This is a genomic window from Dongia sp. agr-C8 (assembly GCF_054658695.1).
In genome coordinates, this window is sequence record NZ_BAAGHZ010000005.1 from 389,793 (window position 1) to 445,606 (window position 55,814).

The window sequence follows — 55,814 nt, forward strand, 5'->3', positions numbered from 1 at the left end:
CAGCGGATCACCGAGTTCAGCCGGGCACGGCGGCGCAAACTGCTGATCGTCGAGGACAACGCCGCCGAGCGTTTCGGCATCAGCGAGCTGCTGGGCTATGATGACATCGACATCATAGCGGTCGATAGCGGCGCCGCGGCCATGGAGGCCTTGAACAGCGACAAGTTCGACTGCGTGGTGCTCGACCTCCGGCTGCCGGACGTCTCCGGCTTCGACCTCCTCTCCAAGATCTCCCACGAGGACAGTCTCTCGGACGTCCCGGTGGTGATCTTTACCGGCCGTGAGCTGACGGCGGAGGAAGATGCTCAACTCCACACCATGGCGCGCAGCGTCGTGGTGAAGGGCGTGGAATCGCCCGAGCGCCTGCTGGACGAGACCGCCTTGTTCCTGCACCGCGTGGTGACCGACCTCCCGGCCGAGAAGCAGCGGATGTTGGAGCGGCTCTACTCCTCCGACGAGGACCTGATCGGCCGCACCGTGCTGCTGGTCGACGACGACGCCCGCAACATCTTCACCCTCTCGAGCGTGCTGGAGCGGCGCGGCATGAAGGTGCTGACCGCGACCACCGGCAAGGAGGCGATCCAGACCCTGGAGACTTCCGACGAGGTCGCCCTGGTGCTGATGGACATCATGATGCCGGAGATGGACGGCTACCAGACCATGCAGGCGATCCGGTCCAAGACGGAGTTCCGCCGCCTGCCGATCATCGCCTTGACCGCCAAGGCGATGAAGGGTGACCGGGAGAAATGCCTGGAAGCCGGTGCCTCGGATTATCTCGCCAAGCCGGTCAACACCGAGCAGCTCCTCTCGGCGCTGCGCATGTGGCTGCACCGGTAGGAGACGGGCGATGAAACCGGTCGAACCCGTCAACATCCTGCTGGTCGACGACCAGCCGGCCAAGCTGCTGAGCTACGAGGCGATCCTCTCGGATCTCGGCGAGAACCTGATCAAGGCGCAGTCCGGTCGCGAGGCGCTGGAGATCCTGCTGAAGCAGGATATCGCGCTGGTGCTGATCGACGTCTGCATGCCGGATCTCGACGGTTTCGAGCTGGCGCGCATGATCCGCGACCACCCCCGCTTCGCCCAGACCGCCCTGATGTTCGTCTCGGCGATCTCGGTGACCGAGCTCGACCTCCTCAAAGGCTACGAGCATGGTGCCGTCGACTACATGCCGGTGCCCATCGTGCCGGACCTGTTGCGGGCGCGGGTGCGGATCTTCCTCGACCTGCACCGCAAGACCCGCGCGCTCGAAGCACTGAACGCCGAGCTCGAGAGCCGGGTCGAGGAGCGCACCGCCGCCTTGGCCGAGATCAACCAGCAGCTCGAAAGGCGGGTCGAGGAGCGGACCCGCGAGCGCGAAGTCGCGATGGCCCAGGTCCATGAGATGCAGAAGATGGAGAGCCTCGGCCAGCTGACCGGCGGGCTCGCCCATGACTTCAACAACCTGCTGATGGGCATCCTCGGCTGCCTGCAATATATCGGCAAGCGCATCCCCGAGGACCCGAAGTCGAAGCGCATGCTGAAGGCCGCGCAGGAAAGCGCCGAGCGCGGCGCGGCACTCACCAAGCGCCTGCTCGCCTTCGCGCGGCGCCAGGAGCTGCACCCGGAGGCGATCCACCTGGGCTCGCTGATCGACGGCTTATCCGAGATGCTGCGCCGCTCGGTCGGTCCCACCATCGCCATCGACCTCCATCTGGCCGACGATCTCGACCTGATCGAGGCCGACCCCAACCAGCTCGAGCTGGCGCTCCTCAATCTGACGCTGAATGCGCGAGACGCCATGCCGGAGGGTGGGCGAATCACCATCACCGCGCGCAACGCGGATATGGGCAATGCCATGGTGGCGCTGCAGCAGGGCCGCTATGTCCAGGTCTCGGTGATCGACGACGGCGCCGGCATGGACGAGGCGACCTTGAAGCGCTGCACCGAGCCCTTCTACACCACCAAGGAGCGCGGCAAGGGGACCGGCCTCGGCCTCTCCACCGTGCAGGGCATGGCGGTGCAGTCGGGCGGCGCGATCCACATCACCAGCTCACCGGGCGAAGGCACGACGGTCAATCTCTGGTTCCCGGTCGCCGCCGCCGCGACCGCGCTGATGGCCGCCGCCAAGACCGCGGCCGATGCCGCGCCGGCCCGCGACCAGTTCATGGTGCTGGTGGTCGATGACGAGGCCTTGGTCGGCCATGTCACCGCGACCATGGTCGAGGATCTCGGCCATGCGGCGATGTGGGTGCCGTCCGGCGCGGAGGCGCTGGAGGTCGTGCGCTCCGGTCGCACGATCGACGTGGTCATCACCGACCACGCCATGCCCGGCATGACCGGCGGCCAGCTCGCGGAACAGATCCACAAGCTCATTCCCGGGATGCCGATCATCCTCGCCACCGGCTTCGCGGACCTGCCGGGCTCCTACGCCCAGGACCTGCCGCGGCTCTCCAAGCCCTACGGCCCGGACGAGCTGGCGCAGGCCCTGGCGATGGTCGAGCCGCAGCAGCGGGTGGCGTCGTAACCGCGGATCAGGCGCCGAAGCGCGGCTCCGGCACGCCCTTGATGCCGAGGTCGTAGATCGCAAACAGGCTGCCGCGGAGCACGCCGTCGCCGGGGAAGCGCGGCAGCGGCGGCTTCGCCATTGAGGTCACGAACAGGATGTCGAGGTTGGGGCCGCCGAACATCACGCTGGTCACCTTCTTCACCGGCATGTCGATCACGCGCTCGAGCTTGCCGTCCGGCGTGTAGCGCTTCAGCTTGCCGTCATAGACCTGCGCGTTCCAGAGGCAGCCTTCGGCGTCCACGGTCGAGCCGTCGGCGGCGCCGCCGGTCGAGGTGTCGATCTTGGTGAAGGTGCGGCGGTTGGAGACGCTGCCGGTCTTGATGTCGTAGTCATAGGCCCAGATCTCGCCCGACCAGGAATCGGCGAAGTAGAAGGTCTTGTCGTCCGGGCTGAAGCAGGGACCGTTGGAAACGATGATGCCGCTGTCGATCTTGGTGACCTTGAAATCCGGATCGACCCGGTAGAGCGAGCCATTCGGCCCCGCCTCCATCGTGTCCATCGAGCCCGAGATGAAGCGGCCGCGGCGGTCGACCTTGCCGTCGTTGATGCGGGTGGTCGCGAGATCGGGCTCGGGATCGTGGATCAGCGTCGTCTCGCCGGTCTTGAAGTCGAGCAGGTGGAAGCCATTGGCGAGCGAGCAGATGGCGCCGTTGCCGTCCTTGCGCAGCGCCATCGAGCCGATCTTCGCCGGCACGTCCCAGGCGCGGATCTCGCTGCCGTTGACCGTGCAGCGGAACACGTTGCAGCCGAAGCTGTCGATCCAATAGAGGCGCTGCTGCTCCACGTCCCAGAGCGGGCCCTCGCCCAGAATGGTCTTCACATCGACCAGCACTTCGATCCGCATCGTTCTCCTCCCTAGAAAGCGACCTTGTCGGCGCCCTTCAAGCCCAGGATCTCCCGCGCCTCGTCCGGCGTCGCGACTTCCATGCCGAGGCCTTCGATCATCTTGCGCGCGATCGTCACCTGCTCGGCATTGGACTGCGCCAGGCGACCGGGGCCGCCCCAGAGCGAGTCTTCGAGGCCGACGCGGACATTGCCGCCCATCGCCAGCGCCATGGAGATGATCGGCATCTGGTTGCGGCCGGCACCGAGAACCGACCATTGATACTTGTCGCCGAACAGCCGGTCGGCGGTGCGCTTCATGTGGATGACGTCCTCGGGATGCGGACCGATGCCGCCGAGGATCCCGAACACGGTCTGCACGAAGAGCGGCGGCTTCACCAGGCCGCGTTCCAGGAAGTGGTGCAGGTTGTAGAGGTGGCCGACGTCATAGCATTCGAACTCGAAGCGGATGCCGCTGTCGCTCAGGGTGCGGAGCGCGTATTCGATATCCTTGAAGGTGTTGCGGAAGATGAGATCGACCGAGTTCTCGAGATGCTCCTTTTCCCAGGCATGCTTGAATTCCTTGAAGCGGTTCAGCATCGGGAAGAGGCCGAAGTTCATCGAGCCCATGTTGAGCGAGGCGACCTCGGGCTTGAAGCGGATCGAGGGCTGGATGCGCTCCTCGATCTTCATCCAGGGGGCGCCCCCGGAGGTCAGGTTCACCACGGCGTTGGAGCGCTGCTTGATGATCTTCAGGAAGGGCTCGAAGGCTTCCGGCGTCTGGTCCGGCTTGCCGGTCTTCGGGTCGCGGGCATGGAGATGGACGATCGCCGCGCCCGCCTCCGCCGCGCCGATCGCCGCATCGGCGATCTCGCTCGGCGTCACCGGCAGATGCGGCGACATCGATGGCGTGTGGATCGCGCCAGTGACGGCGCAGGTGATAATGACTTTACGCTTCGTGGCCATTTTCTCTGTCCTTACGATCCGATTTCTTTGGCGGCTTTGCGCTTGTGCGCCAGCAGCGCCATCAGGCGGCGGTCGCGCCATTGGTGCCGCTTCAGCAGGTCCGCGGCCGGCAATTTCGCGCGGCGCTCCTTCTCGACGGTCTGCATCACTTCGCCGGCCCAATCGACCCGGCGCTGCATCGAGGGGAAGAGCCGGGAATAGATCTGCTGGTAGCGTTCGCAGTAATCCTTGACCCCGCCGGGCGCGTTCAGGTCGATGGTCTCGAACGGGCCCATGAAGGACCAGCGCAGCGCCAGGCCCTCGCGGATGCCGACATCGACATCCTCGACCGAGGCGTAGCCGTCGGCCACCAGGCGGAACGCCTCTTCCAGCAAGGCACCCTGCATCCGGTTCATGACGAAACCGTCGAGCTCGCGCTTCATCATGATCGGCGCCTGGCCGGAGGCAACAGCGAGAAGGCGGGTCCTCTCCATCGCCGCGGGATCGGTCCAGGGCGCGGGCACGATCTCCACCGCCGGGATGAGGTAGGGCGGGTTGATCGGGTGCATCACCAGGCAGCGCGCGCGGCCCTTCAGATGCTCGGTGAATTTCGAGGGCAGGATCGCCGAGGTCGAGCTGGCGAGTACGGTCTCCGGCGCCGCGATCGCGTCGAGCTCGGCGAACACCTTCTGTTTCACCCCGACGTCTTCCGGCGTGTTCTCCTGGACATGCACCACGCCGTCCAGCGCCTCTTTCAGGCTCGCCGCCGGCTTGATCCGCGCCACCAGCTGATCGGCGGTCTGGCCGTCGAGCAATCCCTCAGATTCCAGCGGTGCCGCCATCTCGCGGGCGAAGGCGATCGCCTTCTCCGCCGCGCCCGCGACCTGGTCGTAGAGTTTGATCTCGTGCTTGGCGCGGGCGAAGCTGATGGCCCAGGCCCGCCCGATCAAGCCGCTGCCGATGATGGCAATCTTCGCCATGATGATGTTCTTCCCTTAGAGCGTCTCGACGTTGCCGTCGACGCCGAGTGACTGACCGGAGATATTCTCGCCCATGGGCGAGAGCAGAAACAGCACCATCGCGGCGACGTCATGCGGCGAGACCATGCGGCGCAGCGAGGTCTTGGCGAGATATTCCTTCTCCATTTCCTTGTAGGAGATGCCGAGCTGCTCCGCCCGGGCGCCGATCACGCCTTCGATCCGCGGGCCTTCGACAATGCCGGGCAGAATGGCGTTGACCCGGATGTTCGAGGGGCCGAGCTCCTTGGCGAGGCTCTGGGTGAAGCCGATCACGCCGAACTTCGCCGCCGCATAGGGCGTGCGGAAGGCATAGCCGTGCTTGCCCGCCGCCGATGACATGTTGACGATGGCGCCGCCGCCCGCCGCCTTTATCTCCGGCACCGCAAGTCGGGCACAGAGGAACTGGCCGGTCAGGTCGATGTCGATGCAGCGCCGCCAGTCCTCCGGCGTGATCTCATCCACGCCGCCGGTCGGCCCGGCGATGCCGGCATTGTTGATGAGGGCGTCGATGCCGCCGAGGCTCGCCTTCGCCTCGGCGAAGAATTTGTCCACATCGGCTTCCTTGGAGACGTCGGCCTTGGTGACGCCATGGCCGGCATGGCTCTTCTTGAAGTCTGCCAGGAAATTGTCGGCGACGTCGCAGATGTGCAGCCTGGCGCCGTGCTGGATCAGCATATCGCTGATGGCGAGGCCGATCCCCGAGGCGCCGGCGGAGACCACCACGCGCAGGCCCGGCTTCAGCCCGTTGACCCAAGTCTTTCCGGCGAGTTGCGCCATACGTCAAACTCCCTAGTGATTCTTGTCCCGCAGCGCGATCACCGCCGCCAGGACGACGAGACCGAAGATGATGACCCGCGTGGCATAAGGCAGGGTGGTGCCGGCGAGCAAGGTCTGCAGCGCAGTCAGCAGCAGCACGCCGCCGACCATGCCGAGATAGGAGCCGCGGCCGCCGGTGATGAGGGTACCTCCGACCACCACGACCGCGATCGAGGGCAGCATGTATTCGTCGCCCATGCCCAGGCTGGCCTGGCCGGAGAAACCGGTCAACATGCAGCCGACCAGGGCGGCGCAGAAGCCGGAGAGCGCATAGACCGCCATGATCGTGCGGTCGACATTGATGCCGGAAAGCGCCGCCACCTTTTCGCCGTTGCCGAGCCCATAGATCCGGCGGCCGAAGGGAGTGCGCCGGTGCAGCAGCACCGCGGCGATCACGAAGAGGATGATGAAGACGACGACCGGCGTGACGATCCCCGCCTTGTCGGTCATGAACCAGCGCATCAGCGGCGCCGAGAATCCGGCCGGCGTGCCCTGGGAATAGAGCAAGGCCAGGCCCTGCAGGATGCCGTTCATCGCCAGGGTCATAACGATCGGCGAAATGCCGAAGATCGCGATGCCGATGCCGTTGGCGAGGCCCACCAGGCAGCCGATGATGAGCACCAGCGGCAGGGCATAGATGAGCGGCCCGTTCTGGCCGTTGACGATTCCGGCGAGCAGAATGCCGGAAAGCGCGATAGTCCAGGGCACCGAGAGATCGAGGCCACCGGTCAGGATCACCGTCCCCTGCCCCAATGCCAGGATCAGCAGGAAGGAGGAGAGCACCAGGATCGAGTTGTAATAGCCCCAGTTGCCGAGCGCGCGCCCGACGGTGAGCTCGGTCACCACCAGCACGATCAGGAAGCAGACATAGGCCGGCATCGCGTAGCGGATCGCCTCGGCATTGCGCAGCAGGAAGGATGGCGTCGGTGTCTGCCGCGGCTTGGCCTCGATGCCGGGCAGGACCAGGCGTTGCGCCGCGCGGCTCCTCTGTCGCGGCAGCATGCCCTTGCGCCAGGCCTGGAAGCGCACGTAGCCGGCGCGCAGATTCTTGGCGGCGCGGGAATCGCGGCTGATGGCGCCGGCAAGGACCGCGAGGATCAGAATGCAGCCTTCGACCACGGTGGAGTAATAGGCCGAGACGTTCAGCACCAGCAGGATGTTGACGATGATCATCAGGATATAGGCCCCGATGATCGAGCCCACGACGCCGCCGCGCCCGCCGCCCAGGCGCGTACCGCCCACCACCACCGCGCCGAAGATCTGCAGCAGCATGGAATTGCCGACCAGCGGATCGCCGGCGCCGGTCTGCGCGCTGACGAAGACTCCCGCGAAGCCATAGCAGCCGCCGGCCAGCACATAGACCAGGAACTGGGTGAGACGCACCGAGATGCCGCGCGCCCGCGCCGCCTCCATATCGCTGCCGATCGCATAGATCGCGGTGCCGAGCCGCGTGCTCTTCAGCCAGAGCCAGAGCAGCACGATGACGCCCAGCACCACCAGCGCCATCGGGATGAGCTCCGGCACGGCATCGAGCGCCAGCGCGTTGCTCAAGCCCATCGGTACCATACCGCCCGGCTTGTCGAGCACCAGCAGGGTCAGGCCCTGCACGATGAACATGGTCGAGAGCGTCACCACGATCGGCTGCAGGCGGAAGAAGGCGATGAAGAAACCGTTGAAGGCGCCGGTCGCCATGCCGACGCCGATGCCGATCAGCGACCACAGCAGGATGCCACCGGGGCTGTCCGGCATGTTGGTGGCGACGACGACATTGACCAGCGAGATCACCGCCCCCGCGGAGAGGTCGAAGCCGCCGGTCAGGATCACCAGGGTCTGCCCGGTGGCGGCGATCGCCAGCGGCGCGCCGCCGGTCGAAAGCGAACTCACCTCGAAATAGCTCATCGGCCCCACGCTCATCCAGTCGTTGATGAGCAGGAGGACGATGAAGACGCCGAGCGCCACCAGGACGCCCTGGTACCGGCCTAGGCGCAGAAGGCGGCTGGAACCGCGCGGCGTTGTCGTGGCGGAGAGACTGGTCATGCGGCGCGCCCCTCATGGCCGAGCGCCGCACGCATGATCGAATCCTCGTTGAGATCAGTGGCGGAGACCTCGCGGGCGATCCGGCCCTGGTAGAGCACCAGCACCCGGTCGGCGAGATGCACCAGTTCCGGGATCTCGGTCGAATAGAGCAGGATGCTGCCGCCCGCCTCCACGTATTGCCGCATCAGGCGATAGAGTTCGTGCTTGGTGCCGACGTCGATGCCGCGGGTCGGGTCGTAGAGCAGCAGCACGCGACTCTCCGCCAAAAGCCATTTCGCGATTGCGATCTTCTGCTGGTTGCCGCCGGAGAAGGCGCCGGCCCGGGTCCAGAGCGCGCGCTCCGCGACCTCGACCCGCTGGAACACGCCGGCGACCGCCGCGCGCTCGGCCTTCACGTCGATGAAGCCGAAATTGGAGAACCGCTCGATCACCGGGATCGAGGTGTTCTCGGTGCCGGAGAGCTTCAGGAAGAGGGCCTCGGTCTTCCGGTCCTCGGGTACCAGGCTGATGCCGATATTGGCGCGCACCGCGTCGGTCGGGCTGGCGATGGTGACCGGCTTGCCGTCCACCGAGATCTGGCCGGCGGTGAGTTCCGCGGCACCGAAGCAGGCGCGAAAGAGTTCGAGCTGGCCCATGCCCTGCAGCCCGGCGATGCCGAGGATCTCGCCCTTGTGGAGCGCGAAGGAAGCATCCGCGAGCTTGCCGGAGGTCGCGAGGTTTTCCACCCGCAGCACCTCGGCGCCGGATTGATGGGTCTTCGTCGGCTTTTCCGGGAAAGCCTGGCCGATCGAACGGCCGACGATCATGCGGATGACTTCCTCGTCGTCGAGGTCGGCGACCTTGGCCGTCGCGATGTGCTGGCCGTTGCGCAAGACGGTCAGCGAATCGCAGAAGTCGCGCACCTCCTTCAGGCGGTGCGAGATGAAGATCACGGTGACGCCGCGCGCCTTCTCCCGCGCGATCACCGCGCCCAGCCAATCGACGTCGCTGCCGGAAAGCGACGAGGTCGGCTCGTCCAGCAGCAGGATCTTCGGCTGGCGATAGAGGGCGCGGGCGATCTCGATCTTCTGCTTGATCGCGAGATCGAGCGGGCCGACCTCGTCGTTGAGATCGATGCTCTCGAGCCCGAGGCCGGCGAAATGCGCGGCCACCGCATCCTGCGCCGCGCGGCGCTTGACCATGCCCAGCGGATTCATCGGGGCGTAAGGCAGCAGCACGTTCTCCAGCACGGTCAGGTCGCGCACCAGGGTCATCTCCTGGAAGGCGGTCTGGATGCCGCAGCGATGCGCGGCGCGTGGGCTCTTCAGCGAGACGGATTGGCCGAGCACCTGGAAGCCGCCCTGGTCGGGGGTCATCAGGCCGCTCAGCAATTTGACGATGGTCGATTTGCCGGCGCCGTTCTCGCCGAGCAAAGCGTGGACGCTGGCTTCCTCCACCGCGAAGGAAACGTCATCGACTGCGACCGTGGCCCCGAAGGCCTTGCGGACATGGTCGGCGGAGATGGCGGTGCCTTGCGTCATGCTTGTGCGTTTGTGTTGGCGCAGACTCGATGCATCAAATCAAATCCGAAGAAGAAAGAAGCTGGACGACGCGGGTGCGCCGTCCAGCGTGAGGTCGAGGTAGACTCAGGGTTCGGGTTGGCCGATCAGGGCGGCCTGGAACCCGACTTCCGGCGTCTGGTCGGAGAAGATCGAGGCAAACCAGCCCGGATTCGGCACGAGCGACGGCGGGAAGGCGTTGCAACCGGCCTTCATTTCTTCCCAGGAGCCCGTCTCGCAGTACTTGATAGTCTCGTTGGTGACGATCGGCAGCGGCAAGGTGGTGAGCTTCGGAATGTCCTTGCCCTCCAGCTTCTGGACCGCGAGCTTCAGCGCCAGCGCGCCGGAATAGGGCGGCGAGGCGTAGGAGATGCGCGGCGCACCGAGCGGCGCGTAAGGCGGGGTATCGCCGCCTTCCACCTTGGCGCTGGTCGGCAGCATCTGGATGCGGCCGCCGTTCGAGCCTTCGCCGGCGCAGGGCAGCAGCTCCTCGATCTTCTTGCCGGCTTCGAGCTGCATCGCGTTGGCGGTGTAGCAGCCGACCTGCATCCAGAGCCCGTCGATCGCGTCCCAGTTCTGGGTGGCGAGGATCTTCGAGAGTTCGGTGCGAGCGACCGCCTGGCTCCACATGCCGACCGCTTCGGCGACGATCTTGATGTCCGGATGCTTGGCGAAGACTTCCTTGGCGGCCTTGGTTCGCAAGGTATCGACCGAGGTGCCCGGCACGCCGGTGATGGCGATGATGTTGCCCTTGCCGCCGAGCTTCTTCACCAGCCATTCGGCGGTGACGCGGCCCGCTTCTTCCTGGTCGATCGTCACGTTATAGGCGCAGGGCTCCTCGATCGCCGCGTCATAGGCGATGATGATGACGCCCTTGCTGCAGGCATTCTTCACCACCGCGTTCAAGGCCGTCGGCGAGATCGGATAGACCACGATCGCCTTGGCGCCCGCCTGCACCATGGCGTTGATCTGCTGGATCTGGCGCTGGGCATTGGGTCCGGCGACCTGGACCTGGAGATCGATCTTGTCGGCGAAATCCTTATGCGCGGCCATGGCCTTCACCATGTTGGCGGCTTCCGCCTGCCAGTCGTTGCCGATGTAGGACATCGACAAGAAGACTTTGAACTTCTCCGCATGCGCGGCGCCCGCCTGGGCGATCACGCCCATAGCCAGTGCGCCGGCGGCGAGGATTCGCCACCCCGTTTTCCACGATTTCATCAGTCACTCTCCCATCGTGCGGCCGATTGGCGTCGGGTGCGTCGCGCGCCCTGGACCCCGGCCGCGGCCACATCGGCGCGGAGCCCAAACTTCTTTTTGATCATTTGATCATAAATCAGATATCATCGGCCGAGCAAGGGCGTTTCCTCCAATGCCCTTGACGCAGCAACGGCTCAGCGATACCCGCAGCGACGCAATGTCCGTGGATACGACTCAGCGATCGAAACGACGCACCTCCGCCTTGCCCCAGATGCAGGTGGCGCGCGTCACCCTGCCTGAGGAAATCTATCGGCGTCTCAAGACCATGATTCTCGACGGCGGCCTGATGCCGGGCGAGCTCGTGACCATTCAGGGTCTCGCCAGCGCCTTCGGGGTCAGCGCCATGCCGGTGCGCGAGGCCCTGCAGCGCCTCACCGCGGAAGGCGCCTTGCGCGTGATCTCCGGCCGCTCGGTCGGAATCCCGGAGCTGGAATCCGATCGGCTCATCGACCTCACCAAGGTCCGGGTCGAGATTGAGAGCCTCGCCGCCTCCTGGGCGACGCCGCTGATCGGCAAGGACGAGATCGCGAAGCTGGATTCCCTGGTCGCGACCATGACCAAGGCGGTCGAGGACGGCGACACCCGCGCCTATGTGCGTGGTAACCATGACTTCCACTTCACGATCTATGCCGCATCGGGATCGGAGACCCTGCTCTCGGTGATCGAGGGACTCTGGCTCCAGGTCAGTCCCTACTTCCATCTGCTGCACGGCGTGCGCGGCGCCGGCAACTACGACAACGCCAACCACGAGCATCAGCTGATCCTGAAGGCGATCCGCGCAGGCGACGCCAAAGCCTGCGCGGCGCACCTCCGCGGCGACATCGAATCCGCCACCGCTGGATTGCTGAAGCTGCTCGGTTAGCAGCAGCCCCCTACTCTTCCGGCTGGCCCACCAGCGCGGCGTTCAGGCCGATTTCCGGCGTGGTCTCGGAATAGACCGAGGCGAACCAGCCCGGATTGGCGATGATCGCCGGCTGGAACACGTTGCAGCCCGCCTTCATCTCCGCCCAGGTGCCTTCCTTGCAGAGCTTGATGTTCTCATTGGTGACGATGGTCTGCGGCACGTCGGTCAGGGCCGGGATCTCCTGGCCCTCGAGCTTCTTCACCGCGAGCGACAGCGCCAGGGCGCCGGTGAAGTTCTGCGAGCCGGACGACCAACGCTGGGCGCCCATCGGGCGATAGGTGCCGCTCGCACCTTCGACCTCGGTACCCACCGGCAGCATCTGAATCCGGCCGCCATTGGACGCCTCGCCAGCGCAGGGCTTCAGCTTATCGTCGGGAATGCCGGCCTCGCTCTGCATCGAGTTGGCGGTGTAGCAGCCAGCCTGCATCCAGAGCCCGTCGATCTGGTCCCAGGGCCGCGTCGCCACCACCCTCGATAGCTCGGTGCGCGCGACCGCCTGGCTCCACATGCCGTTGGCTTCGGCGATCACCTTGATGCCGGGATGCTTGGCGAAGACTTCCTTGGCGCCCTCGTTGCGCAAGGTGTCGACCGTGGTGCCCGGCACGCCGGTCACCATCACGACATTGCCCTTGCCGCCGAGCTTATCGACCAGCCACTCGGCCGACTTCTGGCCCCAGGCCTTCTGGTCGATATGGACGTTGTAGGCGCAAGGCTCCTCGATGATCGAATCATAGGCGACCACCACCACGCCCTTGGCGCAGGCATTCTTCACCACCTGGTTGAGCGCGGTCGGCGAGATCGGATAGACGATGATCGCCTTGGCGCCGGCCTGCACCATCGCGTTGATCTGCTGGATCTGGCGCTGCGCGTTCGGCCCCGCGACCTGGACCTGCAGGTCCACCTTGTCGCGATAGGTTTTGCTCAAGGCCATCGCCTTGATCATGTTGGCGGCCTCGGCCTGCCAGTCGTTGCCGATATAGGACATCGACAGGAAGATCTTGAACTTCTCCTCGGCGGCGGCATTGCCGGCCCAGGCAGAAACACCCAGCGCGCCCGCAAGACAGGCAGCCGCGATCTTTGACTTCGATAGAAGCGTCATTTCACATCCTCCCGGTTTCATCGTTCCGGCGGCTCGTTCGCTGTCCGCCGATCACCCTGTGCGGTCTCGGAGGAGTCCGCATCGCACGAAGTATGCCGTTAACATCTTATATCGTCAATCTGTGATCACAGATAGGATTAAATGACTTACGGGCCGAGGCGCCCACCGTCCGCGGCGCGGGCGTCAGCTTGCTCTTGCTGCATGCGGAGGTTGAGCGAAGGAGTTAGGCCGGGCGTCCGATGCGAGCCCCGCGCGGCGGCACGGGCTCGGCCTGGATCGGTGCGCCGAAATGATGCCGTCGGAACCAGGAGGCAGCGGCGCGGATATCCAGCGCCAGCGCAAAGCGCGCTTCTTCCGGATCGCGGCGCTCCATGGCGGCAACCACGCGTTCATGCACCGGCACGCCCCGGCGGAACATCTCGATCGAGCCATCGATATGCTGCACGAAAGCCAGCACGGGCCCGAAACGCAGCCACAGCGAGCCAATGATCTTCAGCAGCGCTTCCGATTGCGCCGCTTCATAGACCGCGAAGTGAAAGTGCTGGTTGCCTTCCAGCATGCCGCCTGCATCCCGCGCCTCGATGGCTTCGCCGAAGGTGCGGTTGATCTTGCGGAGCCCGGCGCAGATCCCCGGTGTCGCGCGCAATGCGGCGCGTTGCGCGGCATAACCCTCGATCTCGCAGCGCAACCGGATCCATTCGTCATAATTCTCCAGCGTCAGAGCCGCGACCTGGAAGGTCCGGTTCGGCAGCTGGGTCAGCGCGTTCTCGGTCACCAGGCGCTGGATCGCTTCGCGGACCGGCATCGGGCTGGTGCCGAGTGCGGCGGCCAGCGCCCGGATGGTCAGCACCTCGCCCGGCATGAAGCGGCCCTGATAGAGCGCGTCGCGCAACTCCTGATAGACCCGCTCCTGCACGGTCGTGACGTCAATCGGTCTGACCTTGTCGTCCATCTCGCTCTTCTCAGCCTGAAGTCAAACCCGGGCGAATCGCCCCGCGCAGCGCCATCATAGAACCTCTCCGGCGAGCCTACAGCAGCCGCGCGCGGTTTGAAACACTGTCTATCTTCGATATGTGATCACAAAATTTGATTGCCAACGCGCCCCGGCCGGCTATCCTCAACGGCAACGAAAAAGACCAAAGCTGGGGAGAGAACGCCATGGTCGAGATCCGCTGCATCGTCGACGCCAAGAACCATCTGGGCGAGGGGCCGCTCTGGGACGTGAAGGAGCAGCGGCTCTACTGGATCGACAGCTCCGCCGCCGAGATCTACAGCGCCAAGGAAGACGGCAGCGACGTGAAGCGCTGGTTCGTGCCGACCCATATCGGCTCGATGGCCTTGCGCGAGAAGGGCGGCGCCGTGCTGGCGCTGGCCAACGGCTTCTCGCTCTACGACTTCGAGACCCAGAAGCTGACCCATATCGGCGACCCCGAGGCCGACGAGCCGGAGAACCGGCTGAACGACGGCAAGGTCGATCGCCGCGGCCGCTTCGTCGCCGGCTACATGGCCTACGACCACGACCGCGAGGATGCGAACCGAGGGCAACGGCCGGTGCGGAACTCGGCACTCTATCGGCTCGATCCCGACCTCTCGATCCACAAGCTTGATTCCGGGATCAAATGCTCGAACGGTCCTTGCTGGTCGCCGGACAACAAGACCTTCTACTTCTGCGACTCCTACGACAAGGTGATGTACGCCTACGACTACGACATCAACACCGGCAACGTTTCGAACCGCCGCAAATTTCTCACCGCCTGGGAGTATCCCGGCACATTCGACGGCTCGACGGTGGATTCCGAGGGCTTCATCTGGAACGCCCATGTGTTCGGCGGGCGGATCATCCGCTACGCGCCGGACGGCCGCATCGATCGGATGATCGAGTTCCCGGTCCGGAACCTCACCAGCGTGATGTTCGGCGGCGCCAATCTCGACGTCCTCTATTGCACCTCGATGGGCCGCCCGATGAAAGGCGTGCCGCAGAAGGAAGCGAATGCCGGTGGGCTCTTCGCGGTCACCGGCCTCGGCGTGAAGGGCATCGCCGAACCGCGGTTCGCAGGGTGAGCGCAGCCATGCTGAGACCGATCCGCCGCATCGTCACCGCCAATGACGCCGAGGGCAAATCCGGCGTCATGATCGACGGCATCGCCGACAACATCATCACCGTCCTGACCGAATGCTGGATCACCGGTAAGGGCAAGGTGAACCATACCGACGGCATCGACCATGGCGCGCTCTCGACCCAGCTGGAGCCGCCGGTCGGCGGCACCCTGTTCCGCTATTTCGAGATCCCGCCGGAGAGCGAATTCGCCCATCTCTCCGAAGAGGAGAAGCGCAAGGCCAACGCCGAATGGTTCGCGGCGATGAACGGCGCGCATCTGCAGCCCGACACTTCGGTTCATCCGGCGATGCACAAGTCGCCGACCACCGACTACATCATCCTGCTCTCCGGCGAGATCACACTGGTCCTCGAAAAGGAGGAGCGGACCCTGAAGCCCTTCGACTGCGTGATCCAGCGCGGCACCAACCATGCCTGGGTCAACCGCGGCAAGGAGAACGCCCTGCTGATGGCGGTGCTGGTCAGCGACGGCAGCGAAGGGCGCTGAAGGCACCAACCGTCATGCCCGGACCCCGCAGACGAATGTCCGCATTCGAGCACGGGGCCGGGCATCTCGTGCCAGTCGGCGCAAGATTGCCCGGTCAAGCCCGACAATGACGATTGAAGTAGCCGGCTAGTACGTCTTCTGCCCGTTGACCTTGAGGCGCACCGCGTAGAGCGAGGTAGTGCCGCAGATATAGAGGTAGTTCCGCTTCGGTCCGCCGAAGCAGACATTGGCGACGACCTCCGGCACCAGGACCTTGCCGATCAGCTTGCCGTCCTTCTCGTAGCAATGGACGCCGTCGGCGGCGCTGGTCCAGATCCTCCCGTCGGTGTCGAAGCGGAAGCCATCGAACAGGCCGGCGGTGCACTTCGCGAACACGCCCTTGTCCTTCAGCTTGTCGCCCTTCACCTCGAAGCGGCGGATGTGCTTCGGCCCGTTCTTCTTATGGGTGGCGCCGGTATCGACGATGTAGAGTTCCTTCTCGTCCGGCGAGAAGGCGATGCCGTTGGGCTGCACGAAATCGTCGGCGACGATCGTGACCGCGCCGCTCTTCGGGTCGATGCGATAGACATTGGAGCGGCCGATCTCGCTCTTCGACTTGTTCCCCTCGTAGTCGGAATCGATGCCGTAGCTGGGATCGGTGAACCAGATGCTGTTGTCGGACTTCACCACGACGTCGTTCGGGCTGTTGAGGCGCTTGCCCTTGTAAGAGTCGGCGAGGGTGATGACCGTGCCGTCGAACTCGGTGCGCGACACCCGGCGCCCGCCATGCTCGCAGGAAACCAGCCGGCCCTGGCGATCGACGGTGTGGCCATTGGTGTTGCCGGCGGGAGCGCGGAAAACCGAGGTCTGGCCGCTGCATTCGTCGTAGCGCAGCATCCGGTCGTTCGGGATGTCGGACCAGACCAGGTAACGCCCGGCCGCGAAATAGGCCGGGCCTTCCGCCCAGCGGCAGCCGGTGTAGAGCTTGTCCAGTTGTGCGGTGCCGACGAAGAGCTCGTTGAATCGCTCGTCCAGCGTCTCGAAGACCTTGGCCATGGAGTTCCCCTATTGGATCAAGAACTGTTTGGAGTCGAAAAAAGGTGGCCGAGCCTAGCCGGATCGCAGGGGAGCGTCACCCCCTTCCGCGCGCGCTTCAGGTAAGGGCGCGATAGTCCACCCGGAGCCGCGCGGCGATCTCGGCGGCGCCGAACTCCCGGTCATCGAGGCGGCCGACCGAACGGATTTCGAACAGGGAATTGGTCAGGAAAATCTCCGCCGCCCCGGCGAGATCGGCCGGCGACAGCGAGCCTTCTTCGGTCGGGATCTTCAGCGCCGCCGCCAGTTCCAGCACCACGCGGCGCGCGATTCCGGGCAGCACCCCGTCGCGCAAGGGCGGGGTCAGCAGCCGGCCATCCAGCACGGCGAACAGGTTGGCCCGCGCCGCGCCGGCCACGCGGCCGGCGTTGTTCAGCAGGATCGCCTCCTCGGCGCCGTGCGCCGCCGCCGCCTGCATGGCGAGGATGTTGTCGAGATAGGCCAGGGATTTCATCTGCGAGAGCGGCGAGCCCTCGTTGCGCCGGATATTGACGATCGCCGCCGCGCAACTGTCCGGCAGCGGCGCATAGGGGATGGTCGCGATCATCAGGGTCGGCTTCACCTCGGCCGGCGGCAGCAGGCCGCGCGGACCGGTGCCGCGGGTTGCGGTGATGCGGATCGCGGCGTCGGCTTCGGTCAGTGCATTGGCTTCGAGCAGCTCGACCACGGCTTCGGCGATCCGGACGGCATCGAACAGCAGCGGAATGCCGAGCGCCTGGGCCGAAGATTCCAACCGCACGAGATGGTCTTCCAGCCGGAACGGCTTGCCGCGATAGGCGCGCAAGGTCTCGAACAGGCCGTCGGCCAAGGTGAAGCCACGGTCGGCGGGATCGATCCGCGCGAAATCCGGAGGCACGATCGCGCCGTTGAGATAGATCATCAGGCGCTCTTCTTGGCGGCGCGCTTAGCCCGCCCGGCCAGGGTCTGGATCAGCGCCTTCGCCTTGGTCAGGCTCTCCTGCCATTCCGCCTGCGGGTCGCTGTCGGCGACGATGCCGCCGCCGACCTGGAAGGAGATCCGCCCGCCGTCGATCAGCAGGGTGCGGATCACGATGTTGGTGTCCATGGCGCCGCCGGCGGAGAGATAGCCGATCGCCCCGCAATAGGGCCCGCGCTCAGTCGGCTCCAGCTCGGCGATGATCTCCATGGCGCGGATCTTCGGTGCGCCGGTGACCGAGCCGCCGGGGAAAGCCGCCTGCAGCAGATCGACAGCGCTCTTGCCGTCGTCGAGCACGGCGGTCACCACCGAGACCAGGTGATGCACCGTCGCGTAGCTCTCCAGCCCGATCAGCACCGGGACCTGGACCGAGCCCAGCTTCGCCACCCGCCCGACGTCGTTGCGCAACAGATCGACGATCATCAGGTTCTCGGCGCGGTCCTTCTCGGAAGCCAGCAGCTCGCGGCCGAGCGCCGCGTCCTGCGCCGGGTTGCCGCCGCGCGGCCGCGTGCCCTTGATCGGGCGGGTCTCGATGACGCCGCCCTCGACCTTAAGGAAGCGCTCCGGCGAGGAAGAGAGCAAGGCGGTCGCGCCGAAATCGATGAAAGCCGCGAAGGTCGCGGGATTCTGCCGCCGCAATTCATCATAGAGCGCGATCCGCTCGAAGCCTTGCGGCAGCGTGGCCTGGAAGCGCTGGGTGATGTTGGCCTGGTAGATGTCGCCGGCCTCGATATAGTCGATGGCCCGGCGCACCGACCGGCGATACTGGTCGGCGCTGAGGTCCGGCCTGGGCTCGATCTCCCAGTCCGGCAGCCCGAACCGCGCCTGCCCGTTCAGCCGGGTCAAGGCCCATGCCGTTCGCGCCTCGGCATTGTCGCCGCTGGCAAAGATGAAGGCGCGGTTATCGCGGTGATCGACCGCGACAACCACATCGTACCAGCCGAGCTCGAGATCGGGGAAACCGTGGTCGCTGCGGGCATGGGCCGGCACTACCTCGACATGATGGCGCAAGCCATAGCCGAACTGACCGGCCAACCCGGTTTGGAAGGGCGGCAGGTCCGGCACCTGCGTCAGCGGGTGCCGCGCCAGCAGATCCGCGATCGCCGCGAAGGGCGAGCCGGCGAAAGCCAGGCCGTCGATGGTGGTCGCCGCGCCGCGGGTCACCAGCCGGTGCACCGGGTCGGCGGCGATGAAGGAATAGCGGCCGAGGCTGTCGTGGCGGAGCGCGCTGTCCAGGAAAACGAGGCCCGGGCAATCCACAAAGCCTGCCACCCAATCCATCAGATCGGTGGGAATACGCTCACGCGGGATTTCGGTGACCGAAGGTCTATCCATGGGAGGACGCCGTGCCATGGCCGGCAAGCTAGCACCGCCGGACGGGCGGCTAAACCACGATCAGCGACCGGGAATTATCCGGCACCGCCGTTCAAATATCAGGAAAACAGGTCGGAGGTAGCGATCAGCCAGACCAAGGCGAGGAGAACCAGGGCGTCGAAGACGGCGAAGGCGCGGATGCCGGCTTGAAGGGTCAAGCGGGGCATCGCCGGTTCCTCAGGAATGGCTGGCCAGCGCCAGCAGGAAGAGGACGAAGCCGCCGAGGAAGGCCCGCGCCAGGAACGTGCTCAGCCCGGCAGGGATCTGCGGCATGGTGTGGGCGGCGGCACGGAGTCGGGACACGGCGGTAATCCTTCAAGCGGTGGTCGGTACTCAATTCGTCGCCAGAAACTGCCACCGGGTTCGCTGACCGGCTATGACCAGGATCACAAGACCCGGCGACTTGGTGCGCGATGAGCATCACTCTACGCGGCAATGTTTAAGCGCCGGTTTATGGCAGCGGAGCGATCCAATTGAGGCAAATGCAAGGTATCGCGGAAATCCGCGGCTTTCGCGCGGCTCCGTGGAAATACCGACCGGTGGATCGAAGATTCTTCGCAGGAGCGGGCGTCAGCCGCTCGATACCTCACGCGCCGCGAGCTTCTGCGACAGATCCTTCACGAGCTCGGTCAGGAGCTGGATCTCCTTGCTGCGCAGCAGGTCGATCTTGTGGTGCAGCAGCTCGATCTCGAGCTCGGCCTTCAGGTTCACGTCGTAGTCGTTGGCCTGGTCCTGGCGATCGAGCATCGCCTGGCGATTCTGGCTCATCAGGATGATGGGCGCGGTATAGGCCGCCTGAAAGGACAGCATCAGGTTCAGCAGGATGAAGGGATAGGGATCCCAGGCCTGCACCCAGGCGAAGATGTTGACCAGGATCCACAAGGTCAGCAGCAGCGACTGCGCAATCACGAAGGGCCAGGAGCCAACCACCGCCGCGATCCAGTCGGCAACGCGGCCGCCGGTGGTGGGCGGCTGCAACGCCGGCGGCTGACGATCGGGGCGCTCGCGGCGCAGGCGCTGCAGAAGGGCCCGGTCCTCCTCGGACAGTGAGGTGATCTCGCCGATCAGGCTGTCGATCGACTGGGTCGGGTGTGGATGCGCCATCAGGGTCCCAGGACATGGTTGAGGATGAGGTCGATCTCGCCGACGATCTTCAAGGCCTGCTTCAGGCGTTCCCGAGAGAGGCCGAGCAGGCGCCGCACCTCGACCGAGGTGCCGGGCGCACGGCCCGCAATGAGGTCGGCGATCTGCTGCGAGAGGATCAGCTCCAGGAGCATTTCATGGGCGTCGTCAATCCGGGCGAAGTCTTCGCGGCGGACGAAGCCCGGCTCCACCGCGGCACGCCAGCGTTCCGTTGTCGCGGTCGCGGTGACGCCGAGCCGCAAGGCCAGCACGCGGCCGCCGGAGACGATCGGCAGCAACCCGCCACGCTTCAGATCGACCCGCCCATCCTGCTCGCGAAATCGGCCGAAAATATTGAGCGCCGTCCCATGCCGCGCCGAGGTCCCGGCCAAAGCCCGGATGAAGCCGGGATCCTGCCCCAGGGCGGTCGCGGTTTCGCGCAGGGCGGCGGCCAGGCCATGGTCGCCGGCCACCGGCTGGAAGTCATAGAAGATGTCGGCGTTGAGCAGGGCCGCGGGTTCCAGCCGCTCGATCCAGAGCGCCAGCTCCTCGCGCCAGCCCGCGCGGTTGTGGCGGAGGTGGCGGTTCATCGCCATGACCTCGCCGCGGCAGAAAGGAATGCCCGCCTGGTCCAGGATGGTCGAGGCGCGCTTGCCGAGCTCCGCGAACCAGGGGTGGTCGTCCTTCTCGAAGTCGTGGACCAGGGCATTGTCCTGGTCGGCGGCCAGCAGGCTCTCGCCGCGGCCGCCCGAGCCCAGCACCAGGTAGCACCAGCGCGCCGGCGCCGGCTTGCCTTCCGCTTCCAGAGATTCGCAGGCGAGTTCCGCGGCCCGGCCGGAAATGTCGCGCAGCACCGCGCTGATCACCGCTGCGATCTGCCGCGCGCCGACGCCTTCCTTCAGCAGCCCGCCGGCGATCGCCGGCAGCCGTGCCTGGATCCCGGCGAGCTCGGCCGCCGACTTGGCAGCACCGACATCGTCGGACAGGACCAGCGCCTGCTGCGCGCGCAGCTTCAGCACGCTGCCGGCCGTGACGATACCAATCGCCCTGCCGCTCACCGGATCGACCACCGGCATGTGGCGAAACCCGTTCTGCGCCATGCGCGCCAAGGCGGTGAAGACGAAAGCATCGGGCGGCAACGAAACCAGGCTGGCGCGCATCCGGCTTCCGACCGGCAGGTCGAGCGCCGCAGCGCCCAGCTCGGCGACCGCGTTCAGCAGATCGCGCTCGGTGATGATGCCGGCCGGTCGCCCGTCGCCATCCAGGATGAGCAGCGAGCTGATCTTCAGCCGCCGCATGGTCGCGGCCGCTTGGGTGCAGGTGGCGCCGGGATCGATGGTCTCGACCGGACTGCTCATCACCTCGGCGAGGCGATGCTGATAGGGAAAGGGATCGATCCGGCTGAGCGCCGCCTCGGCGGTCATGACATGGTAATCCGGTGCGCCCGCGCGGCCTTGCGGCTGGTCATCTGGAAAGCCATCGCCTGGCCGAGGGTGACGATGCCGTGCGCCTCCAGATCGGGCAGCAGCTTCAGATAGATCTCGGCCGTGGCCAGCGCATCGCCGAGGGCGGTGTGCCGTCCCCGGATCGCGACACCGACCTGCTGCGCCACCGCATCGAGCTCGAAATCGCGCGCCTCGGGATGGAGCGCGGAATAGAGCAAAGCCGTATCCAGCCAGGGCGGATCCTGCCAGTCGATCCCGACGGCGTTTGAGGCGCGGCGCAGCACCGCAAGATCGAACACCGTGTGATGGCCGATCAGCGCGACACCCTGGAGCGCCGCCATGATCTCCGGCGCGACTGCGGCATAGGCGGGCGCGTCCGCCACCATCCGGTCGGAAATGCCGTGCACCGCCGTCGAGGCCGCGGGAATTTTGCGGCCAGGGTTGATCAGGCGATCGATCACCTGGTCGCGCTGCAGTTCGGCGCCCTGGAGTCGCACCGCACCCAGTGAAACGATGCGATCGCGGACCGGGTCGAGTCCGGTGGTCTCGGTGTCCAGCGCCAGCGCCGGCAGCGCAGCAAGAAGCGTCGACGCGGTGATCCGGCCGTTCAGCGTCGGGGCCGCCGTCACGTTCGAGTCGCGCGGCCTCGCAGGCACCAGCCACGCCAGAATCCAGCACCATTTCGACCGCTCGAGCACTTCGCCTCACCTCCCCTTCGCGCCGGCCGCATTAGACATCCGGCGCGACGCGGAGTCACGGGCGTTGCCAGGGCGGGCGCCGCCGGACAAGATGCACCCACACAGATACCCGGGCCGTCGATCATGGGGCGGCCGCTGCGAGGATGGCCTGTCTTGACTGAGAGTCTGGTTGCCGGTTGCCGCGTTTTGGTCGCCGATGATTCCCCTTTCGCGCTGGAGCTGATCAAGGCGATTCTCGACAAGGCCGGCTGTACCCAGCTGCTCGGCGCCGGCGGCGGGCGCGAGGCTCTGTCACTGGCCGCCGAGAATCGATTCGACGTCGTGCTGCTCGACGTCACCATGCCGGACATGAACGGCTATGAGGTCGCGCGATCCTTGCGCGCCACCGAACCGGCACCCGGCCCGGTAATCGTGATGCTCTCCGGTCGCGACATCGTCGAGGTCGACCTCGCCGCGAGAGAAGCCGGCGCCGACGGCGTCATGGCCAAGCCGGTCGACCGCCGCAAGCTGTTGGAGCTGCTGGAGACGCTATTGCAGCAAAGAAAGGCGATGGCGTAAGGCTGGAAGAAGATGCCCGGGTCAAGTCCGGGCATGACGACCTAGTCAAACCGTCATCGCCGGGCTTGACCCGGCGATCTCGCGCCAAAGGCTCACGCCTTCATCCGCGCGCCGCTGGGATCAACCATTGGCCGCAGGCTGGCTTTCGCCTTGTGCCGCACGCCGGCGATGGCGATTTCGAACTGGCCGGACTTGATGAAATCGGCATCGACGCCGGCCTCGTTCGAGACATAGCCCATGCCGATCGCGGCCCCCAGGGTGTGGCCGTAGTTCGCCGAGGTGACCAGGCCGACCCGCTTGCCGTCGCGATAGATCGGCTCGTTGTGATAGAGAAGCAGCGCCGGGTCCTCCATGGCGAACTGCACCATGCGGCGCTTCAGCAGGTTCTCGCTGCGCTGCTGCTCGACCGCGGCCTTGCCGATGAAGTCCTTTCCGAAGTCGCAGGTGAAGCCGAGGCCGGCTTCCAGGATCGTGTCATGGGTGCCGATGTCGTGACCCCAATGCCGGAACGCTTTCTCGATCCGCATCGAGTCCATGGCATGCATGCCGGTCGGCTTCAGGCCGAACGCGGCACCGGCCTCCAGGATCAGCTGCAGCACGCCGCGGGCGAACTCCGCCGGGATGTAGAGCTCCCAGCCCAATTCACCGACATAGGAGATGCGCTGCGCCAGCACCCGCGCCGCACCGATTTCGATGCCCTGGGTCGAGCCGAAGGGGAAGCCTTCGTTGCTGAGATCGGCATCGGTGAGCTTGCTGAGCACGTCGCGGCTCTTCGGCCCCATCACGCCGAGGGCCGCGAAGGCTGTCGTCACGTCGACCAGCTCGACCTGCGCGCCAGGGCGGAAATTGGACTTGAGATAGTGCCAGTCGCGCGTGGCGGTCGCCGCCGCGGTCACCACCATGAAGCGGCCGTCGCGCAGGCGCGTGACGGTGAGATCGGCCTCGATCCCGCCCTTCTCGTTCAGCCACTGGGTGTAATGCGCCCGGCCGACCGGCGCCACGTTCGCGGTGCAGATCCGCTGCAGCTCGGCCTCGGCGTCGGCGCCGATCACCAGGAACTTGGCGAAGGTCGAGAGATCCAGCAGGCCGACATTGCTCCGGGTGTTGCGGCATTCCTCGCCGCAATAGTCGAACCAGTTCTGGCGCTGGTAGCTGTATTGGTATTCGGGCTTCACGCCCTTCGGCGCATACCAGTTCGGCCGCTCCCAGCCGGCGACCTCGCCGAAGCAGGCGTTCAAGCCCTTCCAGTCTTCGTAGAACGCGGTCTGCCGGACACCGCGCGAGGATTCGAACTGCCGATAGGGCCAATGCATCGCATAGAGCAGCCCCAGCGCCTCCGAGACCCGCGGCACCAGGAAGCTCTTGCGGCTCATATGCGGCATCAGCCGGCGGATATCTACGTCCCAGAGATCGAACGGCGGCTCGCCGTGGGCGATCCAATGCGCCAGCGCCATGCCGGCGCCGCCACCGGACTGGATGCCGATCGAGTTGAAGCCGGCGGCGACGAAGAAGTTCTGGAGCTCCGGGGCCGGACCCAGGATGTAGCGCTGGTCGGCGGTGAAGCTCTCCGGCCCGTTGAAGAACTTGCGGATGCCGACCTTCTCGAGGCTCGGCACGCGGTGGATGGCGCCTTCCAGGATCGGCTGGAAGTGGTCGAAGTCCTCGGGCAGCTCGTCGAAGGCGAAGTCCTCGCGGATGCCGTCCATGCCCCAGGGCTTGGCCTTGGGCTCGAAGGCGCCCAACAGCAGTTTGCCCGCGTCCTCCTTGTAATAGGCGCAGGCATCCATGTCGCGCATCACCGGGAGATTGGGCGTCATGCCCGCCATCGGCTCGGTCACGATGTAGAAATGCTCGCAGGCATGCAGCGGGATGTTGACGCCGAGCTTGGCACCGATCTCGCGCGACCACATGCCGGCGGCGCAGACGACGACATCGGCCTGGATCGTGCCTTGCGCGGTGCGCACGCCGGTGGCGCGGCCGTTCTCGGTCAGGATCTCCTCGACCTTCACATCCTCGAAGATCTTGACGCCCTTCATGCGCGCGCCGCGGGCCAGGGCCATGGTCGTGTCCGCCGGATTGCACTTGCCGTCCTTCGGATAGAACACGCCGCCCAGAACGTCGGAGACGTTCATCAGCGGCCACTTCTCCTGCACCTGGGCCGCGGTCACCTTCTCCGCCGGCACGTCGAAGGCGTGCAGCATGTCCATGCCGCGCAGCAGCTCCTCGAACCGGGCTTCGTTGGTCGCGATCGAGAGCGAGCCCGGCTGCACGAAGCCGGTCGCCTGTCCGGTCTCGGCCTCGAGCCCGGTATAGAGATCGACCGTGTATTTCGCGAGCTTGGTCAGGTTCTCGGTGTAGAGCGAGGCCCGCACCAGTCCGGCCGCGTGCCAGGTCGTGCCGGAGGTGAGCTTCTTGCGCTCCAAGAGCACGGTGTCCGACCAGCCGAGCTTGCCGAGATGATAGGCGATGGAGCAGCCGACGATACCGCCGCCGATGATGACGACGCGGGCCTGGGTGGGGAGGGTCATAACGGTCGGTCTCTTCTATTGACGCGTCATGCCCGGGCTTGACCCGGGCATCTGGCGCCAGGTTGGCACGAGATCGCCGGGTCAAGCCCGGCGATGACGGTTGAAGCGTTCTTCACGCCCGCAGCCGCTCGTTCTTCGGATCGTAGATCGGTTCCTGGGCGACGGTCGCCGGATAGCGCTGGCCCAGGATCTCGATCTCCAGCTTGGAGCCCGGGGCCGCCAGGTCCTTGCGCACATAGGCGAGCGCGATGCTCTTGCCGATGCGATGGCCGTAGCCGCCGGAGCCGACGATGCCGACCTGGGTCGCGCCGTCGAACACGATCGAGCAGGTCAGCGCATCGGCGGTCGGCGTGTCGACGATCAGCGGCACGAAGCGCTCGGCTTCGCCCTTGGCGTGGCGTTCGAGCAGGGCTTGCTTGCCGATGAAGTCGCCCTTCTCCAGCTTCACGAAGCGCTCGAGACCGGCATCGAACGGCGTGTATTCATGGGTGATGTCCTGCTTCCAGGAGCGGTAGCCCTTCTCGAGCCTGAGACTCTCCATCGCGTACATGCCGAAATCGGCGATGCCCAGAGGCTCGCCCGCCTTCCAGACCGCGTCGTAGACGTGCACCAGGTCGGCCATCGGCACATGCAGCTCCCAGCCGAGCTCGCCGACATAGTTCACGCGCAGTGCCAGCACCTTCTTCCCCGCGACGGTGATCTCCTGGGCGCTCGGCCACGGGAAGGCGGCGTTGGAGAGATCGGCATCGGTCAGGGTCGCCAAGAGCTCGCGGCTCTTCGGCCCGGCGATGACCAGCGAGGACCCGGCACCGCTCACCTCCTCCAGCTTCACCGAGCCATCCGCCGGCAGATGCGCCTGCAGCCAATCGGTATCGTGCCAGAGTGCCGAGCCGGCCGAGAGCAGGTAGAACTTGTCGGCGGCGACCCGGGTGATGGTGAACTCGGAGAGGATGGTGCCGCGTGTCGTCAGCGCATAGCCCAGCGACACGCGGCCGAGCTTCGGGAGGTTGCCGCAGATGATGCGATCGAGCCAGGCTTCAGCCCCCTGCCCGCTCACCCAGTATTTGGTGAAGCCGCCGAGATCCATGATCCCGACGCGCTCGTTGACCGCCTTGCATTCCTCGGCGACCGGCGCGAACCAGCGCATCTCTTCGCGGTGGAAGGAGAGCTTCTGCTCGGCTTCCTTGGCGTTGCGCGGGAAATAGGCCGCGCGCTCCCAGCCGCCGCGGGCCCCGAAGAAGGCGCCCTTGGCCTTCAGCTTGTCGTAGAGTGCCGTCACCTTGCGCGGGCGGCCGGCGGGACGTTCCTCGACCGGGAAGCCGATCTCGTATTCGTTCTGGTAGAGCTCGACCGCCTTGTGGTGGACGTAGTTCAAATCGGCGAAATCGGTGAAGCGCCGATGGTCGAAGCCCCAGAGATCCCATTCCGGCTGGCCGTAGACGATCCACTCGGCCATGGTCTTGCCGGCACCGCCCGCCTGACTGATGCCGAAGCTGAAGGTGTTGCAGTTGTAGAAGTTGCGGAGCCCGTGTTGCGGCCCGATATAGGGGTTGCCGTCCGGCGAATAGGGGATCGGGCCGTTGATCACCTTCTGGATGCCGACCTGGCCCAGGATCGGCACCCGGCCGATCGCCGCCTCGATGTATTTCTCCAACCGGTCGAGATCGTCGGGATAGAGCTGGAAGGAGAACTCCTCCGGGATGCCGTCGAGCCAGGTCGCCTTGCAGTCCCATTCATAGGGGCCGAGCAGCAGGCCGTCGCGCTCCTGGCGCAGGTAGTAGCTGACGTCGGGATCGCGCAGCAGCGGCAGCTTGTGCTTGAGCTGCGAGAGTTCCGGGATCTGTTCGGTCACCAGATACTGGTGCTGCATCGAAACCAGCGGCAGATACTGGCCGACCATCGCCGCCACCTCGCCGGCGCGATAACCCGCGGCATTGACCACGATCTCCGCGGTGATGAGGCCGTTCTTGGTGTCGAGCTCCCATTCCCCGTTCGGCTTCTGGCGGATGCCGCGCACCGGGTTGAAGCGCTGCACCTTGGCGCCCTTGTCCTTGGCACCCTTTACGAAGGCCTGGGTCAGCTGCGAGGGATCGATGTCGCCGTCATAAGGGTCCCAGAGCCCGCCGCGGATGTCGTCCAATTCAATGAACGGATACTTGTCCTTGATCTCGTTCGGGCCGATTACCTCGAAATCGATGCCCTGCGCCCGCGCCATCGACTTCACATGGCCGTATTCCTCCATCCGCTCCTTGCGGTGCGCGAGGCGGATCGAGCCGGTGACGTGGTAGTTGATCGGGTAGCCGACCGTCTCGCCGAGCTTCGCATAGAGCTTCGAGGTGTAGCGCTGGTACTTGATGACGTTCCAGGAGGTCGAATAGTTCGGCACGTTGCCGGCCGCATGCCAGGTCGAGCCGGAGGCCAGCTCGTCGCGGTCAATCAGCAGGCAATCGGTCCAGCCGAGCAGGCTGAGGTGATACAGCACGCTGGTGCCGACGGCCCCGCCGCCAATGATCACTACGCGGGCATGATCGGACATGTTTGGTCCCCTTAGTTCGTCACGGCATCGCCGCGTGTGTTTCGGACCCCCACCCTAACCCTCCCCCGATTCGGGGGAGGGGACACTCTTCTCCCGCCCCCGAATCGGGGGAGGGCCGGGGTGGGGGTGCGTCTCTCTAACTACGCCGGCCGCATCGCCTCTTTGGCGAGGCGCACCGGCAGCTTGGCGCGGATCGCGTCGTCGATCTCGTCGGAGACGTGGCGCGGATAGTGCTTCGCCAGGATCGACTTGGTGTTCTTGATCGCACGGTCGAGGATGGTCGGGCGGCCCTGCTCCACCCAGTCCTTCGGGTTCGAGCGGTCGCCGATCGACGGATAAACGTATTCGGACTGCATCCGTGCCAGCGTCTGGTCGGAGCCAAGGAAATGCCCCGGGCCTTCGAGGCAGGTCTGGCGGATCGTTTCCAGCGAGAGCGAATCCTCGGTGACCTCGATCCCTTTGATCGTGCGCTGCGCCGCACCGATGATGTCGTTGTCGATCAGCAGGCTCTCCAGGGAGAAGCCAAGCAGGCTCGCCTGCATGCCGGCCGATTCATAGATGAGATTCGCGCCGGCATTGCCGACCAGCGCGTGGTTGTAGGCCTTCTCATAGCCCGACTGCGCATCCGGCATCTTCGCATCGGTCATGCCGGACGCCGTTCCGCCAGTCAGATTGTAGAACTGCGCCAGCTGTGCCGAAGCCGCCGAGAGCAAGGCCTGCTCCGGCGAGCCGCCGGACATGGCGCCGGTGCGCAGATCGGAGACGAAGCACCAGGTGCCGAAGATCGCTGGATGGCCCGGCTTGATCGAATTGACATAGACCAGGCCGGCCAGGCACTCGGCCACTTCCTGCGCGATCGCACCGGCGAGCGCCGCCGGTGCGGTGGCGCCCGCCTGGCCCGCCGAGAGCAGCAGCACCGGCATGCCGCCATGCACCGCGAGCTCCAGGCAGCCGCAGGCATCCTGCGCGAATTTGAGCGGCGGCACGACGAAGCAGTTCGACTGGCTGACGAAGGGGCGCGCGCGCCACTTGTCCTCGCCACCGGCGATCATGTGCAGCATCTCGAGGGACTTCTTCAGATGGTCCTGATGCACCCAGCTCGAGCCGACATGCTTCGTCGTCCCCATGACGCTGGCGTAGCAGGTGTTGAAGTCCATCTCGAGCGGGTCGGGCAGCTCGCGGCAGACCACCGAGCGCTGGAAGAAATGGATGTGGTCCAGCGTGTCGACGATCCGAGCGATGTCGTAGAGATCCTTGGTCGTGGACTCGCGATACTCGCCGGTTACGGGGTCGACCATATGTACGGCGGCACCGGCAGTGCCGTAATAGACCCGCTTGCCCCAGGGCTCCATGTCATGGCGCGGATCCTGGCCGTGCAGCACGAAGTTGCGCCCGCACTTCGCCAAGGTGTCCTCGACCAGCGCGCGGGGGAAGATCAGCCTTCCCTTGTCGGTCAGCTTGGCACCCGCCTTGGTCATGTACTCGATGCCGGTCGGGATCGCGTCGGCGAGGCCGATCTGCTCCAGGATGTCGAGTGCGGTGTTGTGGATCTTCAGGATGTCGCCGTCGGAGAGCGGCTTGTAGCGCCCGCCCTCCATGCCGGCCCGCACCGGGCGCTCATTCTGCGGCAAGGGCGCCGCACGCAAGGCACGCCGCGCCTCGCGTCCGCCGCGCCTTGCGCCGGTCTCGGCGCGGGGAGCCTCGGCTTGAACGTCACTCATGGCAGGGATCCTCGCAGATGGCTGATTTTGGGCGATATTCCTGGGCAGACCGCGCGTTCACAAGCGAGGCTTTTTCATCACTCGATGAAGGAAATTCATGTTAGTAAGGGGCATGGCCAAGCGCTCTTTGCCCTCCCTGACCGCCCTCCGCAGCTTCGAGGCCGCCGCCCGGCACCACAGCTTCCGGCGCGCGGCGGAGGAGCTCGGCATCACTCAATCCGCGATCAGCCATCAGGTGGCCGCGCTAGAAGAGGCGTTGAAGGTGACGCTGTTCCGCCGCGTGTCACGCGGCATCGAGCTCACCGAAGCCGGGGCGCAGTTCTATCCCTATCTCCGCGACGGCTTCGATCGGATCGCCCAGGGCGCGTCGCTGGTGAGCCGGGCGGAGCTCGGCGGCGATCTCACGGTGCAGGTCTACATCACCGTGGCGGTGCGCTGGCTGATCCCGCGCATCCATCTCTTCCAGGCGCGGCATCCCGGCATCATGGTCCGCTTCCACACCCGCGACTTCCATTGGGAGTTCGATCCGGCCTTTGCGGATATCGGCATGATCTCCAGCGTGAAGCCCGACAATCCCGCCCTCGCCTATACCCACCTCTTCGACGCCAAGCTCATTCCGGTCTGCACGCCCGGCATCGCGCAGGCGGGCATGGGTCTGCGCCAGCCCGCCGACCTGGTCAATCACGCCATGCTGGAAGTCTATACCGCGGTCGAGGACTGGCATCACTGGCTCGACGCCGCCGGCGTGCCGCAGCTCAAGGGTCGCTCCGCCGCGAAATACGACACCTACCTGCTGGCGATCGAGGCGGCGATCGACGGCCAGGGCATCGCCCTGGTGCCGCATTTCCTCGCCGCCCCGGACATCAAGAGCGGCCGCCTGATCCAGCCCTTCGCGATCGATGTGCTGCAGCCGGCGCGCTGGTATCTCACCTGCCTCAAGGAGCGCGCCGAAGAGCCGCGAATCCGGCGGTTCCGCGAATGGCTGATCGATCTGGCGGTCGAGGATCCGGTGCTGGCGTCACCGACCCCGCCTGCAGCGGCCGGGGGAGCGCCAATTCACGTGAAGCCGCGCGCCGCGGATTGGCCGGCAAAGTCCGGTGTTGATCGTGCTTAGGCTCGCGACTCATATCGTCGTCGGCCTGATGCTGGTCACCTTGTTCGCCTTCGCGGCGGCAACCTATGATCCGATTCTGCTACACCGCTACCTGCCGCCGTCGCCGTATCGGATAAAGGCACCCGAGGTTGCCTGGCTCGTGGCGCTCCTGGCTCTGGCCTGGGCGATCGCCGAACCCGGCGCCCAGGCCAAGCTGTGCGCCCTGTTCCACCTGCCCAATCTTCGCCAGCTACAAGCCGCCTGGCGCCCGTTCCTGGCCGCCATCGTTTTGATGGACGGCGCCACGGCCGCGCTTGGGTATGTCGAGCACGGCTTTCTGCTCGACATTCTCGCAGAACTCAACTGGACGTCGCGCGCGCTTACGGCTGTCCTCATTCTGCGATGCTTCACGATGGCTGCCGCGGCCTGGCGCCTGCTCCAGGGCGGTGCGCCGGGGCTGACCTGGCGCTGCATAGGTCTCCTCAACGCCGGCCTGGCCTTGGTCCTGCTCGCAAACGTCTTCTGGAGCTTTGTGAAGTTCGAGGTCCTGGGTTCCGGCGGATCAAGCGGCTTGCTCTTTAACCCTGGACCGGTGACGATTGATGTCATTGCCCTCTGGGCCGGCATCGCTCTGCTACGCGGCCGCGCTTGCGGGCCCGCCGACCCGTTCCTTTCGGTGTCGCGCTGGGCGGCCCGCGTCGTCTACCTCTTCTTCAGCTACAGGCTGCTGGCTGCGGCCTATGGCAGCGTCAGTCTCAGGCTGTCCATGGATGTGCATCTTGGCCAACCTGTGTTCTGGCCGAACATCATCATATCCGTGGTCGCGTTCTTGATCGGCTCGGGCCACGCGCTTCGAGCGGTCCAGGGCCTCGGCTATGAAGATCGAGCGCGAATTGGATTGCACGACGAGGGAGTGGAAGGTTCTATTGACGCCGGGACCAGGAAATTCCGAGGACAGACACCATGACCATCGGCGTCGGCGGCAAGACGGCGGAGCAGGCGCTCGCCGAACTCAGCAACATGACGGCGGGCGTGCAGCCGATCGGCGAAACGGAATACCGCGCGCGGATCGAAAAGGCGCAGAAGCTGATGCGCGGGCGCGGGATCGCCGCCGTCTATCTCAATGCCGGGTCGAGCCTGCTCTATTTCACCGGCATGCGCTGGCATGCCTCCGAGCGGATGGTCGGCGCCGTGCTGCCGGCCGAAGGCGAGATCGAGTTCCTGGCGCCGAAATTCGAGGAAGGCACCGTCCATGAATACATGGTCATCCCCGGCAAGGTGAATTGCTGGGAGGAGCATGAGGCGCCGACCGCTCTGTTCATCTCGATGCTGGACCGGATGTGCCCGGGCGACAGCACGGCGCGGGTCGGCATCGACGAGAGCACGCCCTTCTTCCTGTTCGACAAGATCCGCGTGCTCGGCAACCGCTACGATTTCTTCGACGCGTCCGAGATCACCCGCACCTGCCGCATGCAGAAATCGCCGGCCGAGCTGGCGCTCATGCAGCGCGCCAAGGACATGACCTTGAAGGTCCAGCAGGCCGCCGCCGCCATCCTCCGCGCGGGCATCTCCACGACCGAGGTCGAGAGCTTCATCGAGCAGGCGCATCGCAAGGTCGGCGCGCCGGGCTCGACTTTCTGCATCGTGCTGTTCGGCCCGGCAACGGCTTTTCCGCACGGCGTGAAGGATCCGCAGATCCTCAAGGACGGCGACTTCGTGCTGATCGACACCGGTTGCCGGCTACACAACTATCTCTCCGACATCACCCGCACCTATGTCTTCGGCGATCCGACGGAGGAGCAGCGCCGCTATTGGCAGATCGAGAAGGACGCGCAGATCGCCGCCTTCGACGCCGCGAAGCTCGGCGTGCGCTGCGGCGATGTCGATCGCGCCGCGCGCAAGAGCCTGGTCGCCAACGGCATGAGCGACGGCTACAAGCTGCCCGGCCTGCCGCACCGCACGGGGCACGGCATCGGCCTCGACGGGCATGAGGGTCCGTATCTCGTCTTGAACGACGACACACCACTCGATGTCGGCATGTGTTTCTCCAACGAGCCGATGATCTGCATCCCCGGCAAGTTCGGCATCCGCCTCGAGGACCACTTCTACATGACGAAGGACGGCGCCAAGTGGTTCACCGAGCCCTCGCCCTCCTGCGACGATCCGTTCGGGCTGGGCTGAGATCGGAATGCTGATCTTCTTCGACGTCGACGGCGTGCTGATTGACGGCTGGCATGCGGATGTTGCGCGGCGCAAACCTTGGGACGCGATGCTCGAAGCCGACCTCGGCATCGAGAGGGAGGCTTTTCAAACGCGCTTCTTCGCGGCGCCGTGCCGTGGATCGGCGTCAATCATGTTTGAATGCGTTACCGGTCGGCGCGATCTGCGCGAGGCCCTATCACAGGTTCTGCCCGAGCTCGGCTTTCGCGGCAGCGCCGACGACTTCATGCGCTACTGGTTCGAAAAGGATTCGAACGTCAATAAGGATGTCCTTCGGCTCGTGGCCGATATTCGGCAGCGTGGCGGCGCTCGGACGTTCATTGCCACCGGTCAGGAACACCATCGGGCGCGCTATCTCTGGGAGACGCTGGGATTTTCGCAGTACTTCGATGCTATTTTCTATAGCGCAAAGATCGGTCATCCTAAGAAGGATGAGCGTTTCTTTGCCGCCATCAATCGCGAACTAGGGATCGAGGCGGAGCAGAGGCCGCTGTTCTTCGACGATCAACCCGAAGTCGTAGCCCTCGCGAACAGCATCGGCTGGGATGCCACGACCTTCACCTCCGGCCGGAATGTCATGGAGCATCCGCGGTTGCGCGATCTCTGGTCCTAGATTTGGCGGGATGCACTACCGGCGCGCCGTAGAGGAATCCGGGGCAGATGGGGCTAGAGGCCAATCTCTGGATCCAGCAGCCGGCTCAAGCGCCGGTTCGCCGAGATCGCGATCTCCAGGGTCAGCACGCGCCGACGATTGCCGTTGAGCTTGCCTTGCGGCGCCGGGCGGACGATTTCGCCGCCATGGGCGTCAGCGACGATCAGGCCGCAATCGACCGGCAGGATCTCGCGCGGGAAATCCGGCTCGACCGCAAAGAAGAAGCGGTCGCAGAACTCGAGATATTCCGGCCATTTCCGGTCCGACTGAAAATCGGCGCGGCCGGATTTCACCTCGACGATCACGATCTCGCCGGCGCCGTTCAGCGCGATCACGTCGGCGCGCCGCCGCGCTTTCAAGGGAAATTCATGCAGCGATGCGAAGCCGAGCCCATCCAGCAGGCGGGTGACTCCGCGGCAGATGCGCTGCGCTGCCAGCGGAAATTCGAACGGCGTTTCAGGCGCGGAAAGCTGATTGGAAATTTGCAGCATGGCAGAGCTTCGCCACCCCGCACCGGCTTGTCCAGGGGTCACGATGCCGGTATGAGCAAGTATGCCAGAGGGGACCAAGCCTGAGCAGGAGCCGGTGACGGTCGCGGCGCGCAAGCCCGGGCCGCTGCGGCGATTCCTCCACCTGGTCATGCGCGCGATCGGGCTCTTCGTTCTGATCTCGGTGTTCTGGACCGCGCTCTATGCCTGGATACCGGTGCCGCTGACGCCGCTGATGGTCATCCGCCTGGTCCAGGGCCACGGCTTCTCCAAGGACTGGGTCTCCTATGACCAGATCTCGCCCAATCTGCCGCGGGCGGCAATCGCAGCCGAGGATTCCGGTTACTGCGCGCATTATGGCTTCGAATGGGAGGCGATCCAGAAGGCCTGGAACCGCAACGCCAAATCCAAGCGCATCCGCGGTGGCAGCACGATCAGCAACCAGACCGCCAAGAATGCCTTTCTCTGGCCGGACCGCACCTACATCCGCAAGGCCTTGGAATACTACTTTACCGGCCTGATCGAGCTGATGTGGGGGAAGAGGCGGATCCTCGAGGTCTATCTGAACGTGGTCGAGTTCGGCCCCGGCGTCTACGGCGCGGAGGCCGCGGCGCAGACCTACTTCAAGAAGCCGGCGAGCCAGCTCACCCGGCGCGAAGCGGCGCTGCTGGTCGCGGTTCTGCCCTCGCCGCTCAAATGGTCGGTCGCCAAGCCCGGCCCTTATGTCCAGTCGCGCACCGCGACCATCATGGCGCGGATGATGGACATCCCGGATCCGACGGAAGATCCCTGCGGCCGAAAAGGCGGCTGAGGCCGAATTTGGGATTTGATTCCCGAGAGGCCTTGTCGGCGCCGGCGGCAAGCCCCTGAGAAGCCAAAATAGAGCGCTGTAATTTAAGTCGAATTTGCCGGATCTGCGCGCGCGGCCGCAGCATGAATAAACCAAATCTTCAAGGATTGGGCGGCAGTTTAGCGCCCTGGAACCGAACTGTATCTGAGGCCGGAGTGGCCGGAAACCAACCGCCCGCCGCATTGAAGATCCCCGGAACGACCGCCGCCCTCCTGGTGGCGATCGCGGCCGCCTGCGCGGGCTTGGCGGAGTGGTACGGCAGCCGCCCGGTCGGCCTCATCGCCATCCTGCTGTTCGGCGCCGGCGTCATCGGACTGCTGCTGCGGCTGAACGCTGCGCCGATGGCGAGGCAGGCCGCGTCTTCCGCCCCGACAGCGGCGGAGCGCGATGGCGCGCTGATGCAGCAGGCGGCGATGCTCCGCCAGGCCCATCGCATCGCGCGGCTGTGCTATTGGCAATGGCGCCCGGCCGACGGTGACGGCGTCTACACCTATACCGACGACACCAAGGAACTGCTCGGCATTGCGGCGGAAGAGCTGACCGCAGCCGGTGTCGATTTCTGGAACCTCGTCCATCCCGACGACCGGCCGCTGGCGCGTCGCCGCTACATCGACTTCGAGCAGGGCGACGGCACGGTCCATGTGCAGGAATACCGCATCCTGCATCCGCAGCTCGGCGAGCGCTACATCCGCGAATGCGCGGAGAAGGTGCTCGATACCGACGGCCGCCTGAGCTACATGGCGGGCACGCTGCAGGATGTCACCGACGCCCGCCGCGCCCAGCAATCGATCCGCGAGAGCGAGGCCAAGCTGCAACACGGCTTCCGCATGGCCAAGCTCGGTCATTGGAGCTTCGAGCCCAACCGGCCGCGCTCGGGCGGCGGCAAGGGGGTCTACTCCTATTCCAACCAGGTCTGGGAGATCTACGGCGTCTCCAGCGATGCGCTCGACATCGGCGACGCCTTCTACGATCTCTATATCCACCCGGAGGACCGCGCGGAGCTGCGCGCCCTCAACGTCGACTTCCTGACCGACGCGCGCACCAGCTACACCCACGAATACCGGTTCCTGCGGCCGGACGGCCGGACCTCCTACATCCGGGAATGCGCCGAGAAGATCCGCGACGACAGCGGCCGCGTCACCCAGATCGTCGGCACCATCCAGGACGTGACCGACCAGCGGCTCGCCGACATCGCGCTGCGCGAGAGCGAGGCCAAGCTGAAGCTCGGCTACAAGATCGCCAGGATGGGCCACTGGTCGTTCGACCCGAATACGCAATCCGGCGATCTTTCCAAGGCGCCCTATTCCTGGTCGGCGGAGGCGGCGGAGATCTTCGGCGTCACTCTGGCCGAGATGAATGAATCCGGCGGCGCCTTCTACGACCGCTATGTCCATCGCGACGATCGCGAGGACCTGAAGAAGCTGGACGAGACTTTCCTCGCCAGCGACGCGCCGAGCTACGTCCAGGAATACCGCGTCGTCCTGCCCGACGGCTCGATCCGCCATGTGCTCGAAAGCGCGGAGAAGCGCCTCGACGCGGCGGGGCGCCTGGTTCAGATCAACGGCATCGTCCAGGACGTGACCGGACTCCGGCGATCGGCGATCGCGATGCGGCGGGTCGAGCGCCAGATGCGCCGCGCCTACCGCCTGGCCAAGCTCGGCTACTGGTACTGGGAAAGCCCGGACGGCAGCAACGAGGACGTCAACCACAGCCAGCTGTCCGACGAGATCTGCGAGATCTTCGGCGCCGAGCGCGACCAGCTCCATTGGGACGACGGCAAGGCCTTCTGCGCACGGTTCGTCCATCCGGACGATCGCGAGATGGTGCTGCACGTGTTCAAGGACTTCGACCAGGGCCTGGTCGACAACTACACCATGAGCTACCGCGTCACCCATCCGTCGGGCGACATTCGCCACGTGCGCTCGGTCTCGGAGCGCATCCGCGACGAGCACGGGCGGCCGCTTTACGGCATCGGCATCATCCAGGACCTGACCGAGGTGAAGACCGCCGAGGCCAACCTGCGCCGCTCCGAATACCAGCTGCGCCGCGCCCAGCGCGTCGCCAAGCTCTATTGCTGGCACACCGAGGAGGATCCGCAGGGCGCGCGCCGCATCATGTTCGACCACGAGTTCTACACCGAAATTCTGCAGCGCGTGCCCGACCCGCCGATCGCGAGCCTCCCAGACTACATCGAGCGCTTTGTCCATCCGGACGACCGCCTGCGCCTGATGCCGATCGGCAACGCCTTCGCACGCGAGGAGATCGACTCCTATTCGCTGGAATACCGGATGCTGCGGCCCGACGGCACCACGCTTTACATCCGGTCGGCCGGCGAGCGCATGCGCGACCAGGACGGCAATACCGCGCAACTGTTCGGCGCGCTCCAGGACGTAACCGACCTGAAGCAGCACGAGCAGGAGCTGATCGAGGCCAAGAACGAGGCCGAGCTTGCCAACCGCTCGAAGAGCGAGTTCCTGACCAACATGAGCCACGAGCTCCGCACGCCCTTGAACGCCATCATCGGCTTCTCGCAGGTCATCCGCGACCAGCTGTTCGGCTCGGACCAGGCGCGCTACGTCGACTACGCCCGCGACATCAACGAAAGCGGCCTGCTGCTCTTGGAGCTGATCAACGATATTCTCGACGTCTCCAAGCTCGAGGCCGGCAAGCACGTCCTCTACGAGGAGGAGCTGAGCCTCGGCGACGTGGTCAACGTCTGTCTGAATATCATGAAGTCGCGCGCCGCCGAGGGCGCGGTGAAGCTCTCCTCCACCGGCTTCGAGACGCTGCCCCGGGTCTGGGCCGAGGAACGCGGCATGAAGCAGGTGCTCTTGAACCTGCTTTCCAACGCGGTGAAGTTCACGCCGCGCAACGGCGCGGTGAAAATCGGCGGCCGCGTCACCCAGGACGGCGAAATAGAAATCGCCGTGGTCGATACCGGCATCGGCATCCCGCCCGACGTGCTGCCGCAGCTGTTCCGGCCGTTCCGCCAGGGCGACAACTCGATCAGCCGGCAGTTCGGCGGCAGCGGCCTCGGCCTTGCCATCTCCCGTCGCCTGGTCGAGCTGCACCACGGCCGCATCGAGGTGCTGAGCGAGCCCGGCAAGGGCACGACCGTCACCATCACGCTCCCGGCTGACCGCGTGATCACCGACTTCAACGCCCTCCCCGCAACTGAAGCCAAAGCCAAGGTCGCGATCTGAGCCACAGCGGGGTCCGGCGCAGCCCCCAGGTCGGCCGGCGTCGGCGGCTGTGTTGCTATTTTGTTCTAAAACCGATACCCTTATCGGTTCCATGCTCAGGCTGAAGAAGATCGTGTCCGGCGGCCAGACCGGGGTCGACCAAGCGGCGCTCGACTTCGCGATCCGGCGCGGGATTCCGCATGGCGGCTATTGCCCGAAAGGCCGCCGTTCGGAGAGCGGCCGCATCGCCGCGAAATACCGCCTCACCGAATGCGCTTCGGCCGAATACGCCATGCGCACCGCGCTCAATGTCGCGCATTCCGACGGCACTTTGATCCTTACGCGCGGCCGGCCGGAAGGCGGCACGCAGCGCACGATCTTCCTGTGCCGCGAATACGGCAAGCCCACGCTCGTCATCGACCTCGACCGCAGACTGAAGGCCGCCGACTTCACCGCATGGCTGCGCGAACACGGCATCGAGACCTTGAACGTGGCCGGCCCGCGCGAGAGCAAGCAGTCGGGCATCGGCCGCCAGGCAAAGGCCGCGCTCGACCTTCTGTTCGCTTCTGATCTTACCCGGCCTTGATGCGCTGACGCGCGTGTGAACGGCAGCGATTATGTCCTGCCGCCACCCTTGTGTGTGGGGAATCCTTTTCACACGGGGTTGTTAACCTTGTCGGCTTGACAAGGTTAGGGGTGAAAGAGGCAATAGGGTCGAACCGGTCTCGTGTTGAGACTCACGCACTTCGAGAGGCTTTTGCACCATGTCCCCCGATCGCGATCCCGGCTTTGGCCGCCGGCTGTTCCTGCGTATGACGACCGCCCTCTGCGCCGCCATCGGCCTGCCCGGCCTCGGCGTCGGGGCAGCGCAAGCAGCAAGTTCGGTCGGCGTGGTCACCAAGCTTCGCGGTCAGGCCCGGGCGGCCCGAGCTGGCGGCAACGTTATGCTGGCCGAGCCGTCCAAGAAAGATGACGGCACCATGGTGCCCGGCACGCCGATCGAAGCCGGCGACGGCATCGTGACCGGCCCGGATGCGCGGCTGAAGATCCAGTTCCAGGACGGCTCGGTCATCACCCTCGGCGAGAACTCCAAGCTCAACATCGACACCGCGAAATTCGCAGGCTCCAAGCGCGAGATCGCGGCCACCCTCCTTGACGGCGTGGTGCGCGCCGCGGTCGCCAAGGCCGGCGAGGGCTCCAGCTTTGAAGTCAGCTCCTCGCTGGTTACCAGTGCTGCGCGCGGCACCGAATGGATCATGTCGATCAAGGACCACACCACCTCGCTGCTGGTGCTCGAAGGCACGGTCAACGCCAAGGGCATCGGCGAGACCCTGGACGACCTGCCGAACGCCCCGATTTCCAAGGGCGTCGATCTCGGCCAAAAGCAGGGCCTGGCGGTCGGCGAGCCGGCCCGCGCGCTCGGCATGGACCCCAAGGACATGGGCAAGGTGATCAACTGGAAGGCCGAGAAGATCGACAAGCTGGTCTCTTCGACCGAGTTCTAACCGCGCGGCGGTGAAGCGCCCCGCCTTCTTCGCCGCCGGCAGCCTGCTGGTCGTCGTCGGTTTTGTCGGCGCCTTCCTGCCGCTGCTGCCGACCACGCCCTTCCTCATCCTCGCCGCCGCCTGCTTCGCGCGCTCATCGCCGCGCGTGGAGGCTTGGCTGCTGAACCACCGTCGGTTCGGTCCGGTCCTGCGCGCTTGGCGTGAGCATGGCGCGATCCCGGTCAAGGCCAAGCTGTTCGCCTGTGCCGGCATGTCGCTCGGCTACACAGTGTTCTGGTGGAGCCACCAGCCCGGCCTGCCGCTGGCCGCGGCGGTCGCGGCGGCGATGATCGGCATCGCGGCCTATGTGCTGTCCCGCCCCTCGGCGGCCTGACCTTCTGAATCGGAGAACCCCGCGGCAGCCCTGCCGCGTTAAGGCTTTGCACACCCCGCGTGGGCGATAATGCCCTATGCCTAGTGGCTCGCCGCATTCGCAGACGCGGAATATTGATTGTTCAGCTTTTCTTAAGCCTAAATTCCCTTTCTGAATCAAAACTATAGCGCCGATTCTTCGCGTATTGGTTTGACATTAACGAGATTGGGACTGTACCGTATCCAAATGTGAGGCGATTCACGGGCGCCAAAATCGGGCCTGGAAGCGCCAATGTGGGGCGGGGATGGCGTTGGAACCCCTCAGTAGCGAGCAGCTGATGACTCTGGCCCGGCAGAAGTCGGACCAGGCGCGTGAGCAGCTGTTCGAAGCGATGGGGGACGTGTTCCTGGAACGGAACACCGTACTCACGCTGCAAGAACGCGCCCTCATCACCGACATCCTGGAAAAGCTGATCCGCGAGGTCAGCCGCGAGATTCGCCACAAGCTCACCGTGAAGCTGGCCGACGCCCCCGGTACGCCGCGCGAACTGGCTGTGCTGCTCGCCAACGACGAGATCGACATCGCCAGCCCGATGCTGCTCCGAAGCAAGGTGCTGCAGGACGCCGACCTGATCGAGATCGTGCGCAACCGCTCAACCCAGCATCTCCTTGCGATCGCGATGCGCCGCGATCTCTCGACCGCGGTCGCCGACGCGCTGGTCGAATCCGGCGAGAAGGACGTGATCCGCACTCTCTTGGAGAACCAGGACGCGCATATCTCGCGCGCCACCATGGCCTATCTCGTCGAGCAGTCGAAGGCGGTGGACGAGTTCCAGGAGCCGCTGGTGAGGCGCCGCGACCTGCCGCCGGAACTCGCGCGCCGGATGTGCCTCTGGGTCTCCGCCGCGATCCGCCGGTCGCTGGTCGAGCGTTTCGACATCGACATCGACAAGCTCGACGACAGCCTGGAGCCGATCGCCCGCGAGGAATCCGAGAAGCCGCAGGAGCCCGATCCCGACGCCGCCGGCGCACTCGCCCAGGCGCTGGGCGAAGGCCGCAAGCTGACGCCTCGGCTCCTCATGCAGACGCTCCGCCGCGGCGAGGTCCCGCTGTTCGAGGCGATGCTGGCGGAGATGGCCGGGCTGCGCCCCGCGCTGATCCGGCGCCTCTGCTACGAGCAAGGCGGGCAAGGCCTCGCTGTGGTGGCGCGCGGCATCGGCCTCTCCCGCGAAGAGTTCGCCAGCATCTACCTCCTGACCCGCAAGGCCCGGCCCGGCGGCGCATCGATGGACCCGGCCGATCTCGGCCGCGCCCTGGAATTTTTCGACCGCATCAATCACGGCAATGCCGCGACCGTCATCGGCCGCTGGCGCCGCGACCCCGACTACCTCTACGCCATCAGAAGCGTGGAAGAGCAACAAGGACGACAGCGCGCATGAAGCCCAATCCCTTCCTCGTCTCGCCGGCGCCGAAAGGCAAGGCGGCCGCGGCCGCCAGCAGGCCCGAGCTGCTGCAGCAGGCCTTCGCCAAGGAAATGCTGGAGTTCGGCCCCGCCTGCTTCCAGGCCGATACCCGCGGCGAGATCACCTGGAGCAACGCCGCTTTTCGCAAGATCACCGAGACCAAGGCCGGCGGCAAGCAGATCGGCCAGATCCTGCCCTTGAAGGACATCGCCGAAGAGATCGACTTGAAGCGGCAGCCGATGTTCCGCGAGGACAGCATTGCGAATGGCGCCGTTCTGCGCTCGCGCATGGTGCCGCTGTTCGATGAGCGCGGCCAGCTGGTCGGCTTCGGCGGGCTGCTTAACCTCTCGGCCGAAGTCGCCGAGCGGACCGACGAGAGCCCGATCGTGGTCGAGCGCCACATGGATTTCATCCGGCTCTCCTCCGACTGGATGTGGGAGACCGATGCCGGCTTCAACCTGCAGATGATCACCCACCGGGTGAACAACGTGCTCGGCTTCTCGCCGCACGAGCTGATCGGCCGGAACCTGATGTCGATGGTAAGCTCGGAGCCGCTGCGCCAGGCGCTGCGCCGGCGCCTGGAGCGGCTCTCGCCGTTCCGCGACCAGCCGTTCGACTCCGATGACAGCAACGGCCGTCGCAAGCTGTTCCTGATGAGCGCGGCGCCCATCTTCGACAAGAGCGACGGCAGCCTGAAAGGCTTCCGGGGCGCGGCTACCGACATCACCGAGCTCACCCGCCGCGAGGAGAGCCTCAGGAGTGCCAAGGAAGCGGCGGAGGTCGCGAGCCGGGCGAAGAGCCATTTCCTCGCCAACATGAGCCACGAGCTTCGGACGCCCTTGAACGCGATCATCGGCTTCACCGATGTGATGCGCATGGGCCTGCTGGGCCCGGTCGAGAATCCGGAATACCGCGCCTATGTCGGCGACATCCACGGCAGCGCCCAGCGCCTGCTGGAAGTCATCAACGACATCCTCGACATGTCGCGGATCGAGACCGGCGAGGTCGAGCTGCACGAGGCCGCCTGCAACGTCGAGGAGCTGTTCGAATCCGCGCGCCGCATCGTGGCGAGCCGGATGGAAGCCCGCGCCATCAAGTTCAGCGCCGACATCTCGCCGCGCCTGCCGCGCGTCAATGCCGACAAGCGCAAGATGAAGCAGATCCTGGTAAACCTGCTTGGCAACGCGGTGAAGTTCACCGCGCCCGGGGGCCGCGTGCGTCTCTCGGCCACGATCGGCGCCGACGGCGGGGTCGTGATCACGGTCGAGGACAACGGCATCGGCATCGCGCCGGAGCATCTCGACCGCGTGATGGAGCCCTTCGCCCAGGTCGAGGCCGATCTCGACCGCCGTTTCGAGGGCATCGGCATGGGCCTGCCGCTCTCCCGGGGCTTGGCAAGACTCCATGGTGGCGACTTGGCACTCGAGAGCAGCGTCGGCAAGGGCACCCGCGCCACCGTCACCCTGCCGCCCGAGCGCTCGATCGAGGGTGGGCACCTGCAGGCGGTGAAGTAGCTTTTCCCCGGGGGCACCCGTCGACCTCTCACCCCAGCCCTCTCCCGCAAAGGGAGAGGGGGATTGTTTTCGCTGCACGATGAGAGAGTTTGGTAAAGGTTGGCGCCACAGCGTCCCCTCTCCCCTTGCGGGAGAGGGACAGGGTGAGGGGTCGACGGGTCTATCCCTTTCGGTCACGATCGAAGCAGCATGAGCGAACCCTTCAGCATCGAAGCCTTGATGGAGTCGGCGCGCGATCGCACGCCGGAGGGACGCTCGCGGCTGTTCGGGTTGCTGGGGCAGCTGTTCCTGGCGCGCGGCCAGGGCCTGAGCGAGGGCGAGAAGCGCGGCTTCACCGAATTACTGGAAATCCTGCATCCCTTCGCGACCGTCGAGGCGCGGCTGGAGCTCGCCTATGCGACCGCCAACGCGCCTTTCGCGCCGGCCGAGCTCGCACGGCTGCTGGCCGCGGACGATATCGAAATCGCCTCGCTGGTGCTGTTCCAGGCGGAATCGCTGACCACCACGGACCTGATGACGCTCAGCGAGGATCCCGAGCGCGCGGCGATCATCGCCGCGCGCCGCGCGCTGCCGATGTCCGTGGCCGATGCGCTGATGCGCCGGAATGACCCCGACCTCGCCCGCGTGCTGTTGAAGAACGAGACCATCAGGCTCTCGATCCCGGCGATGGCCGATGCGATCGAGATGGCGCGCGACGACGTCGACCTGCAGCAACGCATCGCCAAGCGCCCGGAGCTGATGGAAGAGGCCGGCATCGAGATGGCGGAATGGGCCGACCCGGCGGTGCGCGAGGCGTTGATCGAGCGTTTCGAGCTGGCGCCGGAAGAAGGCGACACGGTCACGCGGCTGCGCAACCTGCTGAGCCTGGCCGTCGAGAGCGGCAGCCCTCGCGAGCCGGATTTCACCGGCGCCACCCCGGTCTCGACCGAACCCGCGCCTGCACCGAACGGCACGCCGCTGCCGGACCCGCGCTTCCGGCTGTCGCCGCGGCTGATGGTCGAGACCTTGCGGCGCGGCGAGCGGGCCATGGCCGAGGCGATGTTCGCCAAGATGGCCAACCTGCCGGTCGGCCTGGTGCAGCGCTTCGTGAAGGAAAACAACGGCGAGAGCATCGCCATCGCCGCGCGGGCGATCGGCATGGCGCGCGAGGAGTTCGCCACGATCTATCTCCTCTGGCGCAAGGCGCAGTCGCAGGACGGGCTGGTCGCGGCGGGCGCGCTTGGCGGCGCGCTCGATCTCTTCGACACCATCCCCCAGGACCGGGTCGAGGTCGAAATCAGCCATTGGCGCCGGCAGGCGCGGGCGGAAGCCGCCGAAGCCTAGCGGAACCCGCGATACCGCCGGATCGTTGGTCCGCGAAGAACGAGAGCGGAGCGCAGGATCATGGTCCAGGATTGGCTGAAGACGAGTTTCGGTCTCTGGATGCTGACCGGAGAAATGACGATGGTGATGACCTTGCGCGGCATGAAGATGGCGGCCGGCGGTCCGGCGGCAGCGGCAGAGTTTCATCGCATGGTCACGGAAAAGGTCGCCGCCGGCTTTGCCTTGCAGGCACGGGCCTGGAGCGGACAGCTGGGATCGACGTTGCCGGCTGTCGTCGACCGCTCGGCACGCTATTATCACCGACGGGTGCGGGCCAACCGGCGGCGGCTCACCCGGTTCTAGAAGGCGGAGGCGGACATGCTTTGGCGGGGCGGGCGGCGCAGCACGAATGTGGAAGACCGGCGCGGCTCCGGTGGCTTCGGCGGCGGCTTCGGCGGCGGGGGTGGTGGCATCAAGGTCGGCGGGCTCGGGCTGATCGTGATCCTGCTGATCGGCCTGTTCTTCGGGGTCGATCCCACCACGCTGCTGTCGCAGATCGAGGGCGGGGGCATGGGCGGCGTCGGCCATGAGCAGCCGGCCAACACCACGCCGATCCCGGAGGACGACGAGGGCGCGCAGTTCGTCCAGGTCGTGCTGGCCGATACCGAGGATACTTGGAGCGAGATATTCAAGGCCGCGGGCGAGACCTACCAGGCGCCGCGGCTGGTGCTGTTCACCGGCCGCACCGCCACCGCCTGCGGCACCGGCGCCGCGGCGATGGGACCGTTCTATTGCCCGAGCGATGCCAAGGTCTATATCGACCTCGCCTTCTATGACGAGTTAAAGCAGCGCTTCCGGGCACCGGGCGATTTCGCCCAGGCTTATGTGATCGCGCATGAGGTCGGGCATCACATCCAGCACCTGATCGGCTCGACCGAGGAGATCGGGCGCGCCTTCGGCGGCGGCAACCAGACCGGCGCCGATTCCGCCTCGGTGCGGATCGAGTTGCAGGCCGACTGTTTCGCGGGTGTCTGGGCCTATCACGCCAACCAGCGCAAGATCGTCGAGCCGGGCGATGTCGACGAGGCGCTGAACGCCGCCTCCGCGATCGGCGACGACAAGCTGCAGGAAGAAGGCCAGGGCTATGTGGTGCCCGACAGCTTCACCCACGGCACCTCGGCGCAGCGCCAGCGCTGGTTCAAGCGCGGCATGCAAGCCGGCGACGTCAACGCCTGCGACACGCTGACCGCGAAGACGCTGTAGGCGCTAGGCGTTCAACCGGTTGCGGTAGTCGCGCGGCGAGGCGCCGAAGGCGTCGCGGAAGGCGCGGCTGAAATGCGCGGCATCGCTGAAGCCCCAGCGGAAGGCGATCTGCGAGATCGGCGTCTTCTCCCGCAGATCCAGCTCCTGGCGGCAGCGCAGCAGCCGCTGATGCCAGATCCAACGCTCCACCGTCCAGCCGCTCATCCCGAACACGCGGTGCAGCTGGCGCAGCGAGAGGCCGAGCGCGACGGCGACGCGTTCTGGCGTGAGCCCCGGATCGGCAAGATTTTTCAGGATATGGCCGCTGATCCGGGCCATCAGGTGGCGTCGGTGATCGGCGCCCGCCGAGGCAACCAGCGTCTCGAAGGCCGTCGCCATCAGGGAAAGCGTTGCCTGCAGCACCGCGTCATGCTGCGCCGTCGGCAGCTCCGCGCCCTGGCGCGCCAGCGACCGCAGATGCGTGGCGAAGAGCGCGCCCGAGCCCTGGCGGGCGCTGACCGGGATGCCGGTCAGGTCGCGGGCATTGGGCAGCACCGCTTCCAGCATCCGCTGCGGCAGCATGAGGGTGATCTTCTGCAGCGTGTCGGGCACCCGGAAATCGATGCGCCGCGTGCTGTCCCAGAGCGTGAAGGTGCCGGCGCGCAGCGTGATCTCGGTATCGTCCTGATAGATCCGCTCCCGCCCGCCGACGATATAGAGCAGGCCGTAGGCGGCGGTGTCGGCGCGCGCGATCTCGGCGCGGCCGCGCCGGCCCTGGCAGGGATCGCAGCGGCATTGGATGATGTCGGCGGCGCCGAGCGACTGGCGGCGGATGCGGCCGCTGAACGCGCTCTCACTGCGGCGCGGCAGGTCCCAGGCGAGATGGGTGGCGGAAACCGCGTCGCGCCAAGCCTCGTATTGCCGCGGCGGCGGCAGGATCTCGGTGGACAGCAGTTCCGCGGGCGCGGCAGCCGCCATGCGTCTCCCTCCCCAACCTCTCCCGGGCGCGTCCGGCACGTTCGGTCAAGCTTCCGGTCACGCTGAGGCAAGACCGGGGCCGGCATTCGCCCCACGATCCTCCGATAAAGGGCGGTCCCCGTCAATCAATGGGTCAATCAGCCGCCCCAAACGGAGGAAACCGATGAGCGCTGCGCCTGCCGATTCCAACCCCGCCGACCTGCTTTGCCGCGACAGCGAACGCCGCTGGATCAATTTCGCGCCGGGCATCGACTATGCCGTCCTTAGGACCAGCGCCGAGACCGGGGTCTGGACCGTGATGTTCCGCTGCGCCAAGGGCTCGGCCTTCCCGCCGCATTTCCACCACGGCGCCGGCGAGTATCTGATGACCAAGGGCGTCATGGATTATCGTGCCGGCACGGCCAAGGCCGGCGATTACGGCTACGAGCCGCTCGGCGTCTATCACGCGCGCACCGAGTTCCTGGAGGATTCCGAGCTCCTCTTCACCAACCACGGGCCGGTCGCCTTCACCAATCCCGACGGCTCGATCCTGATGCTGCTCGACTGGAAATACTTCGCGGACAAGGCGGCGGAGCTCGACGCCAAGGCGGCGTGAGATGACTCCGACCAAGGAGCAGGCGCGCTGGATGTACCACAGCATGCTGGTCAGCCGGCGCTTCGAGGAGGCGGTCGCCGCCGCCTATTTCGAGGGCAAGCAGCCCGCGTTCAACATGGCGAACGGGCCGATCCCCGGCGAGATGCATCTCTCCAACGGCCAGGAGCCTTGCGCGGTCGGCGTCTGCGCGCATCTGGACCCCGGCGACTTCGTGACCGCGACGCATCGCCCGCACCACATTGCCATCGCCAAGGGCGTCGATCTCAAGGCGATGGCCGCCGAGATCTTCGGCAAGAAGACCGGGCTCTCGGGCGGGCGCGGCGGGCATATGCATCTGTTCGACGCGAAGGTGAACTTCTCCTGCGCCGGCATCATCGGCGAAGGCATGGGACCGGCGGTCGGCGCCGCCGCCGCGTTCAAGCAGCGCGGCGAGAAACGGGTCGCGGTCTCCTTCATCGGCGAGGGCGCGGCCAACCAGGGCGCGTTCCACGAGGCGCTCAACCTCGCCGCGGTCTGGCAGGCGCCGGTCGTCTTCGTGATCGAGGACAATGCCTGGGGGATCTCCGTCTCCAAGAGGGACTCGACGGCGGTTGCCGACAACGCGGTGCGCGCTGCCGCCTATGGCATGCCCGGCCACCGCATCACCGGCAACGATCCCATGAAGATCTTCGCGGTCGCCGGCGCGGCGATCGCCCGGGCGCGCGCCGGCCAGGGTCCCAGCCTGATCGAGATCGAGACCTATCGCCTGGAAGGCCATTTCATGGGCGATGCCGAGGGCTATCGCGCCGAAGGCGAGGTCGCCGGGTTGAAGGCCAAGGACCCGATCGCGGCCCTGCGCCGGCGGCTCCTCGCGGACGGCACGCTCGATGCCGCAGCCGATGCGAGGATCCGGGCGGAGGCCGAGAGCAGGGTCGCCGACGCCATCGCCGCCGCCCGCGCGGCACCTTTCCCGGAGGCGCGGCAGGCTTTCGAACAGGTGTTCGCGTGAACGCGCCGGTGAACAGGACAAAGCGCAACCTGACCATCGCCAAGGCCATGGCGGAAGCCATCGCCGAAGAAATGCGGCGCGATCCCGCCGTGCTGGTGCTGGGCGAGGATATCGGCCGGCTGGGCGGCGTCTTCGGCAATACCCGCGGCCTCTTCGAGGAGTTCGGCGGGACCCGGGTCCGCGACACGCCGATCTCGGAGACCGCCTTCATCGGCGCCGCGGTCGGCATGGCCTGCGTCGGCATGAAGCCGATCGTCGAACTGATGTTCGTCGACTTCTTCGGCGTCTGCATGGATGCGATCTACAACCTTGCCGCCAAGAACTGCTACTTCTCCGGCGGGCAGAGCCCGGTGCCGATGGTGCTGATGACCTCGGTCGGCGGCGGCTACGGCGATGCCGGGCAGCATTCGCAATGCCTCTACGGCACCTTCGCGCATCTGCCGGGCCTCAAGGTGGTGGTGCCGTCCAATGCCTATGACGCCAAGGGGCTGATGCTCGCCGCCATCCGCGATCCCAACCCGGTCGTCTACATGTTCCACAAGGCGCTGCAGGGCATGGGCTGGCTCGGCACGGTGAAGGGCGCGATCAACGACGTGCCGGAGGACGAATACCTGGTGCCGATCGGCAAGGCAGCGATTGCGAGGCCCGGCAAGGACGTGACCCTGGTGGGCCTCGGCTCGACCGTGCACCATGCGCTCGACGCCGCGGCGGAACTCGCCAAGGATGGCATCGCGGCGGAGGTCATCGACTTGCGCAGCCTGATGCCGCTCGACCGCGAGACGGTGCTCGCCTCGGTCAAGAAGACCGGCCGGCTGGTGGTGGCGGATGAGGACTACCAGAGCTACGGCGTCTCCGGCGAGATCATCGCGCTGGCGAGTGAATGCGCGTTCCAGCAGTTGAAGGCAGCGCCGAAGCGGGTTGCCTTCCCGGATATCCCGATCCCGTTCAGCCCGGCGCTGGAGCGCCCGCTGCTGCCGGACGGTGCGAAGATCGCGGCGGCGGCGCGCCTCACGCTCGGGAAGGCGTAATGTCCACACAAGTCGCGGTGCCGAAGGATCTCTGGGAGGAGGACCTGCCGGGGATCGTCTCGGCCTGGCTGTTCGAGGACGGCGACCCGGTGCAGGAAGGCGACCTGATCGCCGAGCTCATGGTGGAGAAAACCGCCTACGACCTGGTCGCGCCGGCGGCGGGGCACCTCAAGATCCTGGTCCAGCCGGAGCAGCCGTTCCAGCGCGGCGACGTGGTCGCCCGAATCGAATAGCGCGCCTCACCGGCAGAACCGGAAGCCGCCGAGGTCCAGGTGGAAGTGGTTGGCGTGGAGCCGGTTGTATTTCGGGCCGAGCACGATGTTGAAGAGACTGCAGGCCTCGTCATGCGCGGCGTCGAGGAAGCGGCCTTCCGGCGTCGGCTGGCCGTAATCCTTCTGCACTGAGATCACCCGGCCGTCGGCCAGATGGAAGGCGGCGATGTCGATCGCGTTGGCGGTCGCGTGCTGGCTGCGGCGGCCTTCCGCGGCGGAGTTGATGTTCCGGCAAGCGTAGGTGCCGAGCTGGTCGATACGGACCACGCGGCTGTTGAGTTCGGCCTGCGCGATCTCGTCCAGCCGCCGCTGCCACCAATAGAGGCCGGCGGTCATGGCGCAAGTCGCGACCGGCCGCGGGCTCATGGCGATGGGCGTCGAATCGGCGCGCACCACGTCGGTGAAGCCGCAGTCCGCGCCGATCTGCCGGTCGGCCATCACCGAGAACTTCATGGTCGAGCGGCCGAGCGCGGCGCGGCAGGCGCCGCCGTCGGTCGAGAGGCCGTTCAGCTGGATGTTGGCGAACCAGCCCGGCCTCTCATCCAGCATCACCTTCGCCCAAGGGACGGCATTCGGCGGGATGCGGATCCAGCCTTCATAGATGGCGGCAGCGCCCGCGGCGAGCGCCAGAGCGACGAGGATGAGGAGTCGGCGGAAGCGTTTCAATTGCGGCGGGATGTGGTAAGGCCTCTCTCATGAACCTCGAGATCAGGCGCGGGTTGCCGGGGGCGAGCGCCGAAAGCGATATCGCCGGAGAGATGACGCTGCTGGAGGATGTGCTCGCACGTCCGGAGACCGGTTTGCTGCGGCTCTGGCGCACCAGCCCCTGCCTCGTCGTGACGCCGCTGCTCGCACAGCGCGCCGAATTTGCCGCGGCCGCAGCAGCTTCCGGGCAGCGCGGCCGGCCGGTGGTGGTGCGCCGGACCGGCGGCGGGCCGGTGCCGCAGACCGCGGGCACGCTCAACGTCTCGCTGGCCATTGCGACGCCGCGCGATGAGGCGCCTTCGATCGACGCCGCCTTCAGGCAATTCGCCGATTCGATGCTGGCGGCTTTGCAGAGCTGCGGCGTCACCGCGACGGTCGGCGAGATCGCCGGCAGCTGCTGTCCCGGACGCTATGACATCGCCATCGGAAGACAGAAGATCATCGGCATCGCGCAACGGCGCCGGCAAGGCGAGAAGGATGGGCAGTTGCTCTCGGCGATGCTGGTGCATGCGATGGTCTGGGTCGAAGGCAGCCTGGATCGGGAGATCGATCACCTGGAGCGGTTCCTTGCTGAAGCCGGGGTGCCGACGCGGTTTCAGCGCGCGGTGATGGGCACGCTGCAGGGGATTTCGGGCGTTTCTACGGACGCATTCGAGGCAGCATTGCGGCAGACCGTCACTCCGGGGAGTTGACTGCCGGGTCGCCGCTGCGGCCTGCTGCTGGCTGCAGGTCCATCGCGGCTATGCCTGGAACTCCAGGCCGGCTGAAGCCATGCTCTGCGGAATGGATCCTCTTTCCGTACATGCTGGGTACATGCAGGGGCGCGGAGGACGCCCGTCGATCACCGCACAATGTATCCGTTTTGTTCCCAGGAGTCAAGGGGATCACAGCGGACGTTTCAATGCCCTGAGCGCGGCATCGAGGCCATCCAATGTCAGCGGATACATGCGGTCGCCCATCAGCTGGCGGATCAGCTTCACCGACTGGGTGGTGTCCCAGCGTGCGCGGTCGCGCGGGTTGATCCAGACCGCGCGCGGGTAGTGTTTCAGGAAACGGCCGAGCCAGACCGAGCCCGCCTCGTCGTTCATATGCTCGACCGAGCCGCCGACCTGCAGGATCTCGTAGGGGCTCATGGTGGCGTCGCCGACCACGATCAGCGACCAGTCGCCGCCATAGGTGTTCAAGACCTGGGTGGTCGGCGTCCATTCGTCATAGCGCCGGCGGTTCGAGCGCCACAGCCGCTCATAGGGCATGTTGTGGAAATACCAGGTCTCGAGATGCTTGAATTCCGAGCGCGCGGCGGAGAAGAGGCGCGCCGATTCCTCGACATGGTCGTCCATCGAGCCGCCGATATCGAGCAGCAGCAGCACCTTGATCTTGTTGCGGCGCGCCGGAACCATCTGGATGTCGAGCGAGCCGGCATTCTCCGCGGTCTTGCGGATGGTCGAGGAGAGATCGAGCTCGTTGGCCTCGCCTTCGCGGCCCCACCTTCTCAAGCCGCGGAGCGCCAGCTTCATGGCGCGGGTGCCGAGTTCGACCTCGCCGTCGAGGTCCTTGAACTCGCGCTTGTCCCAGACCTTGACCGCACGGCGGTTGCGCGATTCATGCTGCCCGATGCGGATGCCTTCCGGATTGGCGCCATAGGCGCCGAAGGGCGAGGTGCCCGCGGTGCCGATCCACTTCGAGCCGCCTTCGTGGCGCTCCTTCTGCTCGGCCAGGCGCTGGCGCAGGGTTTCGAGCAGCTGGTCGAGGCCACCCAGGGTCTGGATCTGCGCCAGCTCCTCGGGGGTGAGGTATTTCTCGGCCAGCGCCTTCAGCCAGTCGTCGGGGATCTCGGCCGTGATGTCGCCCCCGACCGCGGAAAGACCGTGGAAATAGAGCGCGAAGACCCGGTCGAAGCGGTCGATCAGCCGCTCGTCCTTGATCAGGGTCGCGCGGGCGAGGAAGTAGAAGTCCTCGACATCGAGCTGCGCCACACCTTGCTTCATCGCGCCGATCAGGGTCAGGTATTCGGTCAAGGAGACCGGGACGCCTTGGTTGCGCAGCGCGGTGATGAAGCCGGCGAACATTTCAGAATTCCCTGGAGAGACCCGTCGACCCCTCACCCCTGCCCTCTCCCGCAAGGGGAGAGGGGGTTATTTTTAGTGCGAGAAGGATTGCGATCAGCACCCCTTCTGGGTTTTTGAGGACGTCGTTGTTCCAGAAGCGGATGACTTTGAAGTTCTGTGACTCAAGCCATGCCGTGCGTTGATCGTCGGTGGAGTTCTCGTTGTGTTGGCCGCCATCGAGTTCGATGATGAGGCGCTTCTGCAAGCAAACGAGATCGACGAAGAAGGGACCGATCGGCTCTTGGCGCTTGAATTTCAGATGCTCTAGCCGCCGATCGCGGAGCAACATCCACATCCGGCGTTCCGCATCCGTCTGGTTTTTGCGCAACTCGCGCGCGCGGGTTCGCTTGACCGTCACGGAAAGATAAGCCCCCTCTCCCCTTGCGGGAGAGGGATGGGGTGAGGGGTCGACGGGTCTATCCGTCTCATTGTCCGCGCCGCGCCAGGAAGGCGACGCGCTCGAACAGATGCACGTCCTGCTCGTTCTTCAAGAGCGCGCCATGCAGGGGCGGGACCACGACCTTGGGGTCGTGGGAGCGCAGCGCCTCCACCGGCACCTCGTCGGCGACCAGGAGTTTGAGCCAGTCGAGCAGTTCCGAGGTGGCGGGTTTCTTCTTCAGGCCCGGGACCTCGCGGATCTCGTAGAACAGCGTCATCGCCTCGCGCAGCAGGTCGCGTTTGATGTTGGGGTAATGCGCGGCGACGATCCGCTCCATGACTTCCTTATCGGGAAAGCGGATGTAGTGGAAGAAGCAGCGGCGCAGAAAGGCGTCGGGCAGCTCCTTCTCGTTGTTCGAGGTGACGATGACGATCGGGCGATGACGGGCCTTCACCGTCTGCTTGGTCTCGTAGACGAAGAATTCCATGCGATCGAGCTCCTGCAGGAGGTCGTTCGGGAATTCGATGTCGGCCTTGTCGATCTCGTCGATCAGGAGCACGACCGGCGTTTCCTGCTCGAAGGCGTTCCAGAGCTTGCCCTTGACGATGTAGTTGCGGATGTCCTTCACCCGTTCGTCGCCGAGCTGGCCGTCGCGCAGCCGCGCGACCGCGTCATACTCGTAGAGCCCCTGCGCCGCCTTGGTGGTGGACTTGACGTGCCAGGTGATCAGCGGCAGCCCGAGCGCCGCCGCGACCTCTTCGGCCAGCACGGTCTTGCCGGTCCCGGGCTCGCCCTTCACCAGCAGCGGCCGGCCGAGGGTGACGCTGGCATTGACCGCGATCTCGAGGTCGCGGGTGGTGATGTAGCGGGAGGTGCCGGTAAATTTGGGCATGGCGGCTTTCTTCGCTCTCATAGCAGCGGAATCTCAAAAAGGTTAGCAGGCGAGCCAAGTCACCAAAACTCAAAAGAGCTTGTTTGACAGCATGCTCTAAGTGAGCGCGGCGGCCACAAACTAGGCTACGCCATGTCGCTATCCAAGGTAGAATTCCTCAGCCACGCAATGAATCATCTGACCGTCGATGACATGGCGGGGCCGAAAGTTCGCGACGAAATCCTCAAAGGGACGACGACGTTCCTGTTCGACAGATAAGGGGAATTTATCTGCAACAGGGTGAGAAGTCCTTGCATCGACTCACCACAGCCTGCCCACCTCCTGGTAGACCAGCACCATGTCGACATTCTCGCCGTCGGTGGATAGCGGCAGCAGCAGGGTCTCGGCTTCGCGGGAGAAGCCGTCGTCGGAGGGCGCGCGGTCCCAGTCATAGACCAGGGTCCCCTCCTCGATCACCATGCGGTAGTTTTCCAGCGCCGCTTCGACATTGGCGCGCCGGGATAGTCACTCTCGACACCCCGGTGGCGTCCCGGCCGGGCAAGCAGGGTCGGGCGCGTACCGATAGGGCCGGGAGCGAAGCCGTCCGCCTGCGCCTTCAAGCGGCCTTGTCCAGGACCTCATCCGTCCAGACGCGGAAGCTGACCAGCTTGTTGGGGCCGAAGGTGTGGGTGATGGGGACGTCGCCGGCGTCGCGGCCTTGGGCGATCAGGACGCGGCCGATGCGCGGCATGTTGTTGCGCGGGTCGAAGGTGTACCAGCGGCCGTCGAGATAGGCCTCGAACCAGCCGGCGAAGTCCATCGGGCCGTAGGGCGGCGGCATGCCGATGTCGCCGAGATAGCCGGTGCAGTAGCGCGCCGGGATGTTGAGCGCGCGGCAGAAGGCGATCGCGAGATGCGCGAAGTCGCGGCAGACACCCTGCTTCTTCTCGAAGACCTCATGGGCGCCCATGGTCGCCGAGGCATGCTCGTAGCCGAAGGCGATGTGGTGGTGCACGAAGTCGCAGACCGCCTGGACCCGGGCCCAGCCGGTCGGGCCGTTGCCGAACAGCTTCCACGCGGTGTCGGAAAGCTTGTCGGTCTCGCAGTAGCGGCTGCCGAGCAGGAACAGCAGCGTTTCCGCCGGCAGGTCCTCGACCGGCACCTGGCGGGCCGAAGGCACCACCGGGTCCGGCTTGCCGCTGTCGCGCATCACGCCGTCGGTGCCGAGGGTGAAGCGGCCGGCCGGCGCGGTCAGCCGGTTGCACCAGTTGCCGAAGCTGTCGCGATAGAAGGCGATCGGCACGGTCGGCGTGGTGACGAGGTAATCCGGCACGACGATGTCGGAGGCCCGGCTGAAATGCGAGCCGAGCACCAGGATCATCGGCGTCGGCTGCGGGAGGTCATAGATCAACTCGCAGCCGATACGGATCTTCATCAGGTTTCCTTGTAGTGTGGGATTGAAGGCTGCGGCCTGAGCGCGCGCGGCGGCTGGATCAGCAATACAGGGTCGCGCCGGTGGCGTCGATCCTTATCGAGACGAACCCGCCGGCGCAGATATCGTTGCCGTCAGCGTGCGGGGCCGGCTGCGATCGTCACCGCAACCTCCATGCCGATATGATCCGACGGAAACCCGAGGAAGGTGCCGTGGAGCGGCACCGCTTCTTCCGGCACGGCGGCCACGGCAACGGTGACCAGGCCCTGCCGACCGACGGAGCCGCTGGTGGGATCGAAGTCGATCCAGCCGAGACGCGGGACAAGCACCTGGGCCCAGGCATGGGTGTTGCCGCCGGTGTAATCCGGCGCCTCGGCTTCCCCAAGATCAAAAGCCGAGGCGAGATAGCCGGAGGCAAAGCGCGCGGCGAAGCCGAGCGCCCGCGCGGCGGCGATCATCAGCACCGCGAAGTCGCGGCAGGAGCCGTGGCCGAGCTGCAGCGTTTCCTGCGGCGCCTGGGTGCCCTCGGCCTCGCGCCGGCGATAGGCGAAGCCGCGATGGATGCCGTCGGAGAGCGCGCAGAGCAGCGGCCAGGCGCCGGCGCTCCCGACCTCGACCTGGAACCGCCGCGCGAAGGCGTTCACCGCGTCGCCGAGCGCAGCGGGCTCGCGGGCGAGATAAGGCGCGAGCGCGACCGGGTCTTCGGCGCGATAGGGGACGGCGGCCAAGGGATCGGCAGCGAAAGCCGCGGGTGCGTGCTCGACGCGGACGGTGCTCTCGAAGGAAAGCGAACGCGCGCGGCCGGCGAAGGTCGCGATGCCGATGTGATTGCCGTAACCGTCTTCGACGCCGTGGAGCAGCACGGGCTCCGGGTCGATCGCCAGCTGGATGTCGATCACCCGCTGCTCGGCGCATTCGCGCGGACGGAACATCATCCGATGCTCACCGAACGCAACGGGCTGGCGATAGCGATAGGTGGTGCGGTGGCGGATGGTCAGCAGCACAATCGTTCTCCG

Annotated in this window: 53 protein-coding genes (1 of these 53 only partly in view); 25 read left to right on the forward strand and 28 right to left on the reverse strand. The window is 66.0% G+C overall.

The window, feature by feature from the left end; translation table 11 throughout:
• Both ACYQ4T_RS26130 and ACYQ4T_RS26135 read left to right on the forward strand, forming a co-directional pair.
• Window positions 1–837: the 3' portion of a HAMP domain-containing protein gene (locus tag ACYQ4T_RS26130; RefSeq protein WP_459859570.1), read on the forward strand. 5,466 nt of this gene lie to the left of the window's left edge; the window shows 837 of its 6,303 coding nt (coding positions 5,467–6,303); the start codon falls outside the window, past its left edge; it ends in the stop codon at window positions 835–837.
• A gap of 10 nt (window positions 838–847) precedes the next feature.
• Entirely contained in the window at window positions 848–2,506 is a 1,659-nt protein-coding gene (locus ACYQ4T_RS26135; protein ID WP_459859571.1) for a response regulator, read from the forward strand.
• A 7-nt stretch (window positions 2,507–2,513) separates the two neighbouring features.
• Here the strand turns inward: ACYQ4T_RS26135 and ACYQ4T_RS26140 are convergent, their stop codons facing one another.
• From ACYQ4T_RS26140 to ACYQ4T_RS26170, 7 genes are all read right to left on the reverse strand, one after another.
• Window positions 2,514–3,392: an SMP-30/gluconolactonase/LRE family protein gene (locus ACYQ4T_RS26140; protein WP_459859572.1), complete on the reverse strand. Its 879-nt coding sequence runs from the start codon at window positions 3,390–3,392 to the stop codon at window positions 2,514–2,516.
• An 11-nt stretch (window positions 3,393–3,403) separates the two neighbouring features.
• Window positions 3,404–4,336 carry a beta-keto acid cleavage family enzyme gene (locus ACYQ4T_RS26145; protein ID WP_459859573.1) on the reverse strand — a complete coding sequence of 311 codons (933 nt, stop codon included), beginning with the start codon at window positions 4,334–4,336 and terminating at the stop codon, window positions 3,404–3,406.
• A gap of 11 nt (window positions 4,337–4,347) precedes the next feature.
• Window positions 4,348–5,295: a 3-hydroxyacyl-CoA dehydrogenase gene (locus ACYQ4T_RS26150; RefSeq protein WP_459859574.1), complete on the reverse strand. Its 948-nt coding sequence runs from the start codon at window positions 5,293–5,295 to the stop codon at window positions 4,348–4,350.
• Between the two features lie 15 nt (window positions 5,296–5,310).
• Window positions 5,311–6,111 carry an SDR family oxidoreductase gene (locus tag ACYQ4T_RS26155; RefSeq protein ID WP_459859575.1) on the reverse strand — a complete coding sequence of 267 codons (801 nt, stop codon included), beginning with the start codon at window positions 6,109–6,111 and terminating at the stop codon, window positions 5,311–5,313.
• 12 nt (window positions 6,112–6,123) lie between these two features.
• Window positions 6,124–8,187, reverse strand: a complete 2,064-nt coding sequence (locus tag ACYQ4T_RS26160) for an ABC transporter permease (protein ID WP_459859577.1) — start codon at window positions 8,185–8,187, stop codon at window positions 6,124–6,126.
• Window positions 8,184–9,707, reverse strand: coding sequence for a sugar ABC transporter ATP-binding protein (locus ACYQ4T_RS26165; protein WP_459859578.1), 1,524 nt, complete (start codon window positions 9,705–9,707; stop codon window positions 8,184–8,186). The genes ACYQ4T_RS26160 and ACYQ4T_RS26165 overlap by 4 nt, the downstream gene beginning before the upstream one ends.
• A 105-nt stretch (window positions 9,708–9,812) precedes the next feature.
• On the reverse strand, window positions 9,813–10,943 hold the full coding sequence (locus ACYQ4T_RS26170) for a sugar ABC transporter substrate-binding protein (protein ID WP_459859579.1): 1,131 nt from the start codon (window positions 10,941–10,943) through the stop codon (window positions 9,813–9,815).
• A gap of 250 nt (window positions 10,944–11,193) precedes the next feature.
• Between ACYQ4T_RS26170 and ACYQ4T_RS26175 the strand changes: the two genes are divergently transcribed.
• Window positions 11,194–11,844 (forward strand): GntR family transcriptional regulator, encoded by a 651-nt coding sequence (locus ACYQ4T_RS26175; RefSeq protein WP_459859699.1) that lies wholly within the window; start codon window positions 11,194–11,196, stop codon window positions 11,842–11,844.
• Window positions 11,845–11,854: 10 nt separating this feature from the next.
• On the opposite strand, the gene ACYQ4T_RS26180 is transcribed toward ACYQ4T_RS26175, so the two are convergent.
• Both ACYQ4T_RS26180 and ACYQ4T_RS26185 read right to left on the reverse strand, forming a co-directional pair.
• Window positions 11,855–12,985: a sugar ABC transporter substrate-binding protein gene (locus tag ACYQ4T_RS26180; RefSeq protein WP_459859580.1), complete on the reverse strand. Its 1,131-nt coding sequence runs from the start codon at window positions 12,983–12,985 to the stop codon at window positions 11,855–11,857.
• A 223-nt stretch (window positions 12,986–13,208) separates the two neighbouring features.
• Entirely contained in the window at window positions 13,209–13,937 is a 729-nt protein-coding gene (locus ACYQ4T_RS26185; protein ID WP_459859581.1) for a GntR family transcriptional regulator, read from the reverse strand.
• Window positions 13,938–14,143: 206 nt separating this feature from the next.
• Between ACYQ4T_RS26185 and ACYQ4T_RS26190 the strand changes: the two genes are divergently transcribed.
• Window positions 14,144–15,046 carry an SMP-30/gluconolactonase/LRE family protein gene (locus ACYQ4T_RS26190; RefSeq protein ID WP_459859582.1) on the forward strand — a complete coding sequence of 301 codons (903 nt, stop codon included), beginning with the start codon at window positions 14,144–14,146 and terminating at the stop codon, window positions 15,044–15,046.
• 8 nt (window positions 15,047–15,054) lie between these two features.
• On the forward strand, window positions 15,055–15,588 hold the full coding sequence (locus ACYQ4T_RS26195; RefSeq protein ID WP_459859583.1) for a cupin domain-containing protein: 534 nt from the start codon (window positions 15,055–15,057) through the stop codon (window positions 15,586–15,588).
• 126 nt (window positions 15,589–15,714) lie between these two features.
• Here ACYQ4T_RS26195 and ACYQ4T_RS26200 read toward each other — a convergent pair whose 3' ends face one another.
• From ACYQ4T_RS26200 to ACYQ4T_RS26230, 7 genes are all read right to left on the reverse strand, one after another.
• Window positions 15,715–16,623 carry an SMP-30/gluconolactonase/LRE family protein gene (locus tag ACYQ4T_RS26200; RefSeq protein ID WP_459859584.1) on the reverse strand — a complete coding sequence of 303 codons (909 nt, stop codon included), beginning with the start codon at window positions 16,621–16,623 and terminating at the stop codon, window positions 15,715–15,717.
• A 97-nt stretch (window positions 16,624–16,720) separates the two neighbouring features.
• On the reverse strand, window positions 16,721–17,542 hold the full coding sequence (locus ACYQ4T_RS26205; protein ID WP_459859585.1) for an aminotransferase class IV: 822 nt from the start codon (window positions 17,540–17,542) through the stop codon (window positions 16,721–16,723).
• Window positions 17,542–18,933 carry an aminodeoxychorismate synthase component I gene (gene pabB, locus ACYQ4T_RS26210; RefSeq protein WP_459859586.1) on the reverse strand — a complete coding sequence of 464 codons (1,392 nt, stop codon included), beginning with the start codon at window positions 18,931–18,933 and terminating at the stop codon, window positions 17,542–17,544. The genes ACYQ4T_RS26205 and pabB overlap by 1 nt, the downstream gene beginning before the upstream one ends.
• Before the next feature lie 216 nt (window positions 18,934–19,149).
• The gene (locus tag ACYQ4T_RS26215) at window positions 19,150–19,275 is read right to left on the reverse strand and encodes a hypothetical protein (protein WP_459859587.1); all 126 of its coding nucleotides are present in this window, start codon (window positions 19,273–19,275) and stop codon (window positions 19,150–19,152) included.
• A gap of 267 nt (window positions 19,276–19,542) precedes the next feature.
• Window positions 19,543–20,076, reverse strand: coding sequence for a DUF1003 domain-containing protein (locus tag ACYQ4T_RS26220; protein ID WP_459859588.1), 534 nt, complete (start codon window positions 20,074–20,076; stop codon window positions 19,543–19,545).
• Window positions 20,076–21,518: a DUF294 nucleotidyltransferase-like domain-containing protein gene (locus tag ACYQ4T_RS26225; protein WP_459859589.1), complete on the reverse strand. Its 1,443-nt coding sequence runs from the start codon at window positions 21,516–21,518 to the stop codon at window positions 20,076–20,078. Before ACYQ4T_RS26225 ends, ACYQ4T_RS26220 begins: the two co-directional genes overlap by 1 nt.
• On the reverse strand, window positions 21,515–22,237 hold the full coding sequence (locus tag ACYQ4T_RS26230; protein WP_459859590.1) for a 3'-5' exonuclease: 723 nt from the start codon (window positions 22,235–22,237) through the stop codon (window positions 21,515–21,517). The genes ACYQ4T_RS26225 and ACYQ4T_RS26230 overlap by 4 nt, the downstream gene beginning before the upstream one ends.
• Before the next feature lie 153 nt (window positions 22,238–22,390).
• Between ACYQ4T_RS26230 and ACYQ4T_RS26235 the strand changes: the two genes are divergently transcribed.
• Window positions 22,391–22,795, forward strand: coding sequence for a response regulator (locus ACYQ4T_RS26235; RefSeq protein ID WP_459859591.1), 405 nt, complete (start codon window positions 22,391–22,393; stop codon window positions 22,793–22,795).
• 92 nt (window positions 22,796–22,887) lie between these two features.
• On the opposite strand, the gene ACYQ4T_RS26240 is transcribed toward ACYQ4T_RS26235, so the two are convergent.
• The 3 genes from ACYQ4T_RS26240 to ACYQ4T_RS26250 form a co-directional block, all read right to left on the reverse strand.
• Window positions 22,888–25,323 carry a GcvT family protein gene (locus ACYQ4T_RS26240; protein ID WP_459859592.1) on the reverse strand — a complete coding sequence of 812 codons (2,436 nt, stop codon included), beginning with the start codon at window positions 25,321–25,323 and terminating at the stop codon, window positions 22,888–22,890.
• Between the two features lie 112 nt (window positions 25,324–25,435).
• Window positions 25,436–27,859, reverse strand: coding sequence for a GcvT family protein (locus ACYQ4T_RS26245; protein ID WP_459859593.1), 2,424 nt, complete (start codon window positions 27,857–27,859; stop codon window positions 25,436–25,438).
• A 140-nt stretch (window positions 27,860–27,999) separates the two neighbouring features.
• Entirely contained in the window at window positions 28,000–29,580 is a 1,581-nt protein-coding gene (locus ACYQ4T_RS26250; RefSeq protein WP_459859594.1) for a trimethylamine methyltransferase family protein, read from the reverse strand.
• Window positions 29,581–29,692: 112 nt separating this feature from the next.
• Here ACYQ4T_RS26250 and ACYQ4T_RS26255 point away from each other — a divergent pair, with 112 nt between their 5' ends.
• The 4 genes from ACYQ4T_RS26255 to ACYQ4T_RS26270 are packed head-to-tail and all read left to right on the forward strand — an operon-like array spanning window position 29,693 to window position 33,506.
• Window positions 29,693–30,694, forward strand: coding sequence for a LysR substrate-binding domain-containing protein (locus ACYQ4T_RS26255; protein ID WP_459859595.1), 1,002 nt, complete (start codon window positions 29,693–29,695; stop codon window positions 30,692–30,694).
• Window positions 30,678–31,640, forward strand: a complete 963-nt coding sequence (locus tag ACYQ4T_RS26260) for a hypothetical protein (protein ID WP_459859596.1) — start codon at window positions 30,678–30,680, stop codon at window positions 31,638–31,640. The genes ACYQ4T_RS26255 and ACYQ4T_RS26260 overlap by 17 nt, the downstream gene beginning before the upstream one ends.
• A complete protein-coding gene (locus tag ACYQ4T_RS26265) occupies window positions 31,637–32,854 on the forward strand; it encodes a M24 family metallopeptidase (RefSeq protein ID WP_459859597.1) in 1,218 nt (405 codons plus the stop codon). Before ACYQ4T_RS26260 ends, ACYQ4T_RS26265 begins: the two co-directional genes overlap by 4 nt.
• Before the next feature lie 7 nt (window positions 32,855–32,861).
• Window positions 32,862–33,506 carry an HAD family hydrolase gene (locus tag ACYQ4T_RS26270; RefSeq protein ID WP_459859598.1) on the forward strand — a complete coding sequence of 215 codons (645 nt, stop codon included), beginning with the start codon at window positions 32,862–32,864 and terminating at the stop codon, window positions 33,504–33,506.
• A gap of 53 nt (window positions 33,507–33,559) precedes the next feature.
• On the opposite strand, the gene ACYQ4T_RS26275 is transcribed toward ACYQ4T_RS26270, so the two are convergent.
• Window positions 33,560–34,036 (reverse strand): MmcB family DNA repair protein, encoded by a 477-nt coding sequence (locus ACYQ4T_RS26275; protein WP_459859599.1) that lies wholly within the window; start codon window positions 34,034–34,036, stop codon window positions 33,560–33,562.
• A 61-nt stretch (window positions 34,037–34,097) separates the two neighbouring features.
• On the opposite strand from ACYQ4T_RS26275, the gene mtgA reads away from it, so the two are divergent.
• The 10 genes from mtgA to ypfJ all read left to right on the forward strand — a co-directional run bounded on the left by mtgA (window position 34,098) and on the right by ypfJ (window position 45,463).
• Window positions 34,098–34,844, forward strand: coding sequence for a monofunctional biosynthetic peptidoglycan transglycosylase (gene mtgA / locus ACYQ4T_RS26280; protein ID WP_459859600.1), 747 nt, complete (start codon window positions 34,098–34,100; stop codon window positions 34,842–34,844).
• A gap of 194 nt (window positions 34,845–35,038) precedes the next feature.
• Entirely contained in the window at window positions 35,039–38,086 is a 3,048-nt protein-coding gene (locus ACYQ4T_RS26285; protein WP_459859601.1) for a PAS domain-containing protein, read from the forward strand.
• A 91-nt stretch (window positions 38,087–38,177) separates the two neighbouring features.
• Entirely contained in the window at window positions 38,178–38,651 is a 474-nt protein-coding gene (locus tag ACYQ4T_RS26290; RefSeq protein ID WP_459859602.1) for a putative molybdenum carrier protein, read from the forward strand.
• A 178-nt stretch (window positions 38,652–38,829) separates the two neighbouring features.
• The gene (locus ACYQ4T_RS26295) at window positions 38,830–39,570 is read left to right on the forward strand and encodes a FecR family protein (RefSeq protein WP_459859603.1); all 741 of its coding nucleotides are present in this window, start codon (window positions 38,830–38,832) and stop codon (window positions 39,568–39,570) included.
• Between the two features lie 10 nt (window positions 39,571–39,580).
• Window positions 39,581–39,943 (forward strand): YbaN family protein, encoded by a 363-nt coding sequence (locus ACYQ4T_RS26300; RefSeq protein ID WP_459859604.1) that lies wholly within the window; start codon window positions 39,581–39,583, stop codon window positions 39,941–39,943.
• Between the two features lie 283 nt (window positions 39,944–40,226).
• Window positions 40,227–41,360: a DUF2336 domain-containing protein gene (locus ACYQ4T_RS26305; protein WP_459859606.1), complete on the forward strand. Its 1,134-nt coding sequence runs from the start codon at window positions 40,227–40,229 to the stop codon at window positions 41,358–41,360.
• Window positions 41,357–42,898: a PAS domain-containing sensor histidine kinase gene (locus tag ACYQ4T_RS26310; protein WP_459859607.1), complete on the forward strand. Its 1,542-nt coding sequence runs from the start codon at window positions 41,357–41,359 to the stop codon at window positions 42,896–42,898. Before ACYQ4T_RS26305 ends, ACYQ4T_RS26310 begins: the two co-directional genes overlap by 4 nt.
• Window positions 42,899–43,087: 189 nt before the next feature.
• The gene (locus ACYQ4T_RS26315; RefSeq protein WP_459859608.1) at window positions 43,088–44,221 is read left to right on the forward strand and encodes a DUF2336 domain-containing protein; all 1,134 of its coding nucleotides are present in this window, start codon (window positions 43,088–43,090) and stop codon (window positions 44,219–44,221) included.
• A 60-nt stretch (window positions 44,222–44,281) separates the two neighbouring features.
• Window positions 44,282–44,563 carry a hypothetical protein gene (locus ACYQ4T_RS26320; protein WP_459859609.1) on the forward strand — a complete coding sequence of 94 codons (282 nt, stop codon included), beginning with the start codon at window positions 44,282–44,284 and terminating at the stop codon, window positions 44,561–44,563.
• Window positions 44,564–44,578: 15 nt separating this feature from the next.
• Window positions 44,579–45,463 carry a KPN_02809 family neutral zinc metallopeptidase gene (gene ypfJ, locus ACYQ4T_RS26325; RefSeq protein ID WP_459859610.1) on the forward strand — a complete coding sequence of 295 codons (885 nt, stop codon included), beginning with the start codon at window positions 44,579–44,581 and terminating at the stop codon, window positions 45,461–45,463.
• Window positions 45,464–45,466: 3 nt separating this feature from the next.
• Here the strand turns inward: ypfJ and ACYQ4T_RS26330 are convergent, their stop codons facing one another.
• Window positions 45,467–46,420: an AraC-like ligand-binding domain-containing protein gene (locus ACYQ4T_RS26330; RefSeq protein WP_459859611.1), complete on the reverse strand. Its 954-nt coding sequence runs from the start codon at window positions 46,418–46,420 to the stop codon at window positions 45,467–45,469.
• Between the two features lie 163 nt (window positions 46,421–46,583).
• On the opposite strand from ACYQ4T_RS26330, the gene ACYQ4T_RS26335 reads away from it, so the two are divergent.
• From ACYQ4T_RS26335 to ACYQ4T_RS26350, 4 genes are read left to right on the forward strand one after another with little or no spacing between them, the layout of a single operon-like run.
• Window positions 46,584–47,015, forward strand: coding sequence for a 2,4'-dihydroxyacetophenone dioxygenase family protein (locus tag ACYQ4T_RS26335; RefSeq protein ID WP_459859612.1), 432 nt, complete (start codon window positions 46,584–46,586; stop codon window positions 47,013–47,015).
• A 1-nt stretch (window position 47,016) separates the two neighbouring features.
• The gene (locus tag ACYQ4T_RS26340) at window positions 47,017–48,003 is read left to right on the forward strand and encodes a thiamine pyrophosphate-dependent dehydrogenase E1 component subunit alpha (RefSeq protein ID WP_459859613.1); all 987 of its coding nucleotides are present in this window, start codon (window positions 47,017–47,019) and stop codon (window positions 48,001–48,003) included.
• Window positions 48,004–48,011: 8 nt separating this feature from the next.
• Window positions 48,012–49,031: an alpha-ketoacid dehydrogenase subunit beta gene (locus tag ACYQ4T_RS26345; RefSeq protein ID WP_459859614.1), complete on the forward strand. Its 1,020-nt coding sequence runs from the start codon at window positions 48,012–48,014 to the stop codon at window positions 49,029–49,031.
• Window positions 49,031–49,264: a lipoyl domain-containing protein gene (locus ACYQ4T_RS26350; protein WP_459859615.1), complete on the forward strand. Its 234-nt coding sequence runs from the start codon at window positions 49,031–49,033 to the stop codon at window positions 49,262–49,264. The genes ACYQ4T_RS26345 and ACYQ4T_RS26350 overlap by 1 nt, the downstream gene beginning before the upstream one ends.
• Before the next feature lie 6 nt (window positions 49,265–49,270).
• Here the strand turns inward: ACYQ4T_RS26350 and ACYQ4T_RS26355 are convergent, their stop codons facing one another.
• Window positions 49,271–49,969, reverse strand: a complete 699-nt coding sequence (locus tag ACYQ4T_RS26355) for an extensin-like domain-containing protein (RefSeq protein ID WP_459859616.1) — start codon at window positions 49,967–49,969, stop codon at window positions 49,271–49,273.
• Between the two features lie 29 nt (window positions 49,970–49,998).
• Between ACYQ4T_RS26355 and ACYQ4T_RS26360 the strand changes: the two genes are divergently transcribed.
• The gene (locus ACYQ4T_RS26360) at window positions 49,999–50,700 is read left to right on the forward strand and encodes a lipoate--protein ligase family protein (protein ID WP_459859617.1); all 702 of its coding nucleotides are present in this window, start codon (window positions 49,999–50,001) and stop codon (window positions 50,698–50,700) included.
• Window positions 50,701–50,892: 192 nt separating this feature from the next.
• Here the strand turns inward: ACYQ4T_RS26360 and ACYQ4T_RS26365 are convergent, their stop codons facing one another.
• From ACYQ4T_RS26365 to ACYQ4T_RS26390, 6 genes are all read right to left on the reverse strand, one after another.
• Window positions 50,893–52,077, reverse strand: coding sequence for a vWA domain-containing protein (locus tag ACYQ4T_RS26365; protein WP_459859618.1), 1,185 nt, complete (start codon window positions 52,075–52,077; stop codon window positions 50,893–50,895).
• 1 nt (window position 52,078) lies between these two features.
• Window positions 52,079–52,474: an endonuclease domain-containing protein gene (locus ACYQ4T_RS26370; protein WP_459859619.1), complete on the reverse strand. Its 396-nt coding sequence runs from the start codon at window positions 52,472–52,474 to the stop codon at window positions 52,079–52,081.
• A 67-nt stretch (window positions 52,475–52,541) separates the two neighbouring features.
• Window positions 52,542–53,387, reverse strand: a complete 846-nt coding sequence (locus ACYQ4T_RS26375) for an AAA family ATPase (RefSeq protein WP_459859620.1) — start codon at window positions 53,385–53,387, stop codon at window positions 52,542–52,544.
• 300 nt (window positions 53,388–53,687) lie between these two features.
• Window positions 53,688–53,846 (reverse strand): hypothetical protein, encoded by a 159-nt coding sequence (locus ACYQ4T_RS26380; protein WP_459859621.1) that lies wholly within the window; start codon window positions 53,844–53,846, stop codon window positions 53,688–53,690.
• 136 nt (window positions 53,847–53,982) lie between these two features.
• Entirely contained in the window at window positions 53,983–54,801 is an 819-nt protein-coding gene (locus ACYQ4T_RS26385) for a transglutaminase-like domain-containing protein (protein ID WP_459859622.1), read from the reverse strand.
• 131 nt (window positions 54,802–54,932) lie between these two features.
• Window positions 54,933–55,802 (reverse strand): transglutaminase family protein, encoded by an 870-nt coding sequence (locus ACYQ4T_RS26390; RefSeq protein ID WP_459859623.1) that lies wholly within the window; start codon window positions 55,800–55,802, stop codon window positions 54,933–54,935.
• Window positions 55,803–55,814: the final 12 nt, after the last annotated feature.

Excerpts from the sequence above, each read along its gene's own strand:
- ACYQ4T_RS26135 (WP_459859571.1), top strand. The coding sequence starts at position 848 with ATGAAACCGGTCGAACCCGTCAACATCCTGCTGGTCGACGACCAGCCG.
- ACYQ4T_RS26140 (WP_459859572.1), bottom strand. The coding sequence starts at position 3,392 with ATGCGGATCGAAGTGCTGGTCGATGTGAAGACCATTCTGGGCGAGGGC.
- ACYQ4T_RS26145 (WP_459859573.1), bottom strand. The coding sequence starts at position 4,336 with ATGGCCACGAAGCGTAAAGTCATTATCACCTGCGCCGTCACTGGCGCG.
- ACYQ4T_RS26150 (WP_459859574.1), bottom strand. The coding sequence starts at position 5,295 with ATGGCGAAGATTGCCATCATCGGCAGCGGCTTGATCGGGCGGGCCTGG.
- ACYQ4T_RS26155 (WP_459859575.1), bottom strand. The coding sequence starts at position 6,111 with ATGGCGCAACTCGCCGGAAAGACTTGGGTCAACGGGCTGAAGCCGGGC.
- ACYQ4T_RS26160 (WP_459859577.1), bottom strand. The coding sequence starts at position 8,187 with ATGACCAGTCTCTCCGCCACGACAACGCCGCGCGGTTCCAGCCGCCTT.
- ACYQ4T_RS26165 (WP_459859578.1), bottom strand. The coding sequence starts at position 9,707 with ATGACGCAAGGCACCGCCATCTCCGCCGACCATGTCCGCAAGGCCTTC.
- ACYQ4T_RS26170 (WP_459859579.1), bottom strand. The coding sequence starts at position 10,943 with ATGAAATCGTGGAAAACGGGGTGGCGAATCCTCGCCGCCGGCGCACTG.
- ACYQ4T_RS26175 (WP_459859699.1), top strand. The coding sequence starts at position 11,194 with ATGCAGGTGGCGCGCGTCACCCTGCCTGAGGAAATCTATCGGCGTCTC.
- ACYQ4T_RS26180 (WP_459859580.1), bottom strand. The coding sequence starts at position 12,985 with ATGACGCTTCTATCGAAGTCAAAGATCGCGGCTGCCTGTCTTGCGGGC.
- ACYQ4T_RS26185 (WP_459859581.1), bottom strand. The coding sequence starts at position 13,937 with ATGGACGACAAGGTCAGACCGATTGACGTCACGACCGTGCAGGAGCGG.
- ACYQ4T_RS26190 (WP_459859582.1), top strand. The coding sequence starts at position 14,144 with ATGGTCGAGATCCGCTGCATCGTCGACGCCAAGAACCATCTGGGCGAG.
- ACYQ4T_RS26195 (WP_459859583.1), top strand. The coding sequence starts at position 15,055 with ATGCTGAGACCGATCCGCCGCATCGTCACCGCCAATGACGCCGAGGGC.
- ACYQ4T_RS26200 (WP_459859584.1), bottom strand. The coding sequence starts at position 16,623 with ATGGCCAAGGTCTTCGAGACGCTGGACGAGCGATTCAACGAGCTCTTC.
- ACYQ4T_RS26205 (WP_459859585.1), bottom strand. The coding sequence starts at position 17,542 with ATGATCTATCTCAACGGCGCGATCGTGCCTCCGGATTTCGCGCGGATC.
- pabB (WP_459859586.1), bottom strand. The coding sequence starts at position 18,933 with ATGGATAGACCTTCGGTCACCGAAATCCCGCGTGAGCGTATTCCCACC.
- ACYQ4T_RS26220 (WP_459859588.1), bottom strand. The coding sequence starts at position 20,076 with ATGGCGCATCCACACCCGACCCAGTCGATCGACAGCCTGATCGGCGAG.
- ACYQ4T_RS26225 (WP_459859589.1), bottom strand. The coding sequence starts at position 21,518 with ATGACCGCCGAGGCGGCGCTCAGCCGGATCGATCCCTTTCCCTATCAG.
- ACYQ4T_RS26240 (WP_459859592.1), bottom strand. The coding sequence starts at position 25,323 with ATGACCCTCCCCACCCAGGCCCGCGTCGTCATCATCGGCGGCGGTATC.
- ACYQ4T_RS26245 (WP_459859593.1), bottom strand. The coding sequence starts at position 27,859 with ATGTCCGATCATGCCCGCGTAGTGATCATTGGCGGCGGGGCCGTCGGC.
- ACYQ4T_RS26250 (WP_459859594.1), bottom strand. The coding sequence starts at position 29,580 with ATGAGTGACGTTCAAGCCGAGGCTCCCCGCGCCGAGACCGGCGCAAGG.
- ACYQ4T_RS26255 (WP_459859595.1), top strand. The coding sequence starts at position 29,693 with ATGGCCAAGCGCTCTTTGCCCTCCCTGACCGCCCTCCGCAGCTTCGAG.
- ACYQ4T_RS26265 (WP_459859597.1), top strand. The coding sequence starts at position 31,637 with ATGACCATCGGCGTCGGCGGCAAGACGGCGGAGCAGGCGCTCGCCGAA.
- ACYQ4T_RS26270 (WP_459859598.1), top strand. The coding sequence starts at position 32,862 with ATGCTGATCTTCTTCGACGTCGACGGCGTGCTGATTGACGGCTGGCAT.
- ACYQ4T_RS26275 (WP_459859599.1), bottom strand. The coding sequence starts at position 34,036 with ATGCTGCAAATTTCCAATCAGCTTTCCGCGCCTGAAACGCCGTTCGAA.
- mtgA (WP_459859600.1), top strand. The coding sequence starts at position 34,098 with ATGCCAGAGGGGACCAAGCCTGAGCAGGAGCCGGTGACGGTCGCGGCG.
- ACYQ4T_RS26290 (WP_459859602.1), top strand. The coding sequence starts at position 38,178 with ATGCTCAGGCTGAAGAAGATCGTGTCCGGCGGCCAGACCGGGGTCGAC.
- ACYQ4T_RS26295 (WP_459859603.1), top strand. The coding sequence starts at position 38,830 with ATGTCCCCCGATCGCGATCCCGGCTTTGGCCGCCGGCTGTTCCTGCGT.
- ACYQ4T_RS26305 (WP_459859606.1), top strand. The coding sequence starts at position 40,227 with ATGGCGTTGGAACCCCTCAGTAGCGAGCAGCTGATGACTCTGGCCCGG.
- ACYQ4T_RS26310 (WP_459859607.1), top strand. The coding sequence starts at position 41,357 with ATGAAGCCCAATCCCTTCCTCGTCTCGCCGGCGCCGAAAGGCAAGGCG.
- ACYQ4T_RS26315 (WP_459859608.1), top strand. The coding sequence starts at position 43,088 with ATGAGCGAACCCTTCAGCATCGAAGCCTTGATGGAGTCGGCGCGCGAT.
- ACYQ4T_RS26320 (WP_459859609.1), top strand. The coding sequence starts at position 44,282 with ATGGTCCAGGATTGGCTGAAGACGAGTTTCGGTCTCTGGATGCTGACC.
- ypfJ (WP_459859610.1), top strand. The coding sequence starts at position 44,579 with ATGCTTTGGCGGGGCGGGCGGCGCAGCACGAATGTGGAAGACCGGCGC.
- ACYQ4T_RS26330 (WP_459859611.1), bottom strand. The coding sequence starts at position 46,420 with ATGGCGGCTGCCGCGCCCGCGGAACTGCTGTCCACCGAGATCCTGCCG.
- ACYQ4T_RS26335 (WP_459859612.1), top strand. The coding sequence starts at position 46,584 with ATGAGCGCTGCGCCTGCCGATTCCAACCCCGCCGACCTGCTTTGCCGC.
- ACYQ4T_RS26340 (WP_459859613.1), top strand. The coding sequence starts at position 47,017 with ATGACTCCGACCAAGGAGCAGGCGCGCTGGATGTACCACAGCATGCTG.
- ACYQ4T_RS26350 (WP_459859615.1), top strand. The coding sequence starts at position 49,031 with ATGTCCACACAAGTCGCGGTGCCGAAGGATCTCTGGGAGGAGGACCTG.
- ACYQ4T_RS26360 (WP_459859617.1), top strand. The coding sequence starts at position 49,999 with ATGAACCTCGAGATCAGGCGCGGGTTGCCGGGGGCGAGCGCCGAAAGC.
- ACYQ4T_RS26365 (WP_459859618.1), bottom strand. The coding sequence starts at position 52,077 with ATGTTCGCCGGCTTCATCACCGCGCTGCGCAACCAAGGCGTCCCGGTC.
- ACYQ4T_RS26375 (WP_459859620.1), bottom strand. The coding sequence starts at position 53,387 with ATGCCCAAATTTACCGGCACCTCCCGCTACATCACCACCCGCGACCTC.
- ACYQ4T_RS26380 (WP_459859621.1), bottom strand. The coding sequence starts at position 53,846 with ATGGTGATCGAGGAGGGGACCCTGGTCTATGACTGGGACCGCGCGCCC.
- ACYQ4T_RS26385 (WP_459859622.1), bottom strand. The coding sequence starts at position 54,801 with ATGAAGATCCGTATCGGCTGCGAGTTGATCTATGACCTCCCGCAGCCG.